This is a genomic window from Pectobacterium parmentieri (genome assembly GCF_001742145.1).
GTDB lineage: Bacteria > Pseudomonadota > Gammaproteobacteria > Enterobacterales > Enterobacteriaceae > Pectobacterium > Pectobacterium parmentieri.
The window spans coordinates 1,787,323-1,842,457 of record NZ_CP015749.1 but is presented as its reverse complement, the minus strand read 5'-3'; the positions used below and the strand labels follow the sequence as shown (position 1 = coordinate 1,842,457).

The following is a 55,135-nucleotide window of genomic DNA, read 5'->3' as shown; positions in this document are numbered from 1 at the left end:
AATGTGCATTTGAAGAGCGCGGGATAACATTCTTTTTATCCCGCTATTTCTTTCCTCGAACGACCTTTCTACTTATATCGTGCAGTCGATCTTATTCTTGGCTTCGCACTCGACTTCATCTTCCTCTGTCGCTATGATCGCGTTAGTCGTGATACACAACTTTATGTTTTATAAGGTTTGATGCTGTCTTTCTCTGATTTGGATAAGGCTGCAAAACTCACATATATCATTGTCTGAATACGCATGTCGGGAATACCATGATGAAGAAACTTTTGCTATCTATCGTGCTTACCTCACTTTCTGCGAATGCTTTTGCTGCCGCCAAACTGGCAAATATCAGCCGGCTGGAATATGGCGATCGCTGGGCTTTCACGCGTGAAGAAGTGCAACTGATTTGTCGCCCTGGCAATGCGCTGTATGCCTTACATACTGGGACGTTGATGCAATATCCATTAAACGATACTGCTATTGCGCAGATGAAATCTGGACAGGTGAGTGCACAACCGATAGACGTGATTTGGCTGGACGATCCTAAACATCCCGGACAGAAGAAAAGCCTTCAGCCATTTATCGACCGTGCAGAGCAACTGTGCTTACCAGATAGTCAGCCATGAAGTGATTGATTTATCTATTTAATGTTAACTTCTTGCTTCTTTATGGTTAAGGTAAAGTGTGAAACCTGTTCCATTTGTGATAATTGCGAACGGATTGATGCTGGAAAACGCAGGGGAGTTGGCTACGCTTAAGGTTACAAGGCTATTACAGCTTGTATAAATGCCAACTTTTAGCGCACGGCTCTCCCAAGAGCCATTTCCCTAGACCGAATACAGGAATCGTATTCGGTCTTTTTTTAACTTATTGATTTATGGGTTTTTATTTTTATAAACCACGAAAAGTCCACGAAATTCGATATACGGCCTTTTATAGATAGGTATATTCCTTCCCTCGATTATCTAAATATTTTTCTGTCATTCTTACTTATTTATGACCTGGCAATTTCTGAGCAAATTCCTTTCCTTGTTCTTTCTCATATAACCTGCCAGCCAGACTTCTTATTTCATGAAACGTCGGCGGCTTCTCATCTAATTCAATCCCTGATGCCTTTCATGTTCTTGTGCCTCGGGCTGGCTACTTAGCTCGTTCGCATCAGCGATTTGCTGGGTATTAGCAAAATGTCTGTGAGTTTATGGAAAAAATGCTGTCCTAGCCGATCGCGTGCTCGCAATTTACAACGCGACCAGCTTCGGCGGGTTTTTGCTTTTGTACAACAGTCCTCCCTGATAAAATCATTAAACAATGGAGGAAGTGTATTATGACGAATTGGGGATTAGGATCTTTAGTTGCGGGGATAGTCTGGCTTATCGTGTCATTCAATATGAGTACATCCATCGTGATAGATGGTAAACTTGTCACGAATGTTTTTTTGATCGCTGCTCGTGAAAGTCAGATGAATATGGGTTGGTTGTTAGTCGTCGTCGGGGGCGTTTTCACGTTCTTGGGAGTGGCTAGAAAACGGTATACCAATAAACACCGTAAACCCTGAAAGCACGGTTATAATAGCTAGGGAGTATTATGAGCGTTTGGGATTACTGCGTGATAGCTGCCATTTTTCTCTGTGGTATCGTTATGATAGTGGAGTCTATCATTTACGTTCGTAGAGGGGTTTATACAAAGACTTTTAAAGGCGTCAGTCGGCGCGAGTATATTCATAGAAATGACAGGCCAGATGTATACTGGCTGCATGTTATTTGTCATTTTAGTGCCGGTATCGCGATGATTTATATTGTTTTCTGGATTTTTTATCCTTTTTCCATATGACTGCGTTATCTTATTTTAATATCTTATCAATAGGGTAAGGAAGTCAGGATATTGATTTTATTGCTGTCGGTGTTTTCGTTTTCGGTAATGGCTGAGGTTGAGAAAGAAAAATGGGCTCACTTATTTGAAAAGATAAATTCGACGGATTTCATATAGAAACCGCAACCACCGATAATGGAATTGCAAAGTGCTGGTATGTTTTCACTGAATTTTTTCATGTATGGTGGTAAATTCTTGCGAAGATGTCCAAGCGACAGAACCTCTGAAACCCGCCATTAGTGCGTTTTTTTTGTTCAAGTGATAGTGCTTCTTTTGCGTTCGCTGTGTAAATTAACAGATAACTATTAGCAACATAACGTTGGTATCATTTGCACTCTATTTATGGATGTGTGAAACACTGGAGCGTGTATGAAATCGGTTTTATCGTTTGTTGTTGCTATTTTAATTTCCTTTTCCTCTTATGCTTCCGATTTGACTGAAGACCAAGGGTTATCTGGTCTAATTTGGTCAAAAAAATCCAACAAAGAAGCGATTCAGTTAATCAACAAGAATCCTGAGTTAATCAATTCAAGGACTGGTGCTGGGTTCACTCCGCTGCACTTAGCTGGGATGATTGGGAATAAAGAGATTGCCATATTTCTTCTGGAGAAAGGGGCGGATGTTAATGCTGTTAATGACGATGGGTATAGTCCTTTAGTGGTAACTATAGCTAACGGCAATCAGGATATAGCAGACATCTTGATAAAGAACGGTGGCAAGGAACTAAGACTTTAACGTCGCAAATAAGATTATTTCCAGGCTCGCTTTAGCGGGTCTTTTTCTTTTTATTTCAAAGGGATTGACGTTACAATGCGAAAAATCATTATGTTAGCACTGGCTTTACCATTGACATCATTTGCTGCCATTAATGATATCAACAAAGCCGCACATGAAATCTGCCTGATTGAGTGGAATATTACGGACAAGGTGGGATCAACGGATAGAGATGTGCTGGCAATCGTCAATGAAGAGGTATCCGACTTCAAAGAACGCGGTTTTAGCCTTTCAGATTTCGGTATTGATGAGCCGGAATACATTGCTACATCGGCTAGGATTGCCGAATCATTTCGCAGAGATCATCGTCCTCCTAATCGACAATATGACGATGATATCAGGGATACACTCAGAGAGTTAATGGTTCCTCGTTGTGTGACAAAAGTAAAAGAGAGTTTAACTAACCATTAAGCTATCGCAGTACAAAAAATACGGGCTGCGCTAACGCGTGGCCTTTTTATTTGCTTGATCCGCGAACAAAGATTTATGTAGGCAGGCGAACCTGCGAGGGTCTCCCGACCAAAAAGATCCTCAGATGTCTAAACGCTATATCGTTCGTGAACGCTATCCACTGATTTGATCTGACCTCGAGCATGCAAACCGCCAACTCTTTACGCCGGAGCGTCAACAGCCCGATGAAAAAACCTTGTACAGCAACTATTTCTCATTGAGTTTCTCTTGCCTTAAATTTACCTATGATAGGATTACTCTGAAATTTTTTTTGGAAATAGGGATATATGAAAAAAGTCATTGGTGTTTTGGTCGGTGCGATAATTTTGACAGGATGTGCAAGGCCTCATGTTCCCGCTGATACAATCTTAAATCAAGAGCTGGTAACGCCCAATAGCAGTGAACAGCAAACAAAAATTACGGTTACTCGTAACAAGCAGTTTATAGGGAGTGCCAGTGGTGGCGTGTGTAAGTTCTTAATTTCGGTCGATGGCCGAGATGTAGCACGATTACAACAAAATCAATTTGTAATTGCTTATTTGAAGAATGGACTGCATAAACTTATGGTCAGCAATGAGTGCAGTGTCCTTTCAATGGGAATGAGAAAGACAGTCGATGTTATCGCGAATGGAGGCGAACAAGAGTACGTCACAGAGGTGGGCTTATGGGGACAATACAGGTTGTGGCAAACTAAATAAACGATAAAAATCATCTTGGCTGTTGATAAAACATCCGTTCATTTTCATGATTATCGCGGTTTAGCGTCAGATGCGGTGTCTTTTAAAGGCACCGCATCCTGTGAGGATTACCGACTGTTGCAGGATTGCCGTTGGCTTTTAAAGGCTTTTAAAAATAAATGCTTGCTAAAGATTTTCATCCGTGCGTTAATAGCTCGTCGGTTTGATTCGCAGACCTAAAAAGCAGTTTAGTAAAGCAGTTCTCATTTCAAAGTGTTATCCATAGATATCCCTTCTTTGAGCCTCCTTATTGTTGCTAATTAAATTCTGTGCGCAGGCCCTATTTGCCGGAAGGCGCTATAAAAAATTAAGGTAATTTCTATGTCTAATAAAATGACTGGTTTAGTAAAATGGTTTGACGCTGGTAAAGGTTTTGGTTTCATTACTCCTGATAACGGTAGCAAAGATGTATTCGTACACTTCTCTGCAATCCAGAGCAACGACTTCAAAACTCTGGACGAAGGCCAAAAGGTTGAGTTCACCATTGAAAATGGTCAGAAAGGCCCATCAGCCGGTAACGTTGTTGCACTGTAATAACGTTGCGCTGTAATACAGCCAATTGGAATTGATGTTTCTCTTGCGATAGCGATGATGGTTTCAACCGGAGCGGCCAAGAAGAGCACAAAAAAAACCCTAGCGTAAAGCTGGGGTTTTTTGTTTATGCATCATGATTGTTTTCGATTAATGCCCGCTACTTCGGCCTCATCATCCATGATTAACCCACCTTAGGATATATGATATAGGCGCATATCGAGCGACATATCAACACAGGGGAGAGATCTCTTGGCAGAGCCAGAATAGTATTCTCCCTGTTTATCAATGCTAAATCCATTTGCTTGGTAAAATGCGACGGCATTAGGCGTTGAGGACAGTGTTAGCACCGTTATTCCACGCGTTTTTGCTTCATTTTTTATCGCATCCAGAATTTTTGTAGCGAGTCCTTTATTCTGGTAGTTCGGCAAGGTGAAAATAGCTTCAACGCTATTATTTGTTATATCAAGAAAACCCGTTGCGACAGGGAGGGAAAGTATGGTGTCGTCAATGACGAAAAAGGGGTTATTAATGATGGCATGTCGATATCCTTCAGGCATAGTATCGGGTGTGAATGCCATGATGGTTTCATTATCATAAACCGCCTGACATCCCGAACGAATTGCCTCATTCCTAATTAGCCATAAACGTTCAGCTTCATCAGCCATAGCATAGCGAACGGACATAACTCTTCTCCCTTTATTATGCGAATACCTTTTATTGCCATCAGGTAGACAGGAAAACACAACTATCTTCAGCGATAAACTGAATTTTATCCTTTTAGGATGACGCGACAATATTTAATGATTGAAGCTAAAAATAAATATCTTTCTGATGGCGATTGAACGTATTAACGCAGTCATGATGAGATGAAGTATAGAAGGATTGGCGAGGTGATTACTGAGCAAAATACGACAGAGGAGCCCTGAGGCTCCCTGACGTCTGGTGTGAGTTATTTATACAGAATCGCGGTGCCGTGTAACTGATCGCGGCCGGTAGCAGATACGATGCGATATGATGACGCGCCTGCTTTTTGGGCTTTTTGAGCGACCTGAGCTTCAAAAGAATCCAATGTTTTCGCACCACTGATAGAAACGGTCGCGATTTCTTGTGCGGCAAAGGCACCGAAAGACAAAGTAGATAGTGCAATAACTGCGATAAAATTTTTGATGCTTTTCATGATTCATTCCTTCAGGTTTAGTCGGTTAACTAGGCGTTGTTACTTGATGTGGTGAATAATAGCTCTCCTCTCTTGAAGTGAATATCAGAGAGATTTGCTTTTCTTTTTCAAAAATACTGTTCTTTATTTGCTATGACATTCATTCCTGTTCCGCAGTAGGATGAATCCAATGAATAATCAATCAGTAGATGAAGGGAAGAGGTATGCAGATTTCAGCCAATCGTCTGATGACGACAGTACAAGTCGTATTGCAGAAAGCAGGATGTGAAGAAAATGAAGCTCGTATTGTCACTGAGCACCTTGTGGCCGCTAATCTTAAAGGGCATGACAGCCATGGCGTAGGGATGTTACCGCACTATGTAGAGTTTATCGGGAAAGGGATTATGCACCCGAACACTCCGGCGCGTTTACTGCGTGACAGTGGGGCTGTACTGCAATTTACCGGCGATCGCGGTTTTGGTCAGCGTACGGGTAAAGAAGCGATGCGAGCGGCCATTGAGCGAGTGAAAACGACGGGAGTGTGCTTAATGACCCTGTCGTCGACCTGTCACCTAGGGCGTATCGGGACCTATGGGGAAATGGCGGCAGACGCCGGGCTTGTTTCGATACACTTTGTCAATGTTAACGATCTTGAGCCGATCGTGGCTCCCTGGTGTGGCAGTGAAGCACGCTTCGGGACAAACCCGATCTGTATTGCATTCCCGCCAACGGAGCACAATGCGGCTTTTGTCCTGGATTTTGCCACCAGCGTGGTGGCACTGGGGAAAACCCGCGTTGCGTACCTAGCAGGTAAAACGTTTGATGAAGAGGTGATGCTGGATTGCAACGGTGTTTCCACTAACGATCCGAAAGTCATGTGGGAAGGCGAAAAGCACGGCGCGTTGAAGCCGATTGCGAAACATAAAGGCGGCGGGTTGATTTTAGCGGCTGAAATGCTGGCAGGGTTGCTTTCTGGCGGTGGAACTATTCAGCCGGAGAACGTGCGTCAGGGCGCGATAGTGAATAACATGACGACGATTGTTATCGATCCCACCAGCATGGTTTCTATGGCGTGGTTGCAAAAAGAATATGATGCCATGCTGGACTACGTCCGTTCTTCAACGGCCCCCGATCCGACGCAGCCTATTTTAATCGCGGGTGAGCCAGAACGTTTGTCTCAGGCGCAACGCCGTGCTGACGGTATTTATGTGTCCGACCAGGAGTGGCAGAAAATCGTAGAGGCGGGAATATCACTGGGGATGAATCCGGCCGAATTTGCATTAATCGCATAATATTGTTCAGGAGAAGAAAATAATTGGGGGGCAATGCTGATGCGGGGATGGTTGATATTTGCTGTGATGCTTGGAGGGCTAATTGCCCTGGCACCCTGGATTCAACGCCAGCTTCCTCCCGGTTACGATCCTTTTGCTCCGCTGTCTGTTGATGACCCGCCTACGTTTATTACCCGATTGAAAATGAAGTCTGTCGCCAACGACCCTGATGCCTGTTTGATGGTGTTAAAGCAGGCGCAGGAAAACGGACGGCTGCGATTCGCCGAGGCCAATGACATCAGTGGGCAATGTCCTGTCGCGTCGCCCATTCGGGTTCAAGGTTTTGGTGAGGTTACGCTCAGCTCCAGCTTTCTCGCCAGTTGCCCATTGGCGCTGAGTAGTACCATGTTTGTGGCGCAGGTTGCAGTGCCGCAGGCGCAATCTCTTGGCACGTCACTGGCGCGTATCGATCATATGGGCAGCTATGCCTGCCGCAATGTCTATCACCGGCCTGAAGGGCGTCTGAGTGAACATGCAACGGCAGACGCATGGGATATCGCCGCTTTTCGCCTGTCTGATGGGCGGCAGGTTAGCGTTTTGAATCAGTGGTCAGTAATGGACGAACGCGGCAGCTATTTACGTACCACATTCAGGGAAAGCTGCCGTTTTTTCGGTAATTCTCTGGGGCCGGAATATAATGCCGCCCATGCTAATCACTTTCACTTTGGTATGCGCGGTTTTGGTGTATGCCGATGAAAAGATAACGCTGAAAATAAGCTCAGGGCGGTAGTATCACCACCCTGAGCGATATATAGCGATAAACCACTAGGAAATAACGGGGTCGGGTATTGAGAATTTTTCTCTAAACTCGGTGAGTTTATTATGCGACTTCAGTAATTCTTCAGGCTTTATTTTCAAGGTAAGATTCATAACCAACGGGTATGCTTTACTTTCCCCGTTTGCCCGCGCAATAGAAAGCCAGGTGTGGGCTAATATATTGTCGTGAGGAATATTTTTTCCTTCATATGAGCGTTGCCGACAAAAATAATGAAGGTATAGATAACAATGTCATGTGTAATCCGTCACGTGAGAGTTATTAAAATAGGTATCCTGATTGATAAGCAATGCCGCATGATTTCCCCGGTTGGGCATGCGAGGCGGGGAGAATATTGAACCTAGACACTAAGATAATCAAATAACTGACAGGGCTTAGGAGCAATGATAAGAATTGATAATCAGATGAAGGATTGGCCGCGTGTGCCGATGAGAATACGCAGAGAGAGGATTAGAAATCAGCGTACTCTTGGGCAGGAACCCAGAAGCCATCAATATACTCTTCAATGGGGAAGCAGCCAGCGCGACGCAGGCGCTGTTCGTCCATCGCTTGTAGACACTGCGCTTCGGTGTTGTAGGCACCGACGACCAAATCGTCACAGCCATGCCCGAGATAACAAACAAATATCACTAATGCAAACATCTCGCTCTCCAGATATTACTGAGTTTCTCTATCTGTCAGGATAATTGTAGATGAAAATCAGTAAGGAAAGGGCAGGTGGCTGCTCATCAGGTGGTTTTATCGCCACCTGATGCAGAAAGCGTATTTATTCTTTAGCAAGAAGCCGTGCGGAGGATGCGCCATCCCGAACTAAATCGCGTGGTAGGCTGTTTTTTATCCGACTGCTGATGCGCTTTGCCAGACCAACGGGCGTGTTCTGGTAAGTTAAAATCAATTCATCCGCAGTAGGAAGCGGATCTGGGTAGCTGTCTTTGCCCTGAAACCACTCACAGGCGATGTGATCGTTCAGTGCGTAGGCATTGCTCGCGTTCGGGTCTGCCAGTGCCACAACCGCTTCATGCTGCCAACGAAAGCCTTTGGGGAAGCGTTCGGCAAGCTTAATGCCAATGCGTGAGAATTTGATATTGCCAAATGCAGAGGCGAGTGCCGCAGGGAAAAGCCAAATCTCGCTATCACGCTGCCATAGCTGAAGTAATGCTTCATCCCAGTGAATACCCTGTTTACGTGCAGCCTCTGTGAGTAACACACGATCTTTGTGTGCGACCGGAGAGAACGGAAATTTACCGACTTTATAACCCGGGCGCGGCAGTGGCGGCACGCTGGCGGTTTTACGCAAACGGGCAACAAAGAAGCCTTCACTGTCGTAAATCTGTGGGAAGACGTGCAAGAAGCCTTCTTCCGTTGTGGCGAGTTCTGCGTCAGCGAAGAGATCGTCTAGTGATTCAAACTCACACGCATCAGGGAATTGCGCCTGTAACCAATGACAGACCTGCTGATTTTCCTGCCGATTCAACGTACAAGTGGAATAAATCATCACGCCGCCGGGCTTTAGGGCATGGAACGCACTCAGAATCAGATCGCGCTGCGTAGCGGCAATGTCGGTAATGCTCTCTTGCGACCAGTGGCTCATCGCCGCCGGATCTTTACGCACCACGCCTTCACCTGAGCACGGGGCATCTAGCAGTATCGCATCAAAATATTCCGGCAGCGCCGCGCCGAAAACGCGCCCATCGAAGTGGGTAATCGCAGTATTGCTGACGCCGCAGCGGCTGATATTGGCATGCAGTACCTTTACCCGGCTGGCTGAGTACTCGTTGGCAACGATAGCGCCTTCGTTATTCAGTCGTGCCGCAATCTGCGTTGTTTTGGAACCCGGCGCAGCGGCGACGTCTAAAATGGTTCCCAGCGCATCATTACGATGGAACAGGGCGCTGACGGGCAGCATGGAGCTGGCTTCCTGAATGTAGAATAGCCCGCTCAGGTGCTCCAGCGTATTGCCGAGCCGCGTGTTTTCCTCTTCTGTATTCAGCAGCCAGAAACCTTCCTGGCACCAGGGGATCGGCTCAAGCTGCCAACCATAAGGTTGTACGAGCTGTCGAAAGGCATCAACGCTGATTTTTAACGTATTGACGCGGATGCTCCGGCGCAGCGGACGCTGGCAGGCGGCAATGAAATCCTCCATCGAAAGTGATGAAGGCATAATGTCTCGCATAGTGTCGAGAAATTCAGCAGGCAGATTGGCTGGAGTAAATTTTGCCACGACGTGGTTCCGTACCGGTTATTCAGTAAAGCGAGGGGGAAGAAGCGGCGAAGTGTAGCACGGATCTTTCATCGATAGCGTGAAAACGACAGGGCGACTCTCGCCGCCCTGTTAGGTGATGAACGTTAATTATCTGGAGCGTTCGGAATCGCCGTACCCCATTGCCGCCACTCTTTAGGCTCTTCGTTCCTTAGCAAGAAGTGTTTCCCTTCCTGTGCCTTAGGTGCGAGTGGCGTGCTAGGAGGCGTGGCGAAAGCGATGCCGCCGCGAATAAACTGTTGAAAGGTTCCGCTCTTAATGACGCCGCCAACCAGCCCGAATTCCAGATTGTAGCCAGATGCTTGCCAGAAGACGGAATTATCGCGTACCAGATGCTGATAGCGTTTGCTGATGCGTAGCGAAATGGCGATACGATCCGACAAGGTGCCTAGCGACAACCCTGTCACGGTTCCCACTTCAATACCGCGGAATAGAACCGGCGTTCCAACCTGCAATGCTCCCGCTTCCGGCGCATCAACGCTGATATTCAAGCCATCCTGATAGCGGGAATCCGAGATGGTGGCCTGTTGTAGCTCAAAATTGCGCGTCACGCTGCCGTTACCCGGCTCGACGTTAATATAAGGTTGGAAGAGCGTTTCCAGATGATTCACTCCCGCAGCGGAAATTTCTGGGGTGACGACGGAAAAGCGTGTGCCAGAACGGGCGAAATTCCGCACATATTCAGGGTAGAGCACGGCTTGAACCAGAACGTCGTTACGCTGTTCGGACAGCTTTAGCGAATCCAACTGGCCGATATCAATGCCCAGATAGCGGATAGGCATTCCCGGTGCGAGTTTGCTGGCGTCGTAGGTGCGCAGAATGATACGGCTACCCACGGCGCGCGCGGCGGTTTCGTTATTGTACAGGACGCGCTTGCCGCCTTTAATTTCCGGTGCGCCTTCCAGATTATCAAAACTGATCGCTCCCTTAAGTGCGCGATTCAATGGTGAGGCTTGCACCGTCAGGCCTGAGGTATTCAACTGCACGCGGGCACCGCCTTCTGCCCAGAACACGCTGTTTTCCGTCAACAGTTTGCGGTGCTCTGGACGGATATAAACCTCGACTTCAAAGGTATCCGCCTTAGGGCGTACCCGCATGATTTCTCCCACCTGGAATTTACGGTATAGCACGATAGAGCCGTCCTGAATATCCGGCAAGCTATCGGTTACCAAGGTAAGGGTAGGCGAGGGGGTGGAACCCCGAATACCTTCTTCGGCTTTTTCGAGATCGCTGAACAGCGGGTAATGTGCCTGAATGTCACCTTTGCTACCCGGTAAAACCTGAATACCACCGCTAACCCATTCTTGCGCGCTGGCACCCAGCACTTGAATGCCATCCAGCCCCATCTTCACATTCACGCGACTGTTAACGATAAATTTACTGTCGCGGTGCAATAACTGGCGATATCTCGGCTCGATCACCAAAACGAAGCTGACACCTTGTTCATCCAGCGTGCGTTTCACGACCTGACCGATTTGTACACCGTGTAGCAGTACAGGTTGACCACTATCAATGCCATAACTTTGTGCTGCCGTTAGCTGAATAGAAAGCGCACCGGGCTGGGCGAGTTGCTGTTGCCCGCTATCCAGCACGGTAAAATGCTGGCGAGGTTCGCCTTCGCCGGGGAGTAACGTCAGCGTGGGGCCACTCAGCAGGCGCGATATATTCAGGTCGCTGAGTGAAAGCTGGGGCTTGTTGAGTTCAATACGCGTGCCTTCTCGCATTAGCGTAATTACGGAGGGATCGATGATCAACTCTCCGCTGACCTTGCCGTCGTCCGGGTTTAAGGTGATTTTATTCAACGTCCCGACTTCCAGCCCCTGATACATCAGCGGGGTGCGGCCTTCGGATAAATTATCGCCAGAAGGTAAATCCAGCGTGATTTTCACTCCTCGCTGGCTCTGTGCCAGATCGGGATAGAGGCGGTAGGATTGCTCAGCACCGGCGTCTTCGCTCTCTTCCGGTGAATCGAACGCAATCGCTCCGTTAACCAGTGCGGCCAGATTCTCCATCTCAATTTTTGCGCCGCTGACGCTGATGTCGGCATTAAAGCCGGACACATTCCAGAAACGGCTATTCTTTTTTACCAGATGAATGAAACGGCGTTCAACCAACACATCAATCGTCACACCGTGGCGATCCTGAGAAACCGTGTAATCGTAGACTTTCCCGACCGGAATTTTACGGTAGTAAACCAGCGAACCGGTATTCAACGATCCGAGATCGTCAGCGTGAAGATGAATCAGCAATTCTCCGGTGTTAACGCGGTATTTGGGCTGCGTATCCAGCGCAGAAAAGTGCTCTTGCGCCTCGCCGGAACCGGGCATCATACCGATGTAGTTACCGCCCACCAGCGCATCTAGTCCTGAAACCCCGGCGAGAGACGCTTTTGGCGTAACCAGCCAGAACTGCGTGCCGCTGCGTAATGCTTCCTTCATATCGCTTTTGATGCTGGCTTCGACCTGTATGGTGCGCAGGTCTTCACTCAGCTTGATATTTTGCACGGTGCCGACTTCCACCCCTTGGTAGCGCACGGGGGTTCGTCCGGCGACAATGCCGTCGGCGGAGACGAAATCGATCGTAACCGTCGCCCCGCGCTCCTGTTGATTGGTGTAAATCAGCCAGCCGGCAATCATCAACGCAATCAGCGGTAGCAGCCAAAATGGTGACAGGCGGCGCTTGTTTTTCACGGTAGCTTCGGTTGGTGTCCCAGACGTATTATCTTGCATTGTTATTCCAATTCCACATCAGTGTTATCCCACATCAGTCGACTATCCAGCCATTCAACAGCAAGGATAGTGAGAATCACCGCTGCGCCAAAGTAAAAAGCAGCAGGCCCCATGGTGAAAGCGAGTAGTTGATCGCGGTTGACGAGCGACATCGTCAGGGCAATCACAAATAAATCGAGCATGGACCAGCGACCGATCCAACGGATAACGCGCAGTAATTTCATGCGCATCATTATGTTGCCTTCCGACTGGACATGGATGCTAACCAACAGGCCGAACAGCACAATAACTTTAGTAAACGGCACCAGAATACTGGCGATGAAAACCACCAGTGCGATCGGGATATTGCCTGTCGCGAGTGAAAGTATGCCGGAAAAAATGGTGTCCTCCGTGCGTGCGCCGTTGGAATAAATAATCGATATGGGCAACAGGTTAGCGGGGAACAGTAGAATTATAGAGGCAATCAGCGCTGCCCAGGATTTTTGCAGGCTCTGACGCTGGCGTAAGCGAAGCGGAATATGGCAACGGGGGCAGCGTCCCCGGCTGTCAGGCGAGCTGGTAAAATGGCAGGAAAGGCAGATTCGGTAGCGATCTGGCGAAATCAATGGCCTCAGACGTGGGTAAAACCGCTGCCAAAGCTGGTCGGTATTTAAGTGGATCAGCGTCAACAGACTTAAGATCATCAGCGCCAGAAAGGCGACGAGCCCGATACCGGCCTGAACATCCGCGAACTCACGGACTTTGATCGCGGCAACGGCCATGCCAACCAGATAGATATCCAACATCATCCACTCTTTTAGCCGTTGCAACATGAGCAGGATGGGGCGCAGGTTCATGCCGATCCGGGGAGCAAAAAACAGGTATAACAGTGAAAAAACTAACGTTAGCGGTGCGCCAACGGTACAAAATGCAACCATACTGGCCGTGAGTGGGTGTCCCTGACGGGTGATTTGCCAAATACCTTCAAACAGGCTGGCATTGATGGTAACCCCCAGCAGGCGAATACTGATTAACGGCTCGGTGAAGGCAAATGGCATTAGTACCAGCATGGCGACGGCCATTGCAGCAAGCCGGGAAATGGTCCAGTCTCTGCCTGAACTGACTTTGGCATCGCAGCGTGGGCAATTAGCCGTCTGGTTACGCTTCAGTTGCGGTAGTGCAAAAAAAGCATCGCATTCCGGGCAGCGATGGTAACGAGCGATGGTGGATACCGCCGCACTTTTAGCCCCATCGGTTAACGGCGGTCGGGGAGACGGAAACGGTGCAGGGCCGGCTATAGTCTGTATTTTCATTTTTCCTGCGGTCCGATAGACGGTGTCGAGCCTTGTTATCCTCGATGGATAACGTATTCACAGCTATTTAGTGTAACTGAATGATAAATTCATAAAAGGATATGATCTCTGACCGATGTTATTTTGGCGATGGAAATAGCACGATATGCACGACAACGATACGGTAAAGCGGATGATTCTTCGCGCGAAGGTGCTCATCTTATGGCATTCTGTAATAGATGCTTATGCAGTCTGTGTGGGATCTTTCCGCACTGTTTTGAAAAGACAACGATATACTTTATGAATAAACAAGTATGAATAAACAAGAATTTTATCAGGATCTCATTCGTGATATGTCATCGCTTATTGCGGATGAAAACCGTTTTATTACCATTTTATCAAACAGTAGTGCACTGCTGTTTGAGCGTTTGGATGGGGTTAACTGGGCAGGGTTTTACCTGTTGGATAACGACTCGCTTTTCCTGGGACCGTTTCAGGGCAAGGTTGCCTGCGTGCGTATTCCGGTAGGCAAAGGTGTATGCGGTGCGGCGATAGCTGAAAATCGCATTCAGCGCGTGGACGATGTCCATGCGTTCCCCGGTCATATCGCCTGTGATGCCGCGAGTAATGCTGAAATCGTGCTACCGCTTGTCGTTAATGGGCAACGGATTGGCGTTCTGGATATTGACAGTCCCCTTTATCAGCGTTTTGACGCAGATGATGAAGAAGGGCTGAAGGCCGTGGTGAGCGTACTTTGTGCTCAATTAGAAGCGAGCGATGTGATGACATTCATCAATTCTCTCACGTTGAGACAAGGTTAACGTGGCAATTGCCGATGGCGTCATTATAATGACGCCTGTTCATGCCTGCGCCGGTTGGCAAACCCGTTGTAATCAGGAAATTTCATGGAAAATCAACCTAAGTTGAACAGTAGTAAAGAAGTCATAGCCTTTTTGGCAGAGCGGTTCCCGCTTTGTTTCACCACTGAAGGTGAAACGCGTCCGTTAAAGATCGGTATTTTTCAAGATCTTGTTGAGCGTGTACCGGAATCCGATAACGTCAGTAAGACGCAATTACGCTCTGCGCTGCGTCTTTACACCTCAAGCTGGCGGTATCTGTATGGTGTAAAATTAGGTGCCCAACGTGTCGATCTGGACGGTAACCCGTGTGGTGAGTTGGAGCAGCAGCATGTCGATCATGCCCGCACGCAGTTGGAAGAAGCGAAGGCGCGAGTTCAGGCTCAGCGTGCTGAGCAGCAGGCGAAAAAACGTGAAGCAGCCGGAGAGACGGCAGATGCAGCGCGTACGCCTCGTCCCGCTCAGAGACGTACGCCGCGTCGCGATGCTTCAAACGATGCATCTCGAAACCATGCATCTCAAAACCATGCATCTCAAAACCATGCACCGCGTAAACCACGCCAGTCTTCTCCCGGCCAATCTCAGTCCTCTTCTCAGCAACCAGCGAATGCTCAACCGCGTCAGGCAAAACCTGCCAACAATGAGCGTCAGCGGGTTGCGGTTACAGATGTTTCCAAACTGCAAATCGGTCAGGAAATCAAAGTCAGAGCCGGCAAAGACGCCATGGATGCCACCGTGCTTGAAATTGCCAAAGGCGAAGTCAGGGTACAATTGGCTTCTGGACTGGCAATGATTGTACGCGCAGAACACTTGCAGTTCTGATACGGAGGCCAACCTGGGCATGAACAACTTAGTCAGAATAACCGCCATTGCAGGCTTACTGCTGGCGGGCTCTAGTTTTGCAAATGAAAACATTACGCGTGTTGAGCAAATCCCTCAGCTACATCAGGAGCCTCAACATGCTACCGTTAGCGACAGGGTGGCCTCACGTTTCCTGCGTTCGCATTATCGTCAGTTTATGCTGGATGCGCAGTTCTCTGAGAAAATTTTTAACCGCTACCTCAACATGCTGGATTACAGCCACAATGTGCTGTTGGCCTCTGATGTGGCGCAGTTTTCCGGGCAAAAAGCCCAATTGGGCGATGCGCTGAAGTCCGGTCAACTGGATATTCCCTATGCGTTATACAATCTGGCGCAGAAACGTCGGTTTGAACGTTTTCAATATGCACTGTCGCTGCTGGATAAACCGGTAGATCTGACGGGCAACGATACGTTTGAGCTCGATCGCAGCAAAGCCCCTTGGCCACAGAACGCGGGTGAACTTAACCGTCTGTGGGATGCTAAGGTAAAATATGACTGGCTCAGCCTAAAGCTGACCGGTAAAGATGATAAAGACATCAAAGAGACGCTGACCAAGCGTTACCAGTTTGCGATTCGTCGTTTGGCGCAGAGCAACAGCGAAGATGTTTTTCAACTCGTCATGAACGCCTTTGCGCGTGAAATTGATCCGCATACCAGCTACCTGTCACCGCGTAACACCGAGCAATTCAATACCGAAATGAGCCTGTCGCTCGAAGGGATTGGCGCGGTGTTGCAGATGGATGATGACTACACCATGATTAATTCCATGGTGCCCGGCGGCCCGGCGGCGAAGAGCAAAAACATTACCGTCGGTGACCGTGTGGTCGGCGTTGGCCAAAACGGCAAGCCGATGGTGGATGTTATCGGCTGGCGTCTGGACGATGTGGTTGCGCTGATCAAGGGGCCGAAAGGCAGTAAGGTGCGTCTGGAAGTTCTGCCTGCGGGTAAAGGGACGAAAACCCGTATTGTCACGCTGACGCGTGAACGTATCCGCCTTGAAGATCGCGCAGTTAAAATGTCCGTCAAGACGGTCGGTAAAGATAAAGTCGGCGTGCTGGATATCCCCGGCTTCTATGTCGGCCTGACAGATGACGTTAAAGTTCAGCTCCAGAAGCTGGAAAAACAGAACGTCAGCAGCATCGTGATTGACCTGCGGACTAACGGTGGCGGTGCGCTGACGGAAGCGGTAGGGCTTTCCGGTCTGTTTATTCCAAGTGGCCCTGTCGTTCAGGTACGCGACAATAACGGCAAAGTGCGCGAAGACAGCGACACTGACGGTATTGTGTATTACAAAGGCCCGCTGGTCGTGCTGGTCGATCGTTTCAGTGCTTCCGCTTCTGAGATCTTCGCGGCGGCGATGCAGGATTACGGTCGTGCCTTGATCGTGGGTGAGCCGACGTTTGGTAAAGGCACCGTACAGCAATATCGCTCGCTGAATCGGATCTACGATCAGATGCTGCGCCCTGACTGGCCAGCGCTCGGTTCCGTGCAGTACACGATTCAGAAGTTCTATCGCATCGACGGTGGCAGCACTCAGATGAAAGGCGTGACGCCTGACGTGATGATGCCAACCGGCACCGAGACGGTAGATACTGGCGAGAAATTTGAAGATAACGCGTTACCGTGGGACAGCATTAAAGCGGCCAACTACACGAAGAGCGGCGATCTGAAGACGTTGATTAGCAAACTGAATGAGCATCATCAGGAGCGTATTGCTAAAGATCCTGAGTTCCAGTTTGTTGCGCAAGATATTGCCCGCTACAACGCGATGAAGGATAAGCGCAATTTTGTATCGCTCAATCTTGCACAGCGTGAGAAAGAGAATGACGACGATGAAGCGATGCGTCTGAATCGGATTAACGATCGACTGGCGAGAGAAGGCAAAAAACTGCTCAAATCGCTGGAAGATTTGCCGAAAGATTATCAGGCTCCCGATCCTTATCTGGATGAAACGGTGAAAATCGCTAACGATTTGGCGCAAGACCAGAAAGAGTAATACGCCAACGTTGTTCTGATTATCTTTTGATTCGTTCTTCAAGCGCCCTGTTGGTTTATCTGGCAGGGCGCTTTGTTTTAGACGCTACAGATGACGGTGTTGTGTCGTCGATGATGGATTAACGAATCTTGGTTGGTGAACAGCCAAAACGGGTTTTAAACCGTTCGGAAAAGCGTGCAGAAGATTTATACCCGCAGGCTTCCGCCAGACGTTGCATACTCCATGACGTCGTCTGTACCAACATCATCGCGTGCTGCATTCGCGTTTCCAGCAACAGCACTTCAAAACGCGTCTGCTCGGCAGACAATCTGCGACGTAACGTGGCTTCGCTCATAGCCAGCAAACGCCCCGCAGACTGCGCGGTCCAGTGGCGTTCTGGCTCTTCGCTGATAAGCGCACGTAGTTGAGTGGAAACGCCGGGCTGTGGCGGTACGCCAAAGTGATAGCCTCGTTCCGACAGCACCAGCAGCATATCCATCAGTCGGAGTTCGAGACGCGATTCATTGAGCGTATTGCCCGTAATACCTTCAACCAGATGCTGTAATGTGCGGGTAAGATCGCCATCTAATGCGAGTGCAGTGAAGGGACGCAGACGATATACCTGCGTCAACTGTTCAGGATAGCGGAGATAAAAACGCGCTAGCAGCGTAGGTGAAAACGTCAGAAATATTGATCGGAACGCGGGGTCATGACCGCCAGGTGTTTTCGTCAGATCGGCACGGGCATCGGGCGTAATCAGGCAAAGCTGAGATGGTGTATCGACAACAGTCGTTTTGTCCTGTTCGAGGATAATCAGTTGACCAGAAAGAACCAGCAGAAGTGTAGCCTCGTAAAAATGGAAACGCGTCGTCTGCTGGGGTATGCGCAAGTGAGGTTGAGCTAATGAACACAGGCCATACCGCTGTAGCGGCTGGCCTGATGGCAATGTCCAGTCCGCCGCTTCAAGGAGAGGCGGAGAAACGGGGCGTAAAGCTGTCATACTCATCGCCAGCCATTCTTATAACGAGTCATTCTCATAACTTATTATTATCACAACAATGCTGGATTAAGCGTATACAGTCCGGTCAGTTTCGCCTCTGCCAATACGGGCGCGTTAGCCAACGCGGTATGGACATTCGCTCCGTTAATCTCACCTTCTATTGCTAAAGACGGAGTCGCGAGAGCGTAAAGTGTGAAGATATAGTGATGGACGATCGTATCGTTCCACGGTGGGCAAGGGCCATCATAGCCATAGTAGGTGCCTTTCATCTGCTCGTCGGTGGCGAACCAGGCAGTGTAGTCGTTGATGCCGTGTCGGAACCCTGCTGGTGCACTCGGGCCGGTTTTCCCGCGCGGAGTAATACTAGCGGAATGAGAAGCGGCGGCGATTTCGCTGATGCTGGCGGGAATATCCAGCAATAGCCAATGGTAGAAATCAACACGTGGCAGAGAGGCACTAACTTCGCGGCCTTCCTGATTTACATCGTCACCGCGGCTGGGTACATCCGGGTCGTGACAGATCAATACGAAAGACTGTGTTCCTTCGGGAGCGCCTTGCCAGGCAAGATGGGGATTGTGGTTAGAAGACAGTGCAATGTGGCTGTTTGCATCCGGTACAGCAAAGGCAAACTCGCCTGGGATAGTTTTGCCGTCCTGAAAACTGTGGCTGGAGAGTTGCAGCATGGTGGTGCTCCTTATCGTGATCCTGAAGGGTGTTGCATCATTATAGAAGAAGCCGTGTGCAATTATTTCCCTAATACCGTCAGGATAATGCTTTTAGCTGTCAATTTGATGGCTTGAGATAGCGATTACATCACCAGACGATATGAAAAAACGGCTTCCGATAAGGGAAGCCGTCGAAACGTAGTCGATGTGCATCGCGTAGTGTGCGTAATTAACGACCCGCTTTTAGCTGCTGGAAATAGGTTTCGTATAGCGTGCTGGCGCTGCCAACGTCGTTCTGCCATTCGCCTTTGGCGATGGTTTCATCGTCCGGGTACAGCGTTTTGTCCCCTGAAACCTCTGCCGGTAGTAATTTTTTCGCTGCCAGATTCGGTGTCGGATAGCCGATGGTTTCCGCAACCTGTGCTGCCACTTCTGGGCGTAGCAGGAAGTCGATCAACTTCATCGCGCCGTCAACGTTCTTGGCGTTGGCCGGAATGGCCAGGCTATCCATCCAGAAGATGCCGCCTTCTTTGGGCCAGATGACATCCAGCGGTGTTCCTGCCTGACGCGCCACGTAGGCAGAACCGTTCCACACCATGCCCAAATTGACTTCACCCTCGATGAACGGGTTCCCGGGGTTGTCCGAGTTGAACGTCAGCACGTTTGGCATCAGGGCTTGCAGTTCTTTATACGCCGTCTCAATCTCCTTCGGATCGGTAGTATTGGCGGAGTAACCCAGTTTACGCAGGGCGATCTGGAACACTTCACGCGCATCATCCGTCAGTAGCAGGCTGTCTTTATATTTTTTATCCCACAGATCGGCCCAACTGGTGACACTGGCGGGATCAATCACTTCATGATTAATACCAATCGCCGTTGCGCCCCAGATATAGGGAATAGAGTAGTCATTGTTTGGATCGAAGGACTTGTGCAGCAGGTTCGGATCGAGATTATGGAAATTGCTGAGCTTACTGGTATCAATCTTTTGCAGCATGCCTTCTTTACTCATCTTGGAGATGAAATAGGTCGATGGCACGACTAGATCGTAGGCGCCGTCCTTATAGGTTTTCAGCTTGGCATACATACTCTCATTCGATTCATAGGTGGAGTAAATCACCTTGATACCCGTTTCTTTGGTGAACTGTTCCAGCAGACCTGGCGGAACGTATTCGGTCCAGTTATAGAAATAGAGCGTTTTGCCGTCGTTGGCATTGGCGGTGTTGATGCCAAACGCGATCGCGCAGGCTGCCAGTAGGTGTGGCCACTTTTTCATTATGTTTACCTCCTTACGGATCCCAAAGGTTATATCAGCAGATATGAAAATAACGGTATTTATCGTACACGTCGCGGCCTTATTTTCCGGCGCGGTCACGTAAAATCAACTGGCTACTGAGTACCAGTACGAGCGATAGAATCAGCAGGATCGTTGCCAGCGCGTTGACTTCTGGGGATACGCCGACCTTCACCATCGAGTAAATTTTCAATGGCAGAATCTCATACGCTGGGCCGGTGACAAACGAGGAAACCACCACGTCATCCATCGACAGCGTAAAGCTGAGCAGCCAACTGGCCGCCACGGCCGGCATCGCCAGCGGCAGAATGATTTTGCGCAGGATAATCACTTCGCTGGCACCCAAATCGCGCGCGGCTTCCAGCATTCGCACGTCAAAACCTTTCAGACGCGAGTAGACGGTCACCACCACAAACGGCAGGCAGAACGTGATGTGGGAAAACAGCAGCGACCAAAATCCCAGCGATATACCCAGCAACATGAAGAGCACCAGCAGCGAAATTGCCATCACGATATCCGGCGACATCATCACCACGAACAGCATGCCGCCGACAAAAGGTTTGCCGCGAAAACGATAACGATACAGTGCGACGGCCGTCAGGGAACCGATCAGCGTGGCGAACGTCGCGGAAAACACCGCCATCGTCAGCGAGTGCTGTGCAGCCTGAAGGAGGCTGTCGTTGTTCATCAGCAGTCGATACCAGTCCAGCGTAAATCCCTGCCAGTTGATGCCGAAACGTGCCTGATTAAACGAATTTACAATCAGAATAATGATCGGAATGTACAGGTAAGCGTAAATGATGGACATAAATCCACCGCGGATTAAGCGTCCGGTCATTCCAGCTCTCCCTTTTTATTCAGCAAGCGGGCTGTGCGGTAGTAGATAAACAGCAGCACGCCCATGACCAGCGTCAGGCAGATGCTGGTGGCGGCACCAAACGGCCAATCGCGGATATTAAGGAACTGGCTTTTAATCACGTTACCGATCAGTAAGTTCTTGGCACCGCCCATCAGGTCGGCAACGAAAAACAATCCCATGGCGGGTAGCAGCACCAGCAAGCATCCGGCGATAATTCCCGGCATGGTTAACGGGATCACCACACGAATGAAGGTTTGCCATTTATTGGCACCCAGATCGCGGGCGGCTTCAAGATAGGCTTTATCGAGCTTTTCAATGCTGGAGTAGAGCGGTAGCACCATGAAAGGCAGCAGGATGTAAATCAGGCCGAGAATGACGGCTTCGGAAGTATACATAATCCGCAGCGGCGTGTCAATCAGGCCCGTCCAGAGCAGAAATTCATTCAGGTGTCCGCGCGTGCTGAGGAAAATTTTCAGCCCGTAAATGCGGATCAGTGAGTTGGTCCAAAACGGCACAATCAGCAGAAACAGCATCAGCGGCTGAATGTTTTTCGGTAAGCGCGCCAAAATAAAGGCAAACGGATAGCCTAAGAGCAGACAGCAGAACGTGGCGATGGCGGCCATGTTCAGCGAATGCAGCAGGACTGAAGCATAAAGCGGGTCGGCCAGCCGCGTGTAGTTTTCCAGCGTAAAGACCAGACTGATGAAATGGGCGTCATCGCGCGTCAGAAAACTGGTTCCGATGATCATCAGATTAGGCAAGAAAACAAACAGCACCAGCCAGGCAACAATGAGGGTAATAATGGTGTTTTGAAAACGTTTACGCGATTTCTTCATCGTGCAGGACAACCTCCCAGCTTTCCACCCAGGTGACGTCTACTTTCTGGTTGAGTGAATGGTCGACGTCAGGATCGTCTTCGTTAAAAAATTCGCTGACCATAACCATCTTGCCATTTTCCAACTCGATGTTGGATTCCAGCGTCATGCCTTTATAGTTGCGCTCGCGCACGTAGCCAACCATCCCTTCGGCCTGCATACCGTCGCCCAACTCCTCGACGCGTAAATCTTCCGGTCGCAACAGCACGTTGAGATGTTGGCCGACATTGACCGGAACGTTGACGGTGATAACGCATTCGTGGCCTTCGACCTGAGCGCGCACTCGTTGCCCGTCTAGCTGTTCCAGTGCGATCGCATCAAAGATATTGATTTCACCAATAAAACTGGCGACGAACAGATTTTTCGGCTCTTCATAGATTTCACGCGGTGTGCCATCTTGCTCGATACGCCCATCGCGCATTACTACGATGCGGTCGGACATCGTCAGTGCTTCTTCCTGATCGTGCGTGACGAAAATAAAGGTGATACCCAACTTACGTTGCAGCGCTTTCAGCTCGTTCTGCATCTGCTTGCGCAGCTTATAATCGAGTGCGGACAGGGATTCGTCCAGCAGCAGTACTTTCGGCTGGTTGACGACGGCGCGGGCGATAGCAACACGCTGTTGCTGACCACCGGACAATTGGTGCGGGCGACGCTGTGCTAACTCGTCCAGTTGCACCATTTTCAGGGCGTCAATCACGCGCGGGGTAATCTCCGCGGCGGGCGCTTTCTGCATGCGCAAGCCAAACGCCACGTTCTCAAACACGCTTAGGTGAGGAAACAGTGCATAGCTTTGAAATACGGTATTAACGTGTCGCTGTTCGGCGGGCTGATGGGTAATATCCTGCTTTTCCAGCATAACATTGCCGCTGTCGACCGTTTCCAGACCGGCAATCAGGCGTAGTACGGTGGTTTTACCACAGCCGGATGGCCCGAGGATTGTTAAGAACTCACCGTTATTAATGGTGAGATTGAAGTGTGAAATGATGTCTTTGCCATCAAAGCCTTTGTGGACGTTGATCAACTCAACGACGGGCACAGCCGGGAAGTTTTCTTTCATTAAGGTATAGCTCTATTTCCTGATTTGGTCGATCAACGGTATTTCCGTTGCGATCGCACCAAGGGTTATCACCTTTCAGACAGCGTGTGCAGTTAAGGGGGGCATTTTACGGGAAACGTTGCCTAACGCCAACTTGTGTGACCTCACTTCCTGTCGATTAGTCAGTGAATGGTGGCAATTCAGTCAATGGGCTGCCCGGTTGTTATGTGGTTGTTGCCTGTTTTAGGCGTTCTTCGTGACGTGGTCGCTGCTTTTTGGCCTGAATTATGCCCTGACGGCTTGTTAAATCGGGAAAAAACTGACCTGACGCAATATCTACCGTGGTAGCCCTATCCATAATGCCTTTCAGGGTTCAGGGGGCATAGATAAGATGGATAAACTACTCGACAGATTTTTGAACTACGTTTCATTTGATACACAGTCTAAATCCGGCGTTCGGCAGGTGCCGAGCACTGATGGTCAATTGAAACTGGCGCGTGCGTTACAGCAGGAACTGCTCGATCTGGGATTTGAACAGATCGCATTGAGCAAACAGGGTTGCCTAACGGCGACGCTTCCGGCGAACGTTGCCTGGTCAGTGCCGGCTATCGGCTTTATTTCACATATGGATACGTCACCGGATTTTAGCGGCAAAAATGTGAATCCGCAGATTTTGGAAAACTATCGCGGCGGCGACATTGCCTTGGGTATGGGGGATGAAGTGCTGTCACCGGTGATGTTCCCTGTGCTGCATCAGCTACTGGGACACACGCTGATTACGACAGATGGCAAAACGCTGCTGGGGGCGGATGATAAAGCGGGGATCGCGGAGATTATTACCGCGCTGGTGCGTCTGAGAAAAAACCAACTGCCGCACGGCGATATTCGTATTGCCTTTACGCCCGATGAAGAAATTGGTAAGGGCGCGCAGTTTTTTGATGTCAAAGCGTTTAATGCGCAGTGGGCCTATACCGTGGACGGCGGTGGTGTCGGCGAACTGGAGTATGAGAATTTTAATGCCGCGTCGGTTCAAGTGAAAATCGTGGGCAACAATGTGCATCCCGGTAGTGCGAAGGGTGTGATGGTCAATGCGCTAACGCTGGCCTCTCGCTATCATCAGTATGTGCCAGCGAATGAATCGCCGGAGCAGACGGACGGCTATCAAGGGTTCTACCACCTTCACAGCATGAAAGGTTCTGTGGAGCGGGCAGATCTGCACTACATCGTCAGGGATTTTGACCACAACGGCTTTGAACGGCGCAAGCAGGTGATGCTGGATATTGCGGAAAAGGTCGGCGTGGGGCTGCATCCGGATTGCTATATCGAAGTCACGATTACTGATACTTATTACAATATGCGTGAGCAGGTTGAGCAGCACCCGCACATTATCGCGTTGGCACAACAGGCGATGCGGGATTGCGATATTGAACCGAATATGAAGCCGATTCGTGGTGGTACTGACGGCGCACACCTGTCATTCCTGGGGTTACCGTGCCCGAATTTGTTTACCGGCGGCTACAACTATCATGGCAAACATGAATTTGTCACGCTGGAAGGCATGGAAAAGGCCGTGTCTGTGATTATGCGCATTGCCGAGCTGACGGCGCTGCGTGCAAAACCGTAAGTGTACCCATTTTGCAGAGGCAAATAAGGCGGGAAATTCCCGCCTTATCTTTGTGCTAATGATTATCTTCGCTTGGTCTTAATCCGCGAAATACCAGTAACCGTTGTTAATCAGCACGGTTAGCTGTGCGAGGAAAGAGGGATCGTCCAGCGAATCGCCCAGTTGTTCCGCATCAATAGTCGTGTGCTCAGCCAACGCAAACAGCGCTGCCTTGTGCGTACAGTTCACTTTCTCCCCGTTAACGAAGCAGCCATCTCCAACACAAATGACCCGCAAGCCGCCTAAACGACGCAGCGGCTCACCTTGTTGCAGGTATTCATACACTTCACCGGCCTGATAAGGCGGTTCCGGCGGTGAGAGGTCAAGCTCATGACGAGACTGGGAAATAAATTCACCAAACCAGTTCTGGAAATGTTCTGGCTGTTGCACCAGTTCTAGCATCATTTTTTGCAACGCATCCAGCTCTTGCGGCAGTACGCTGGCGATATGTTCACGGGATGGGATCTCAGGGTCGCTGTAGCGATAGCTGCCGAGTTCGCGCGAAAGCACATAGTCGGCAAAGCCGCTGACCAGTTCGCGAGCGTTTGGTGCGCGGAAGCCGACCGAATAATTCAGTGAATTCTCCAGCGAATAGCCTTCATGTGGGAAGCCTGGTGGGATGTACACGATATCACCCGGTTCCAGCTCTGCATCAATAATGGCTTCAAACGGATCGACCTGGAGCAGGTCTGGATGCGGGCAGTGCTGCTTCATCGGTATTTTCTCACCAATGCGCCAGCGGCGGCGGCCTGTACCCTGAATGATGAAAACATCATACTGATCCAGATGTGGTCCTACGCCACCACCGGGAACGGAGAATGAAATCATCAAATCATCAGTACGCCAATCCGGTAGCTGTCGGAATGGCTGCATCAGGGCGGAAGAAGGTTCATGCCAATGATCGACAGCCTGCACCAACAGTGACCAGTTGCTTTCCCCCAGATGGTCGTAGCTCTCGAAAGGACCGTGGCTCACCTGCCAGCGTCCGTTCTGATGGCTGACGAGACGACTATCTACTTCATTTTCCAACGCCAGACCCGCGAGTTCGTCAGGTGAGATCGGGTCGATAAAATTAGTGAAACCACCTTTAATCAGGAGCGGCCGCTTTTGCCAGTAGTTCGCTAAAAAATCCTGCCAGTCGAGATTGAGCTGATAGTCCATACCGTTTTCCAGAAACTTGTTTTTGAGGAAATGACTGTTCTTGAAGACATGATTTTTCTTGAAATAATCAGTATTTTAAGACAATCCGTATTTTGGCAATAAACACATACTCTAAATAATTCGAGTGTCATGCAGCCGCCCCCACGGGGCGAGGTCCGCGCATGTGGCCGAGTAGCGTAGCCAACGTACATGCGACTTGAAGTATGACGAGTATAGCGGACGCTGTACCGCGTTTCACCCCTCATTCTGGCTGAGGTTCTGGCGGGAGAAAATGGCTTCGACTCGGGCACCACCCAGTGCGCTGTCGCTGATGCGGATCTCCCCCTGATACTGTTCGATAATTTCAACCGCGACGGCGAGGCCAATGCCTTGGCCTGGGCGCATGCGGTCGGCGCGCTGCCCACGCTGGAAAATAACCTCACGCTTGCTTTCGAGAATGCCGGGCCCGTCATCATCGATAATCAGATGTAGCTTGTGATCGGAGTATTGCACGCTAATTTCGACAAATTCCAGGCAGTATTTACAGGCGTTATCAAGGATGTTACCCATGACTTCCATGAAATCATTCTTTTCTCCCACGAAGGTTAGTTCGGGCGGAATATCGAGCGTCAACACCACCCCCTTGCGCTGATACACTTTATTCAATGCGGAGCACAGGCCATCCAGCACTGCCGGAACCGAGTGCACTTCGCGTATCAGTAAGTTATGTTCGGCGCGCACGCTAGCGCGATGCAGGTAATAACCAATTTGCTGTGAGATGCGACTGATCTGCGCCAGCATAATGGGCTCAGCCTGTTCGATAGTGATCTCTTTGCCTGTGCGCAGTGCGCGTAACGTGGTCTGTAAGACCGCCAGCGGCGTTTTCAGGCTGTGAGTGAGATCGGTGAGCGTCGTGCGGTACTTATGGTAGCGCTGGCGTTCGTTGTTTAGCAGGATATTCAGGTTTTTCACCAGGCTGAATAATTCGCGTGGCGGATTTTCATCCAATTGCTCTCGCGAGCCTTTTTCCAGTTCAGCGATCTGTTTTACCAAGTGCTGAATAGGGCGCAAACTCCAGTGAGCGCCAAGCCAAAGCAGAGGAAGTACCAGCAGGAGATTAGCGATAAAAACATAGCTGAACCACTCCCACACCACGTCTTCTTGTTGCAGTTCCTGTGGAATACGATCGACCACCACAATCGTGATAGAGGGGAGATGCTCGGTTCTCGGGTAAACGTTCACGGCGATAGAGTGCGTTAACGCGTTATTTTGCGTGCCATTCAGCGCTCGCAAGCTGCTCAACAGTAAGGTATTGCCCGTTAATACCGCGCTGCTGGTATCGGAGTCGGTATCCAGTTCATGATAGGCCGTCTTGTTCAGCCATTCTGGCTTTATCAGCGCTTCCAGTTCGGGAACGTGCTTTTCACGCCAGAGCATGTTGCCCTGCTCATCGTATATCAACACCAGCGTGGGGAAGTTGATGTCAACATCGGGTGGGGTAACGATATTCAGTTGGTTATCGCGCCACTGTGCGAGACTGTAGTAGAGGTTGCTCTCGCCACGTAACAGGCGGAATGAGGTTTTATCAAAGTTGACGCTGTAACCGATAATGGCGACGGTGCCATAAGCCAGCGACAACGCTAACACAATAGCGGCTGTCGCCAGTAAAAAACGAATGCGAAGTGAGAAAGGCTGCTTTTTATCGTTATCACTCATACCGAGCCTGAGGGTGTATCAATATCAAAACGATATCCTTGCCCACGCACGGTAGTGATCACATCCGGTGCGTCGGCCTGCTGAATTTTCTTGCGTAATCGGCCCATCAACACATCGATGGTATGACTTTCCCGCAACTCCGCATCTGGATACAGTTGTAGCATCAGGGAGTCTTTGCTGACGACTTTACCTGTGTTGCGAATCAACGTCTCGATAATGGTGTATTCAAACGCGGTTAACTTGATGGGGGTGCTGTGGATCACCAATTCGCGCCGCGACAAATCAACCTCAAAGGGCGGTAGGCTGATGATTTGTGATGCCAACCCGCTGTTGCGTCGCATCAGCGCCTGCAGACGTGCCACGACTTCTTCCATATGGAAGGGTTTCGTTACGTAGTCATCCGCACCGGCTTCCAGCACGGCAACTTTGTCTTGCCAACCTTCACGCGCAGTCAGTACCAGAATAGGCAGCTTGGCCTGATTGGCACGCCAGCGACGGATCATGCTCATCCCATCTTCATCGGGCAGTCCGAGGTCGACAATCGCAATGTCCGGCATGTTTTCATGCAAAAAATAATCCGCTTCTTTAGCGTCAGACGCGGCGTCAACCTGATGCCCCATTTCGTTCATCTGAACGGTTAAATGATGGAGTAGTAATACATTATCTTCAACGACCAGAATCCGCATCGTTATATCCTCTGTCGAATAGACATGGTGATTGCAACGAACTTATGCACCATGTCTTTCACGTATTTCGCCTCCGCGTATCATAATTGTACACGGGGCAAATAGTTTATTTTATTTGCTAAATTATCCACAGAGAGGGTAAACCGGGTATAAACAGGCTGGAAATGGTTGGTCTTAAGGGGAACTGGCGGGCAGGGTGCCCGCCAGAGAGTACGAAATTGGCTTGAAAACGCTTATTTCAGATCGTCGACCATCGCGATGGCACGACCGATATAGTTGGCTGGCGTCATCGCCTTCAGACGCGTTTTTTCCGCTTCCGGTAATTCCAAACCATCGATGAATGCCTGAATACCGGCAGCATCAATGCGTTTGCCACGAGTCAGTTCCTTCAATTTCTCATATGGTTTTTCAATCCCGTAGCGACGCATCACAGTCTGGATAGGTTCTGCCAACACTTCCCAGTTGTGATCCAGTTCGTCAGCCAGACGATCGCGATTCACTTCCAGTTTGCTGATGCCCTTCATCGTGGCTTGATACGCAATCAGCGCATAACCCACGCCCACGCCCAGATTACGCAGCACGGTAGAGTCGGTGAGGTCACGCTGCCAGCGGGAAACCGGCAGTTTGCTGGCCAGATGGGTCAGCACGGCGTTTGCCAGCCCCAGGTTGCCTTCCGAGTTTTCGAAGTCAATCGGGTTAACTTTATGCGGCATGGTGGAGGAACCGATTTCGCCCGCAATAGTTTTCTGTTTGAAGTGATTCAGTGCGATGTAGCCCCAAATATCACGATCAAAGTCGATCAAAATCGTATTGAAACGCGCGATGCAGTCGAACAGTTCGGCGATGTAATCATGCGGTTCGATCTGCGTGGTGTACGGGTTCCAGTTGATGCCCAGCGACGTGACAAAGCTTTCGCTGAACTGGTGCCAGTCGATTTCCGGGTAGGCGGCCAGATGGGCATTATAGTTACCGACGGCACCATTAATTTTTCCCAGAACCTCAACCTGTTGCAGTTGCCGATATTGGCGCTCCATGCGGTAAGCGACGTTAGCAAACTCTTTACCGATGGTGGAAGGTGTGGCTGGCTGACCGTGAGTACGGGAAAGCAGCGGAATATCGCGGTATTCCTGCGCCAGTGTTTTCAGCGCATCAATAATTTGACGCCAGTGCGGCAGAATGACATCGCGGCGAGCCGTATCCAGCATCAGCGCATGAGACAGATTGTTAATATCTTCTGAAGTACAGGCGAAGTGGATGAATTCGTTAACGGCATGCAGTGCCGGAATTGCGGCAACTTTTTCTTTCAGGAAGTACTCAACGGCTTTCACATCGTGGTTGGTGGTACGCTCGATAGTTTTAATTCGCGCGGCATCTTCTTCGCTGAATTCGGCGACAATTTTATCAAGGAAAGCGTTTGCGTCCGCGTCAAATGCAGGAACTTCCTGGATCTCTGCACAGGCCGCCAGTTTTTGCAGCCAACGTACTTCAACCTGCACACGGAATTTCAGCAAACCGAATTCGCTGAAAATGGTGCGCAACGTGCTGACTTTATCGCCGTAGCGTCCATCAATAGGGGAAACGGCGGTCAGTGAGGATAATTCCATCGCAAGCAACTCCTGAGATTGGTTTCAATAACAATTAATTTCGACAAGTACGATTAATTTCAATAACAACGATCGATTTTCGCGACGCTGGCGTGAGTCACACCAGCGTTAGCCATAGCGGCAAGAATACCATTAAACGGATGTGCAACGTGCCAATATCTGTTTTGCTTCTTTGACCAATTGACTGCGTGAAAACATCAACTGTAAGCGTCCGCCGCCAATCTGTTGCCAAAGCACGACAGAACGGATACCAGCCAATAGTGCGGCACGCACTTTAGCCTGCACCTGGCTGTTTTGTAGCACCTCCGGTGAGCCGGTAACCTGGATACGTGGCCCCAGCGTACTGATGACATCCACGTAAATCGCAGCCAGTGCGCTAACGATTGTCTCGGAAAGCAGCTCGAAATGTTCTAGCTGCCGCTCCAACTGGCCGATACGTTTGCCCAATTCGTCCAGCGAGGCAGATTTTGCATTTAGCTTACGTTCTAACGCAATCAGGCTGAATGCATAGCGTGATAATTCTGCCCCCGCGCCTTTATTGCTGCTGGTGTTCAAAATGCCTAACAGCGTTTCCAGCCCAACTTTCAGGTTTTGCTCATCATTGCCATAAACGGCAAGCGTGGACGCCGGATTGAGATTTAACACGCTGTTCAGTGAGGTATGCAGAACATCGTTATCACAGTTACCCGTATGGGCCAACTGTTGGACTACATGCGCCGATTGGCAAACGCCGGCTAACGCCAGCGTGATTTCATAATAATTCTTAGCCACGGTTACTCCTGTAAGCGTTCTTCGATGATACCGCCACCAAGGCACACGTCGTCCAGATAAAAGACGGCAGATTGGCCAGGTGTCACGGCAGCGACGGGCTCATCAAAACGTACGGTAATGCGATCGTCGCCGAGCGGCGTGACGGTGCAGGGGATATCCGCCTGACGGTAACGCGTTTTTACTGTACAGCGTAGTTCAGCGGTGAGTGGCTGGCGATCGACCCAGTGCAGTTGCTGTGCGATTAAACCATACGACATCAGGCGAGGGTGCTCATGACCCTGTGCGACATACAGAATATTGTTGGCGACATCTTTATCCACCACGTACCAAGGGTCTTCGCCACCGTCTTTGACACCGCCGATGCCTAACCCTTTGCGTTGTCCCAGTGTGTGGTACATCAGCCCCTGATGTTGTCCCATCGGTTTGTTATCGTCGACAGACAGAATCGGGCCTGGTTGCGCAGGCAGATAGCGTGCCAGGAAATCGGTAAATTTACGCTCGCCAATGAAGCAAATACCGGTAGAGTCTTTCTTTTTCGCGGTTGCCAGCTCAAGTTCTTCGGCGATTTTGCGAACCTGTGGTTTTTCCAGCTCACCGACCGGGAACAGGCTCTGTGCGATCTGTTCGTGGCCGAGCGTATAAAGAAAATAGCTCTGGTCTTTATTACCGTCCATTCCTCGTAGCAAACGGCTCTTCCCGTCAACGTCGTGACGGCGGACATAATGGCCTGTCGCGATATAATCCGCGCCGAGATCCTCGGCGGCGAATTCCAGAAAGGCTTTAAATTTGATCTCTTTGTTACAGAGGATATCGGGATTGGGGGTGCGACCCGCTTTATATTCTTCAAGGAAGAGTTCAAAGACGTTGTCCCAATACTCAGCGGCAAAATTGACGGTGTGTAATTCGATGCCCAGCTTGTCGCAAACGGCCTGCGCATCGGTAAGATCTGTGGCTGCTGAGCAATATTCGGTGTCGTCGTCCTCTTCCCAGTTCTTCATGAACAGGCCTTCAACATGATAGCCCTGTTGTTGCAACAGGTAAGCGGAAACGGAGGAATCAACACCGCCGGACATACCGACAATCACTTTTTTCTGGCTGTTATCTGACATGGGAGTCTCACGAACTGAATTTACTGACGCATTGATGCGAAAAACAAGCGGCGTATTTTAGCATGTTGAACCGAGGGCTGCATCGCTATTCCTGCCGCGTGCTGGTCAAGCCATTTACGGCAGGTCTAAAAGGGTCGATGTTTAAAAAGGCCAGTTGAATGCACCCAATAAGGCTAGTGGGTAGCGCTCTGGCTGCTGATAGCAGCGAATACTTTCAGCCACCAGCGGTGAACGAAGCTGGCGAGAATGCAAAATTTCCTCGGCGGTCACCCAGCGGCAGCATTCGATATCGCTGTCGTGTGGCTGGGTGTCGACTCGCGTAGGCAGGTCGAGCGCGAAGCAAAAGCGTAAAAAAGGTGTGCTGTCGGGAGCGATCCATTGATGGAGACGCAAGAAACTTTGCGGTGTGGCCTGAATGCCGGTTTCTTCCCACAGCTCGCGACTCGCCGCCTGAATCAGCGTTTCGTCGGCTTCCAAATGGCCCGCGGGTTGGTTCCACAATAATTTGTCGTTAATTAACTCTTCGACGACCAGAAAATGGTTTTCGGCCTGCACGACGCAGGCAACCGTGACATGGGGTTTAAACATCCGTTATCTCCTTCCATTCTCCAGGTAACAGGTTTTCTACGGTTTGATTGGCCATGCCGTATCGAATCAGGCGCAAAGTAGGATACCCGATATTTGCCGTCATACGACGAACTTGCCGATTCCGACCTTCATACAGCGTAATTTTCAGCCAGCAGTCAGGAATACTTTTACGCTCGCGTATTGGTGGATTGCGCGGCCATAACCAGTCAGGTTCTGGAACGATCTCCGCGCCTGCGGGCAGCGTTTTACCGTCATTCAGTTCCAGCCCCGTGCGAAAGTGCGTCAGTGCGGCCTCATCAGGAATACCTTCCACCTGAACATAGTAGATTTTGGCCGTTTTTTCCGTCGGTTGAGTTAACCGAGCCTGAAGCTTACCGTCATTGGTGAGAATCATCAGACCTTCGCTGTCGCGGTCCAGACGTCCGGCGGCGTAAATACCGCTAATCGGAATGTAATCTTTCAGCGTCCGGCGTCCGGCTTCATCAGTGAATTGCGGCAAGACATCGAAGGGCTTATTGAACAAAACAATCCGGCGCGGCGCATTGTCAGGCTGCCTTTTTCCTGCTGGCTGTGAGCTGAATCGTTTAACTTTGTGATTTTTAACAGGGAATTTATTCATCATCTTTATAGTCGCCGGTAACAAAAGCATTATACTCGAAATGGTTTGCGATTGGCGCGGGCTAAATATTCAAGTAGTATTGACACGCATCTTACAAGTCATTAACAAAATTGCGCTCGAAGGAGAGGTTAATGGAAAGCAAAGTAGTTGTACCGACAGAAGGTCAGAAAATCACGGTTGATGCTCAAGGCAAACTGGTTGTTCCGAATAATCCAGTTATCCCGTTTATCGAAGGTGACGGCATTGGTATCGATGTAACGCCTGCTATGATCAACGTAGTAGACGCCGCTGTGAAGAAAGCCTATCAGGGCAAGCGCGCGATTTCCTGGATGGAAATCTATACGGGTGAGAAATCCACGCAAGTTTACGGTAAAGATGTTTGGTTGCCGGATGAAACACTGGATTTGATCCGTGAATACCGTGTGGCGATTAAGGGCCCGCTGACAACGCCAGTTGGTGGTGGTATTCGTTCTCTGAACGTTGCGCTGCGCCAACAGTTGGATCTGTACGTTTGCCTGCGTCCGGTACGCTACTACGAAGGTACACCTAGCCCGGTTAAACAGCCTGAGCTGACTGACATGGTGATCTTCCGCGAAAACGCCGAAGACATTTATGCCGGTATTGAGTGGAAAGCGGGTTCTGCTGAAGCAGACAAAGTGATCAAATTCCTGCGTGAAGAAATGGGCGTTAGTAAAATCCGTTTCCCTGAGCAGTGTGGTATCGGCGTCAAGCCGTGCTCTGAAGAAGGGACCAAACGCCTGGTTCGCGCTGCGATCGAGTACGCGATTACCAACGACCGTGATTCCCTCACGCTGGTGCATAAAGGCAACATCATGAAATTCACCGAAGGCGCGTTTAAAGACTGGGGTTACCAGTTGGCGCGTGAAGAATTCGGCGGTGAACTGATCGATGGCGGTCCGTGGGTGAAGATTAAGAACCCGAACACCGGCAAAGATATCGTGGTAAAAGACGTGATCGCTGACGCATTCCTGCAACAAATCCTGCTGCGCCCTGCTGAATATGACGTGATCGCCTGTATGAACCTGAACGGTGACTATATTTCTGATGCACTGGCGGCACAGGTTGGCGGTATCGGTATTGCTCCGGGTGCAAACATCGGTGACGAATGCGCACTGTTTGAAGCCACGCACGGTACGGCACCGAAATATGCTGGTCAGGATAAAGTGAACCCAGGTTCCGTTATTCTGTCTGCTGAAATGATGCTGCGTCACCTGCAATGGTTCGAAGCGGCTGACCTGATTGTTAAGGGCGTTGAAGGCGCGATCAAGAACAAGACCGTGACTTACGATTTCGAACGTCTGATGGAAGGCGCTACGCTGCGTAAATGTAGCGAGTTTGCGCAGGACATCATCGATAACATGTAATCTTACTGTTATCACATTGATCGGCGGGGGCGCTTTGCTCTCGCTGATTTTTAACATCGGAAAAAGGCATTCAGTAAAATCTCAGTAAAATCCCTCAGTAAAATAGAGTGAAAAACAACCTGTCTGATAATGGGTTCTCATCCTGCTTTAATCTGAATTGTTAACCAATCTTTACCGCGGTCGTCGTTGTAGCTATCTGTCTGCTGCTGTGATTTATGCCCCAGAAGCATTCGAGTATCGACGTCACCTTGTTCCCTATAAAGCCGCTCTGCTAATGACCGCTGTTCGTGAAATGTCGGTGGTGTACCGTTTTCCCACACAAGTGCCGTCTTATCTCTGGCTGCACTGAATCGCATCGTAATTGTTCTGGATGCCACGGCAGCGCCACGCTCTGCTTGCGAGGTGGAACGAAAGAAGTGAACCAGATGAGGACTGACAACGTAATCTCGGCACCGTGCAATGACATCGCGCAGCGTCCATCCTGTGGCATTGGATTTCAGTGACAGTGGAATAGCAACCCGGACACCCGTTTTCTCTTGAACAACATGTAGGTGATCATCCCAGATATCTGAAAATTTCATGTTGGCAATATCACCTAAGCGCTGAGCTGTCACCAGCGCCAGTAACATGGCGTTCCCCATGTATTGATGTTGAGCATTGGCCACGTCAAAAATGGCCCGCCATTCATCCAGATCCAAACGCTGGCGTTGAATTCTTTTACGTGGCTGCTTGGTGGCAAGCGCAGGGTTATAACCAGGGGGAACTTCACCAGCATGCTGCGCCTCTTTGAAAACATCAATGAGGACGGAGCGAACTACCTGGGCCATGCGTGATTGTCCGTTAGCTTTGTAGTCATCCAAAATTTCCGCAATATCTTTAGCCCCTACCTCCGTGAGTAATTTCATTCCTGCGTGCTGATTAAATAAGGATGCGGGTTTATTGCGCTGTTTGTGGGTATTGGGCTTGATGTCGCCAGATTTCAATCTCTCGTCTTGAATCGCTTTATATTTTTCCAACCAACCGCTTACTGTTATACCTTTTCCTGAAATTGCCAGAGTACGCTCCCGGATAGCAAATGCCTGTTTCACCTGCTGTTCGCTAATTCGTAGGTTGGCTTCTATTGCGATTGCGGTAGCGTCAGCCTCATTTGTTCCAAGTCCGTGCCTTTTACCCGTTAAAGGGTGTTTATATTGCCAATAAACCCGCTTGGTTCGCGGGTCGGTAAAACAAAATAGATTTTGTACTTTGATGTTATGTTTCCGAGGTCTACCGGCCATCTGAAAGAATCCTTTTCAGTAGTGGGTTATCTGATTTATTTATTGTGGGTTCGGAGATCATGCCGATAAAACGCGCATCTTGTTCCACCATCCATTTACGCCCGACTTTTTTCGGTGGTGGGGAAATCATGTTGTGCTTGGCATAGTGATATAGTGTGTTATTCGATGGTTTTTCATCACCGAATTCTTCTATTGCCCACACTTTGAGTAAAAGCATTCGCGCCATTGGTCAGTCCTTATAAAAGGCGTGCCAAAGACACGCCCGTATTCTGGTCGTTTGGTCTGGGTAAGGAAGGGGCTTTGGTTAGTAGAAGGTCCAGTTTTCCGTTTCGGCGTTATGGCCGAAGTGGTATTCGATCTGCGGGGAGGACAAATCCAGCTTTTTCATTTCTTCAACAACGGTAGTGATAATGGCGATATCCTGATTTAACCGTCTCAGATGATATTTTTTTCGACGTAGCAGGCTTTCTAACGCAAGCTGTTGTGATGGGAAGGCAAAAGAGCGCTCTGATGATTTTGCGACTTTCTTGATCGCGTATCGCATACTTTTCTTTTTCCATCCGTCGAGCCACCGCGCCTTGTCCCTATCGATGTCATAAACCTTAGCCCAGTGAGCAGGGCACCGAAAGGCATAACTATTGGTCTGGTGAAAGGCAATATATTGCTCGGCGATAACTTCAATTCCCGCTTCCTGAACGGTTTCAAAATATCGTCAGTAAGGGGATAGCCGCATCACAGAACAGACGCGGCTATGTTATGGAGATATCAGCGATCAGTAATCGCCGGGGTAATACACCTCGTCAGCGTCGTCCTGATCGAGCACTAACAAGCTGTCACCGTAGTAAAGCGCTGCGACCAGCTTTTCAAAGCGGGTATAGAAAGCGATAACTTTCTTACCGAGAATATCGCCGTCACATTTCCCTGAATACAGGCCGTAACATTTGATCCCGTCGTGTGTAATTTCTTTTTTCTGTCCGTTTTCATATTCGACGGCTTCAGAAAAATAAAGGTTGTTACTAAATTCAAAGGGATGCGTTTTACGTTTGGTGCTCGACCAACTCCGTTCTTCAAACTGCTCTTTCTCTAATCCTACGCGGAAGCCACCGTACTCACTGTATTCCATCAGTACTTCAGGGCGTTGCCATCCTTCCTGAGCTGCTGCTTCCTGATGGTCTTCAATAAACGCAGCCCACAGATCGGACGCTTTAATGAATTTTGGGATCTGCTTTTCAGTGATGAACGCAGTGACCTTTTTGCGCATCTCCGTCACTAACTGGTCAGATACTGCTTCTTGCTCCCACTGCGTTGCCAGCTCTTTTAACAGCAGAAGGTTATAGCGTGGCAGATCTACGACATCGGTAATATTGGCGGGGAGGGCAGATTGCAGCGCACGCCTAACGGCATCGGGGAATGTGCCCCAACTGAACGTATCGTTGATGGCCTTTTCATACAGTTTGGCGACATGTTCACGAAGCATTGCCTGATACGCATCGGATTTTTCAAACGCGGCACAGTGAGCGGCGATATCGACCGCAAGGCTTGCAGCGTTCACGGTTACTTCAGTGGTGTTATTGGTCATTGGTCAGTCCTTATTTTCACATTTCTTTTGTTAAGCGATCCAATATCACCGCTTTAGATGGCAACGGCAGTTGCTGAGCCAGTTGCCATTGTTTGCGCTGAATTTGGGTTTTGTGCGTCAGCAGTTTACGGATATCGCCAACCGGGATACTGGTATCTTTGGCGATCACGTTTTCGTTGATGCCGCGGCGGTGCAACTGATAGATGCTGAGCATGATGGATGACGAGTAATGACGACGTGCGCCAATACGCGGCGTTACTGGTTTCTGTTTCTGAGGATCATAGCCCGTGTAAATGGGTTTAGGTTCCGGTTTATACGGTTCCCCCACGCGTATTGATGATCGGGTTCGCATTCGGTAAATGATGACTGGCAGCCAGTTACATTTGTCGTCTTCTGGCTTAAACAGCACGCCAACAGGGTTCAATTTTTCTTCCATCATGCCGCCTCGTTCTGTTTTTGTGCCAATTCCCAATCCTTTACTAGCCCCATGCACTTCGCATGTACCTGACGGGCAGTACTGATCCCAAAACCTTTCACTTTCTCGGCCAGCGCATCCGGTGTGCGGCGAACCACATCAAACATCGAGTGAATGCCCGCTGCGCTGAGTAGGTCGAGGTGTTGCTCTTTCAACGGAAGCGAACCGGCCAGCACGGATTCCGCCCATTCAGCACGCCGAACTAAGTGAGGATGCGTTGCTTCCAGCAGCTCACGAATACGTGCGGTAATGGCTTCCGTTAAGCCATCCGGCCATGAGTCTCTGAAGTTTTCTACGGTGGGGTAGATTGGTGCCGCCCATTCCGACACTGACACGATCATGCAGATACCGATGGTGCTGCGGATCTCAAGGTGCCAGTCGATATCGTTCAGGATTTTTACGTCATACTCAGGGGAATAAAGCTGTAATCCCCATTGGAAGGTGTAGAAATAGAACTGCACGCCGTTGGCGGCCTGCCAATAGCGTTGCTCAACGTCACCATCAGCACGCTGTAGGCGTGCCCTCATATCCGCGATCGCGTGATTCAACTCATCGTTGAGCTGAACCATCGTTGATAGCTTGCTGGTTTTATCAGCCGCTTCCTTCTTCAACCGACGAATTTCAGCCAGTTGCTGATCGCGTAGCGTGCGACTGTCGTTCAAGTCGTTTTTTACGCGTGCCAGTTGTGCTTTAAGGCGCTCAGGGTTGAGGGATTTCAACTGGTTCAACTCGGTTGCCAACATCCCTTTTTCGGTGATGGCCAGCTTATATTTTGCAGTGACGCTATCGCGCTCGGCAGTGGCTTCGGCGGCTACCAGTTCTGCACTTTCAACACGTTCCTGAACCTGTGTCAGCGCTAATGCTTTGGTGGTCAGGTCGTTTTCGGCAGCCTCCAGCCGGTCAATAATGGCGTTGTAATAATCGACTTCTTTATTCAGTTGCTCGATGCACAGGGTCTGTACTTGATCTAATAAAACCGTCGCGCTTTCGACGGAGCGCTGAACGATCCCCGTGGTTTGTTCGATAGCTAAATCGAGTTGCGCCCGAACGGGGCGCAGGGAAGACTCCAACACGCCAGCGGCGGTTGTCGTGGTTGTCATAATGATTTCCTGATGTTATCCCCAGTAAGGGGGAAGAATTAATTACGGAGGGTGAATGAGCGGACGAGATTGTTGGCGACGGCATCCAGTAATTTTTTAGCTGTTGCCTTGGTGATCTTAATTTCAACACTAGCCAAATCTACCAGCAGCAAATCCAGTAGCCATTTAAGGTCAGGCTGCGTTGCGGCAGGTTGAGAGGCTTCGCCCAGCTTTTCCGGCCAGTTGACGGTGCCTGGTGGATAGAGAGGTGTGCGAGCTACTTGTGTAAGAGGCTCGGTTACCGTTTGCTGTGCCTGCAAGCGTTCTTCTTCCAATTTTTTCTGGTTAGAAACACGCTGCTCGATCAATAAACTAATATGATCTGGGCTATTACCAACGAGCTGGTTCAGATCGGCAAACAGGTTTTTATACTCTGGCGGCACAGCATCAAATAGCTTTAGATTGTCACGGTACTGTGTGGCTATTTGATTCGCCTCGACCTTTGCCCGAGCCAATTCGTCGTTTGCTGCACCGTGCAGAGAAACTAGCGTTTTCTTGCCCTTAATCACACTGACGAAATCCGCAGGGACTGGCGGGAGTCGGACAACTGCCAGATCAGCATTCAGCACATTGATGTGCTGCGCCAAATCCTCTTTTGCTTTGCTAATAATCTCTGCGCGGATCTCGTCTTTACGTGATTTTACCAGCCGCGTGATCTCCAGCCGTTTGCCGCGCATTTCCTCGCGTAGGGTATCGATGGTGCGGAATAGCTGATCAATCTGCACCGTTTGCGAAAGCGCCTGCTGCTTAATCAGATCCAGCTCTTTTTCTGCTTTATCACAGAATTTGGCCGTTTCTTCCGCATCAGCAAAATCCTGATCGGTGGTCAGATTGGTGTTGATGGCACGGATAAAGGCCAACGCCTTCCCTTCATAAACTGCCAGGTTGGACTGCTTCACTGTTCCTTCAATTTCAACCAGTAACGCAGGCAGACGCATAATCGCTTTACCCTGTGGTAATTCGTTAATAACAGGAGCGGCATAGTTATTCAGATCCTGTTCAAACTGTTCCCATCCAGCGAGTAGGGCAGCAGCACGCCCGGCGACGGGAAGGTATTCCGTCCAGGCGAAATTGTCTTCCGTGCCATCGGATACCACAAAAATGGCGCGTCTGGCCTCACTGACCAGCAGTTGCTGTTCTAACTGCCAGTAATACTCAGACGGCAGGTCGTGATTGTTAACGTGTTCGGCTAATGATGCGTTCCACATCTTATGTTCAAACACGGTATCTTCCATCATGGTGATACCGTCGAATGACGCCAGTAAGCGCTCATCGTCAGAAACGGCTGTTGCGGGGAAGAGTTCGTCGCCGATAATCCCTTCGACGATGCAGCGCGCGGCGGCTTCGTACTCATGGCCTTTATCGAACAGATTTTTCTGCACCCACTCGCTCACTTCGCGTTCGGTTCCGGTCGCTTTCATGCGCAGCAACTCATCGCGGCGCATTTTGCTGGAAGCCGCCATCATCACGGGGGCTTCGCTGGCGGTGAAATGTTTGGCACGCAGTGCGTGCCATGCGTCTGTGCCCTGTTGGACATTAATGATTTGCATGAGGTGGCTCCAGATCGCGGATCGCGAGGATTTGTTCTTCGGAAAGGGTGTATTTGCTGCTGGCGGTAGCGATAATTTGCTGCGCGGTTTTCTTGCCACTTTCCATCAGTTGTTGCCAGGCGGTCAGATTGGCGGAGAAACGCTCTTGTGGGTAATAGGGAATTGCCAATGTTTCAGATGTTGCTGCCTTTGGCGTAATATCCCGGGCATTGTTGTAATCCAGATCCTTGCCTTCCATTTCTTCCGCCGTGGGCTGCTGGCCGATTTCAGGCCATGCCTTACGCAACGCCTGAGCCTCTGCACATTTTGCTAATTGCGCATAAGGGCGGCGTTTCCACATGGCATTGGGGGCTTTGGTGTCTTTGCTGGCGGTGGCGTAGTTCTCCAGCCAATACTCTTTGGCGCTGAACTCCACGATGTGACCGTCAGGCATCAGCTTATAGACGGTGTATTTGCACCAGGCAGGAAAGGTGATTTCGACTTCATTCAGCTTATGAATCGTATCAGGTCCGAACTCTGGTTCTTTTGCGCCGGCGTAACTGCCTGAGCGGTCGGCTTGAATGCGATATAGGCCAATGCCAGGCATGACCACATCACGCCACCCATACTGCCCTGATTGAGCATCTTTAACGTTCATGGGCACGAGATGAACGGGTTTCATCAGCGGATCGAGGCTACGGGCGTGGCAGTAATTCACTGCCAGAATGATGGATTCTTCTTTGGCTCCCGGAAAAACGCTGCTTTTCAGCGCGCTCCAGGTCGGCTCATCAATGCCGAGACTTGCCATCGTCGGCGGCAACGCCGAGTTGGCAACAGTGTTGTTGGTCATGGTCAGTCCTTATTACAGAATTAATGACAAAACAGAAAACGCAGCCGCGATGACGACGATCGGGAATATCAGGCCATTTGTCTGCTGTGGATGTTGGTGAATATTGTGGCTACCGACGCGGTGGCGGTACTGGATATGTTTAACGGAGGTCGAGGGCATGGTATGCTCCTTGGCGATCGGGTTGGTCCCCGATCAACTGCTAATGACTATGGTCATTGGTCAGTCCTTATGGTCAACGGTTTGGTCGCTGTTGACCGGGATAGCCCCGGTGCAAACTGGGGCTTTTCTCTTTTTGGGCTACCAGAGAAATTCATCGGGTACGCTGTTCTCTTCAACGTCCAGTTCGCTGATGCGCTCAGTCGCTGCCGTCATGAAAAACAACCTTTCCTGAAACTCGCCCAAACACTCAGCCATTTCCGGCGATTCGATTAATCGAAGAATTGGCCGTTTCTCAATACCAGAAACACACTCGGATACGATGAGCTGCTTCAGGCGATCGGTAAAATTTCCGTTTTGGCGCAGTAATTCGATACGTTCTTCCAGTACCGCCTTTTCCCTAGGGTTGGTATGCAGCTTGTGCTCATACCGTTCAAGCCGTTCCTCCCGCATTCGTTGGTAGTTGTATTCGTTCATCGGAAACCTCGCTTTTTGCCAATAAACTTACTCATGCGCCCTGAATGAGCAGGGCACATGGTGAAAGCCTACTGAGTTACTCTTCGGTCTTTTCCTCGTTGATGCGCTGATAAGGGAAGCGATCGGTGTGAGGTTTGATGTTGCGATAGAAGTGGCTACCGACTGAATCAGCACCGGAGAACGCAGCGAAGTCGTCGGTTTTCACGTTGCTGTAGTGATACAGGCTGCCCGGCGCGTCGCCACGACCGTTGAAACGAATGGCCAGCGTGTTGGTTACTGGGTCGTGACCGATGCTGTGGATCTGAGATGATTTAACGGGGGTCATGCTGATGGTCATTGGTGAGTCCTTATCGAAAGAAATAAAAAAGCCACCCGAAGGTGGCCGTGGTTGCCCTGGTGAGGCGTAAAACTCGCTTTTCAGGCGAAAAAAAAGCCCACCGAAGTGAGCTTGAGTTAGGTATTTAGTAAACGCCGCGTGGCATTTTGCTGTTGCCGCGTATTTTCTGACGTCCGACTGCTGAGTAGCCAACGTAACGATCTGGATCGCTACCGTCGTTGGTTTTAACTGAACACAATTTTTTAGGTTGGGCAGGGTGGTCTGTAATTGAATGGCAACTCACAGCAGCCTGAACTGCTCTTGTTACGCGGTCACTTTTTCGCTGAGTGATACGCTGAAGGTTCTCTACGCACTGGCGCGCATTTGCAGTGCGGCGTTTTTTACGTGGCTTGGTCATTGGTCAGTCCTTATGGTTTGCTTTGGTGGTTTAGTGGCGGGCGCTGAACTCCGCATTAGGGGTTTGCGATGAGAGAATCCACCCAAATCTTCTCCTATCATCGCAATGAGTGAATCAGCCTTCACATTCACCACACCCCAAAGAAAACCAGCCACACTCTCGCAGTGGCCGCGCTCATGCCTTTGAGTTTCTGCCGCTCAATCGCCGCTAATAACCGGTGCTCGTTTGGCGGTCGAGCTGCTCTACCGGTGCGCTTGATCCAAGTTAACCCTGACCAGTGCGCTCTCAGCTTTTTACCTGAGACTGGCTCCCTCAACCGAGATTCGGGGCAGCGTCATTACTGCTGCGTTGGCACTACTTGCCGCGGCCTATCCGCGCTGTTACTTCATCTTGATATCCTCCAATGTTGATAACGCTCATGTTTAGCCGTAGCCGTCGCACCGGTACATGCAGACCGTTGGTATGTGCAACTTAACCTGGTTTTTAAAGAGCGTATCCGCTTGGGATGAAATAAATATAACCAAAGCTATTTTGAGTGTAAATAGCTTTGGTTGTTTTTGCGTGGTTTATTGACGTTTGCTATTGAACAAAAAGGATATTTATTTTTTACCTGTCCGATGTATAAACTTCACTTCGATGAACTTGTGGCTTTATGAACTTAAGGAAGAGTTATGATTTTTGTCCGTTCAGAAAACATAAAAAGTAATAATTGGTCAGGGAATATCGCGTGGGGATACTGCGGGGTAGGAGGAACATTTGGGCATCTTGCTATTGTGATCATGGTTTTCTATGGAGTTTATGCCGCCCATATTGGTATGGGATTCTGGCGTCTGGCGCGGAAGCTGTCAGAGGTTAAGACGTTCCTGCTGCGATGTCTGGCTGCTGTTTGTGTGATGGCTGGCATATCGGCGATCTTTAACGGGCTGGCTTTAGTGTTCGCGCTACTACTTGTCTAAGATTCAGAAAGAAAACCCAGCGTGAACTGGGCTGGAGCAGATAATGATTTTTACAGGGCAATTCAGAATATAAATCGCGCAACGGCAAGAGAAATGGCCGCAGTGGCAATGATTGTCGCTGCTAACCACTTAGTTTGCTTGCCAATTTCTTCATGTAAATCGGCTTTTGTTGCGTAATTTGATTTGATTACTGCGATATCTGTGCGCAGGTCTGACATAATGCCTTCGAGTTTTTCAACGCGTTTTTCTAACATGTCATCACCTCCACCACTTCCACCATCATGAAATGAATTATGGGGGGAATGTGTACCAGAATCAACATTACGCTTCTTTGCGTCACCGATGTTAAATACTTGAGCCATGTTATTCCCCATCCTTGACTAAAACATGAAAATAACTGCTATAACAATCAATTACATCGCCTTTTTTAACGCCATCATCATCAACCTCAAAGAGCTTTATTCTTATTTCATATGTTCCTGATTTGTGAAATTTGACGTCTTTGACATGCATAGATGATAAGAGTATCACTTGACTATCATCAATATAATTAACTTTCAGATTTTCATAGTGGCCATCTGAGTCACCTTCGTCGAGGCTGATAATTTTACCGTCCAGCAATATATCAATGAACGTGAAAATGCGGAGATCAACGGATATCATTAATCCTACTGTTACAACGACGGTATGTTCACTGCCTTTTTCAATACCTGCAATCAACGGATCTGGAATGTACCCTTGTTCACTAGGCTCATCTGGTTGTAGAAGTGTAGGATAAGCAAAACATATTTTATTTATATCGTTCATGATTTTGTCTCGTTTCATCCGTTATTGGGTTCGCTAGTTTTCTGTTATATCAACACCGAATACCAAAAAACCCGCCCGATAATCTCCAGTTCGGATTCGTAGGCTTCTTCATCGGCATCGCGGTTAAAACTGTGAATCACTACAATGCCACCCGGCTTGCGGTAAAGCTGTTTAATGCGCTTCAGCTTATCGTTGCCGCCACCTTCCTGAGCGATAGCGTAAATCTTACCGTCAACGATGCGCTTGTTATTGGTGTCTACCGCGACAGTCGTACCATCAGGGATCATCGGCTCCATGCTGTCACCTGTCACGGGGAAGCAGAGAACACCGGAACCGTCGGTATTAGCGCCAACCTTGCGTAAGGTTGATTTGGAAAAGCGGAGCTTAAAGCCGTTGTAGTCGTCGTCCTGAATGCGCCCGTCGCCACAGGCAAACTCAATATCCCTAAGAAAAGGCACTTCTACTTCATCCTCTGATAACGCAGTGTTGCTGTCCCAGGCTGCGACTGTGCCCCATTCTGATTTGGGGGGAATTGAAGATTCCCGCATGAGATCTAGGTACCCAATTGGCATTCCATAATCATGCTCAAGCCGCCTTGCGGCTTTTTCTCCGAAAGATGCTTTCCCATTAATTAATTGGGAAATATAGCTTTTTTCCTCTTCTGGGATCGTTCTCCCTGAAAACCATTCTTTGAGGCGAATGCGTCTGATTTCTTTCGTATCCTTAAAAGCATTTTGAAGAGAATCATCAGCCCGCATCGGTTCTTCGCCGCTAGATAACCATTCTGGCCGGACATTAAGAACTTTTGATATTTCTAGCAATTTCCGAGGGTTCTGGGTCTTACCAGTGGTCATTTTCCATACGCTTGGCTGTTTAATGCCAATAGCTTCCGCAAGGGTTGGTTGATTAACCCCTGATTCCCGCATGGCTAAGTTCAGCCTGTCTGCAAAAGTCTCTTTTTTCATAGGTATAAAGTTATAGCTGTAGCTATTTTTAGTCAAATAGCTATGGTTATTTACTTTCTGAATAGCTTTGGTTATTCTTTATCGTGGATTAAAACTAGAGGTTTTATTTATGTCTACCAGAGCTATCTCCGAAGCCATTGAGCTTATCGGTAGCCAGCAGAAGTTAGCTACAGCCTGCGGCGTAAAGCAGCCCACTGTTTGGGCGTGGCTGCATGGAAAGAAGAAGGTATCTGCTGAAAACGCCAAACGCATTGAAATTGCAACAAATGGCATTGTTCCAGCGTATCTGGTTCGCCCAGATCTGCCACATCTATTCCCGCACCCTGACCAGGTGCAGAGTTGGAAAAAACAGTAACACCAAGGACTGACCAATGACCACAATACGTCAACCTGCCGCACCAACGGCAGGGGCCGCGATCGCTTCTGGCGTTCGCAAGGAGTTGCTTTCCCGCAAGAAAGTGGGCAAGGCTGGCTTGCCGTTCCACGTTGTGCGGGAAGACCAGATCAAAACTCGCTGGACTGAAAGCGAAGCCGCCACCATCAAAAGTGTGGCTGGCGCTATGTCATCAAATCCCGCCGTTGAAACCAACACCGCCGCTATTCGTGGCTTTCTGGCTATGTTCGCTGAATCTCCAGACATGTTGGCGCATGTTCATGCCGAACTGAAGGCCGCAGGTCTGTCGATTCCCGACTGGTTACCGCCGTTGCCGGAAGGGGCTACGCGATGAATCAAACGCAAGGTATCGAAATGATTGCCGACATCGTCGGTAAAAAACTTGATATAGCCGGGGATGAAACTCGGCGTTTGGCAATCATAGGGGCTTTGTCCGGTATGGCGCAGGCATTTTATTCCCGCCAACAGCCTCCAGCAGAAATGCACACGGCAGGCGATCATGACACATGTTCAGTCGCTTGATCGGCGCTATCGAGATCAGCGCGGCGTGATTGTGCATGTCATAGGGTATGACCGCGCTAACAAGCAGGTGATTTTTATGCGTTCTGGCTATGAGCATGAGTGCAGCCAGCCGCTGTGGAAATTTCAAAAATATTATACGGAGGTCAAATGAGCAGCAAGTTAACCGGCCACGTATGGGAAGCGTGTGCCGCCAATGGCATCAAAAATACAAAACTTCTGATCATGGTGCGTTTGGCTGATTACTCGAATGATGACGGTATCAGTTATCCCAGTGTGGAAACCATTGCCCGACAGTTAGGGGCAGGGGAAAGTACCATTCGTGGCGCAATAGCAGAGCTGGAAGAGGCGGGGTGGCTGTACCGAGAAGGGCGCCGTAAAGGTAACCGTAATTCTTCCAACCTGTACTACCTGAACGCTGAACGATTGGAAGAAGTTGCCTTACAGGAAATCGCCAAAGTTAAAGCAGCCAGACTGGCTAAACGGGTATCAAATCCTCACCCTCCAGAATCTGACGGTTCAAAATCTGACCCTCTGGAATCTGGAGGTTCAAACGGTTTTCACCCTCCAGAATCTGGCGATAAAGCGTGTTTTGACCCTCCAGAATCTGGAGGCGATCCACAAGTAAATTCAACACATGATCCACAAGTAAATTCAAAACATGAATCACAAGGTATGCCCGCGCGAAAAATCGCGCTGAAATCACCGCTGGCTGAATTCGATTTTTCTGCTTTCCCGACATTGCCCAGCGAACAGGTCTGGGGGGATTACGTGAAGCACCGCAAAGCCAAACGTGCCCCGATCACGCAAACCGTCGTGAATATTCTCGGCCAAGAGTTGACGAAAGCCGCTAACGCTGGTTGGACGGTTGATCAGGCGTTGGGTGAAGCGATGGCCGCAGGTTGGCAGGGGCTGAAGTTTGAATGGCTGGCGAATCGTAATCAGTCTGTGCGCGGTGTTGTACCGCTGAACAAGCAGGAAGCGCTTGAAGCCCGCAATGCGCAGGCGTTTGACGAGTGGCTACAGGAGGAAGCTCAGGCGTTGGAGAATCGGGGGGATATTGATGGTCGCTACTGACGAACGCACTGATTTAGCGGTGAAGCGCGAGTTTGCTGAGCTGCTGAAAGCGACACTGGCCGTGTACGGCAAGGATTCATCGAAAGCCGTGATCCGCCTGTACTGGAATGCTGTCGGTTCATTCGACATCGGACTGATTCGGCAGGCGCTCAGCCAGTGGATCACCGATCCCGAGCAGGGGCGCTACGCACCAAAACCCGCCGATATTATTCGCAACATCCAGCGTCTCACCGGCCGCCCGTCGTGGGTTAGCGCTAATGAGGCGTGGGCAATCGCGCTGCCTGCACAGGATGAGGCTAACACGCTGATTTGGACAGCGGAGATCGCTCAGGCATGGCGTGTAGCTGAACCTATTTTCACTGATGGCGATCGCGTTGGGGCACGAATGGCGTTTATTGCTGCCTACGAACGCCTTGTTGCGACCGCTCAGTCTTCTGGCGTCTTGCCGCAGTGGACGGTTTCGGAAGGCTGGGACAAAGGGGCTGTGAAAGGTGCGGTAGAACAGGCTGTTAACGCAGGGTTATTACCTGCACCGGATGCTACGCGATATTTATCCCCGCCTGCCAGCTTGCCCCCGCCAAAGGTGGACAGAGGAAAGCGGGATGGGATGTTGGCAAAAATTCAGGCATTCGCCGGGATATTGCTGGATCAGAAAGAACAACGGGAGACACAGGAACGGCACGAAAGGGAGGAGCGAAGAGCACTAGCAAACAAGGAGTTAGATAAGCGCTACCAAGATGAATTACGCCGTGCTGCTGACCACAGCACAACTGATGAAAACCAAGCAATAAGGGCTGACCAATGAGTATGACGTTTAAAAATGCACTGATTTATCGCCTGAATAGCGATGTGATGTTTGATGAGCTGGAAAAGAAACTGGCTCCGTTTGCGTTCACCCCATGCGGTAGCCAGGACAGAGCAAAAACGGGCTGGATATCGCCTATTTGTCCGCTGCTCGATGTGCTTTCTCACCAGGCTAACGGGCAGATCATGCTTACGTTGCAGCGCGAAGAAAAGATCCTGCCTGCACCCGTGATTGCGCGTGAGCTGGCCGCCAAAATCGACAGCATGGAAACCGTGCAGCGGCGCCGTCTGAAGAAAACCGAGAAAGACGCGCTGAAGGATGAAGTTATCCAAACGCTCCTGCCGCGTGCGTTCAGTAAATACCATACCACCAAGATTTGGATTAACGCAGGGGCTGGGCTGATCATCGTTGATGCCGCCAGCGGCAAAAAAGCGGAAGATGCTCTGGCGCTGCTGCGTAAAACGCTTGGATCGCTGCCCGTTGTGCCGCTGATGCTGGAAACGCCCATTGAACTGACGCTGACCGAGTGGGTTCGCAACGGTAAAGCGCCGGCGGGTTTTGTTTTGCAGGAAGAGGCCGAGTTAAAAGCCGTGTTGGAAGAAGGCGGCATTCTGCGCAGCAAGCATCAGGATCTGACCAGTGATGAAATCACCAATCATATCGACGCAGGCAAACTGGTCACCAAGCTGGCGCTGGAATGGCGCGAACGCATCAGTTTTGTGCTGGCCGATGATGGCAGCCTGAAAAAGCTGAAATTCTCCGACTCTTTACTCGAGCAGAATGACGATATCGATCGTGCAGATGAGGTCGCGCGTTTTGACGCCGATTTCGTGTTGCTGACAGGGGAATTGTCGGCGCTGATCCGTGAACTGGTGGCAGCGCTGAGTGGTGAAAATAAGCGTGGGGATGTGGTGGAAGCCACCGTTACTGGTAGCGAAGATTTGGATAAAGATCCGCTATACGACGACGCCGTGAAATTTCTCACTGGCAAATCGGAAGGGTCAATTTCTCAGCTACAGCGCCATTTCCGCATCGGCTACAACCGCGCAGCCAGGCTGATAGAAGCACTTGAGAATGACGGTGCCATTTCCACACCTGCGTATAACGGCATTCGGAAAGTGATCGGGGTGGTGGCATGATCGATTTCTCCGAAACCGAATATGTATCTTCCTTGTTGTGCCAGAAGTCAGAATCAGCACACCTGCTGAGAGACGTCGGTGACCAATGGCGCACACCTGATCCGCTTTTCTGGGGCATCAATGCGATGTTTGGCCCGCTTGTTCTCGATCTGTTTACCGATGGCGAAAATAGCAAATGTCCGGCGTTTTACACGGCAGAGGACAATGCGCTGGCGCAGGATTGGGCAGCGCGGTTAGCAGAATTAAACGGTGCCGCATTCGCTAACCCTCCGTACAGCACAGCGAAAATGCATGAGGGTGAATATATCACCGGCATGCGTCACATCATGGCCCACACAGCCAAAATGAGGGAGTGCGGCGGGCGCTATGTTTTCCTCATTAAGTCGGCCACGTCTGAAGTGTGGTGGCCGGAGCAGGCCGATCACGTTGCATTCATCCGTGGACGTATCGGCTTTGACGTCCCCACCTGGTTCAAGCCTAAAGACGATAAGCAAATTCCCAGCAGCGCAGGCTTTGGTGCGGCAATTGCCGTGTTTGATAAGGAATGGCGAGGTTCGGCTATCAGCTACATTCAACGGGAAAAACTGCTGGCGACGGGGGAAGCGTTTTTAGCGCAGATCCAGCGTGAGGCGGGGCGACTGATAAGTAGAGAGGCCGCATGACAACAGCTATCCGCACCAAATCACCGAAAAAGCATAAAACCGAAGCACTGGGCGTTCTACTGCCTGGCGGCGGCATCAAATACTGTACCGATCATGATCGTGACGTAATGAAAGGGGTGCCAATCGGCACCCCGATCTCGCTCACACCTATCGGCGACCGGCGCAATATCAAACACCACCGTAAATTCTGGGCGTTGCTGGATCTGGGGTTTTCGTATTGGGAACCAGAATGGGCATTTGTCAGCAGATCAGAGTCATGGATAGCCCAAGAGGTTGCCAAAGAGCTGGCGCAGGAAGCAGGTAATCTATCGCTCTATGAAAACGTGACGAAAGGCATTGCAGGGCGGGTATTAGAAAAAGTGGCCGCCCAGCGCCGCCAGCGCTTTGATCCTGAGGCAGTTAAAACCAAAGATGCCTACCTGAATCACGTCATGGTAAAAGCCGGATTCTATGACCTAGCTCCTAATCCTGATGGCGGTACGCTTAAACAGCGCTGGAGCATCGCATTCGTCAACATGGGGCAAGAGAAATTCGACAAGGTTTATCGTGGTGTATTTGGCGTGATCTGGAATGAGACGTTGAGCCAGTATTTTGCTGATGAATATGAAATGGAAAACGCAGTTAGCCAACTGATGAGCTTTTGATTATGATAAGAAAATCTCCTGCTTTCAGAAGCAAAGTGTTACGTGAGTCTGCCCGAGGGCAGGCTTGCACCTTGCAGATCCCTGGCATCTGTAACGGTAATCCCGAAACAACGGTATTGTGTCATCTTCCAAGTCCCACGCATGGTATGGGATATAAAGGCGATGACTTCTGGGCTGTATACGGCTGCTCATCTTGCCACGATGTGATTGATGGGCGCGTGCTGTATGACTGGCGGGCGGGGGAGAAAGAAGAAGTATTGCTTCAGGCGCTGTATTTGACATTCAGATGGACTGCCATGGTTAAAAATTAATCTAAAGTTAAAGGTCTGATAATAATTTTCCATAAAGGAGATCTATATGACAGGTTTCAATGGTGATGTTAAAAAATTTGTTAACGATGCAATGGATGAATACTGTAACCAGTGGAAAGTTAATTCAGAAGGGATTAAAAAATGTGATGGATACAAGTGGATGTCAAGTTTTTTAAATGAAGCAAAGTTTGTTCTCGAAATTGGTTGTGGTGCCGGCTTGTCTACAAAACAGTTGCTTGCTGATGGGCATAAAGTCATTTCTATTGATGAAAATCCTAAATGTCTTGAAACCGCTAAAGGTAATCTTGAAGATGCGGGATTTAAGGTGTTACTTGTTCTTCGTGGAAAAATAACAAAGGAAAGGTATAAAAAATCTAATGGAGCTATTGAGTATACAATAAAATATTTTAATGATTTTTTTGAGGTGATTAATGAAGATGAATATGATGCTATACTAATTGAAAGTGATGTATGGGATTATTCACTTTTAAGCGAGTGGTTGAAACCCAAAGAAATAGATGCTGTGATTTGTTGGCTAATAGGTTCACATGGCGCCAGGTCATTCAATAAGATTCTAATAAATAACGGGAATCCTAAGTCAGGACATCATTATCGTATACTTACACAAAATAAAGTTTATGAACTGGCTGATGCTATTTTAGGAAAAGATGGAATGCTACATATTGTAGACAGAGGTGCTTTGGTTAACGAGGATGAAGAGAAAAAAATTAGGCAATGTCACGAAGAGCAAGCAAGTGTAACTTCGATGAAAATAACAACTATTGATAGCGTGTTATATCGTGAAAGTAATGAGGATGGTGCAATGAAAATGATCAATGAAGACATATATACTAATAAAGTAAACCAAGTTGAAGGTGATACATATCTCATTTCTGTTCTCTCTAAGAAGGGTTGAGTAAAATAATCATATCAGATGTTTTCTGGCACTTCCTCGCGGCGGGTATGGTGGCCTGTGGATTGAGATGAAAGCTAAGGGCGGTAAGTTATCGACTCAGCAAGAGATTTGGATCAAAAAAAACCTCAGCCGTGGGGTATAAAACTCAGGTATGCTTTGGTTATGAACATGCTATCCGCAGCATAGCTAACTATTTTAATAAATAAAATGGAATGTTTATATGAAAGAAAATAAAAATCTAATGTCTATCTGTTATGAGGGAACCTCTGGTTCTATAGATATAAGGACATGCTATATAGATGAAATTCTTTATTTTTCTTTAAAAGATATTTTTATTGTATTAAACAAAGAGAATAGAGAGTTAGGGGAGGTTAACCCTACAAAGTTCATTCCTAATTTGATCAAAGGTCAAATAAATGATCTTGATTCCGATGAATATAAAAATATTCCAGTTAATAATGGAAGATTCGATGAGGAAACAGAGGTTTTTGTCACTCAGCCAGGTCTGAATAGGATAATGGGTAATGACAAATCTAAAGCGGGAAGGCGATTTCAACGTTGGCTTTATCATGAAGTAGTACCATCGTTAACCAAGCATGGAGTATACCCACCGCCAGTGACAGCTCAGGGGTCGGCGCTGACAAAAATGGCTGAAGTTGTTGTGCAAAATGCTATAGCTGTAGCGGAGCTTTTTAGACAGAATGATGAGCTGTCTAGAAAAGTGGAAAATGTAGATTCAAGGTTGTCTAAACTAGAAGGTAATTCTGACGAACCGCACATAATGACAGTAAGGAAATTTTTTGATAAGCAAGAATTATTTTTATCTGAGAAGACAGAGTTTGATATCGTACTTTGGTGTGAAAATTTAGCTTTAAGCTATGGGAAGTCACAAAGAAAATGTCCATCAGGGGATAGATTGAAGACCAAGTTTTATCAAATAATAATTGAAGAAGCTAAAGACTTGGTTGAAAAGGCACGGGGCTAATTTAGCCCACGTTGTAAATTGTAATATTGTTGCTCTCTGTAAACTAAATCATACAATCAGCCTGATGATATCATTTCAGGACTGACCAAATGACCATAGCCATAGAACAACTTATCAAGATGCACGATCCGCATTGTATGAGTATTGAATCACTGAACATAGGGCGCGGGCAAGGCATTCTTTCCAAAGATCAGATCGTTGGCGCGTTTGCTACAGCTCAACATCGCCATTCCGTTGGCTTTGATTTGTTAATGACAAAATACCGCCACGATAGCCAGGCAGAACAGCGTATTCGAGATGCTATTTCTAACTGGGTAAAAACTCGAACTCACCTCATGCACTCGGACTCTGCCTGTCAGTTGGCGCTAAGTATGGTGCTTGATCGCAATCTGCCCGCGCAAATCGATCATATCGCTGGGCTACTACGCAGATACGGCGCTAAAGCGGCGCAGTCGCGCAAGAATACCAATGCATTGCGTGCAGAGATAAAGCAGCTTGAAAGGCAGCGCTGTCGCGAAAAGGTGAGCCACGCCGATTACATTAGCGCGGGGATCGAAATCACCGAACTTAACGAGCGAATAAGTCATGAACGTAAAGCGCTGCGGGAATGGTCGGATCTCCAGGCGGCACAATTAAATGTCTGCCCACGTTGTAGCGGAACAGGAAAAACGCAGCGCCCTGTCATTACCGTCTGTAACGAGTGTGGTGGTAATGGGCATATTGTGGCGACGTTCGAACATCTGCGTAAATCATTGGCTATCATAGGGGCTGTGATATCTGCTGGTGAATGGCCGAAATATTTGGATCTGGTTAAGAGTTGCATGCGCTGGTTGTATGTTGAAGAGTCTCAGGCGGTTAGCACCCTCAGCACTAAAATTTATGATGAAATGGAGGCATGACATGGGGATTTATGGTGAAACAGCCGTTGCTGTAGCGAGTAATTTTATTTATGGGCAATCGCCGCAAGAGTGTTGGGAACATGAAATAACTCATTTCACTAGCAGTAAAGAAAGCAGGAAAAAAGGTTGTCCCAAATCTGCATTTCTTGGGTTATGTCAGGATGGTTATATAAAAGATATCCCGAAAGGGAATTATTTACCGCCAGACAGTCCAAATAAAGAATACGCCGTAGCGGCTGCTGAAAGGTTATTAAGTGAACCAACCAGAAAATATTCTAAATCTGATTTATGGAAAAAAGCGACGGAACACTTTGATGAAGCCGCAAAAAATCAAAATGGTCAAATGGATGTTGTTCTGGCATTAAAAGACGCCGGATTACTACAGAAACCCGATTGACCTGCCCGCCCATACGCGCTAAATTCGCGAAAGATACCGGAGTATGCCTTAAAAAGCTGCTCCGGTTTTTTATTGGTCAGTCCTCAAGCCTGCATGGTTCGCCCAGCAGGCTTTTTTATTTCCTGCATATAGAGCGTGTTATGTCCAAAATTCTCACCCTTTTAGATTACCGGGTCGCCGCGAGTGGTTTGGGGGTTCCGGTTGCCACGATTAAAGCTGTGACCGAAGTAGAAAGTAGCGGCAGCGGATTTCTATCGGATGGTCGGGTAAAAGTGCAATATGAACCGCATGTTATGTATCAGCAACTGACGAAACATTTCGGCGGTGCTCGGGCAAATACCGAATTAGCGAAACATCCCGATCTGGTAGCGCGTAAACCGGGCAGTTACCAATCCCTAGATAAAGAAGATAAAGATATGGATCGGGCTGCGACTGTTATTGATCGCGGCTGCGCGTTGCAATCTGCATCGTGGGGAGCATTTCAGATCATGGGTTACCACTGGAAAACTTGCGGCTACCCGACATTACAAGCTTTCATTAACGCCCAATACATGGCAGCCGGGCAACTCGATTCGTTCGTGCGCTTTATTAAAGCGGATAACAAACTGCTATCGGCGCTGAAAAGTCGTGATTGGGCAACCTTCGCCCGAATTTACAACGGTCCAGCGTATGCCAAAAATCGCTATGACACCAAACTTGAGAGTGCATATGCCAAGTACCAGGGGGCTGTGTAATGGAATGGCTATCCCGACTGTGGGAGCAATTTCAATGGGCGGTAGCCGGGCTCATTGGTGCACTGATATCTGTACCATTCCAGAGCGACTTAAGAACGGCACGCGGGATCGCGATCTTCGTTTTCACGGGTA

General features: G+C 49.2%; 63 protein-coding genes and 1 pseudogene (1 of these 64 cut by a window edge). 30 read left to right on the top strand and 34 right to left on the bottom strand.

What is annotated here, in order from left to right; all coding sequences use genetic code 11:
* Nucleotides 1-257 precede the first annotated feature (257 nt).
* From A8F97_RS08265 to cspE, 5 genes are all read left to right on the top strand, one after another.
* Entirely contained in the window at nt 258-614 is a 357-nt protein-coding gene (locus tag A8F97_RS08265; protein WP_014699770.1) for a YebY family protein, read from the top strand.
* Between the two features lie 1,612 nt (nt 615-2,226).
* A complete protein-coding gene (locus A8F97_RS08250) occupies nt 2,227-2,592 on the top strand; it encodes an ankyrin repeat domain-containing protein (RefSeq protein ID WP_005967869.1) in 366 nt (121 codons plus the stop codon).
* Between the two features lie 75 nt (nt 2,593-2,667).
* Entirely contained in the window at nt 2,668-3,042 is a 375-nt protein-coding gene (locus A8F97_RS08245; RefSeq protein ID WP_033071405.1) for a hypothetical protein, read from the top strand.
* A gap of 326 nt (nt 3,043-3,368) precedes the next feature.
* Nucleotides 3,369-3,779: a hypothetical protein gene (locus A8F97_RS08240; protein ID WP_033071406.1), complete on the top strand. Its 411-nt coding sequence runs from the start codon at nt 3,369-3,371 to the stop codon at nt 3,777-3,779.
* Nucleotides 3,780-4,139: 360 nt separating this feature from the next.
* Nucleotides 4,140-4,352, top strand: coding sequence for a transcription antiterminator/RNA stability regulator CspE (gene cspE, locus A8F97_RS08235; protein ID WP_005967874.1), 213 nt, complete (start codon nt 4,140-4,142; stop codon nt 4,350-4,352).
* A gap of 191 nt (nt 4,353-4,543) precedes the next feature.
* On the opposite strand, the gene A8F97_RS08230 is transcribed toward cspE, so the two are convergent.
* The gene (locus A8F97_RS08230) at nt 4,544-5,035 is read right to left on the bottom strand and encodes a GNAT family N-acetyltransferase (RefSeq protein ID WP_015730394.1); all 492 of its coding nucleotides are present in this window, start codon (nt 5,033-5,035) and stop codon (nt 4,544-4,546) included.
* A gap of 266 nt (nt 5,036-5,301) precedes the next feature.
* Complete coding sequence (locus A8F97_RS08225; RefSeq protein WP_014699776.1) at nt 5,302-5,529, bottom strand: YdgH/BhsA/McbA-like domain containing protein; 228 nt, start codon at nt 5,527-5,529, stop codon at nt 5,302-5,304.
* A 203-nt stretch (nt 5,530-5,732) separates the two neighbouring features.
* On the opposite strand from A8F97_RS08225, the gene A8F97_RS08220 reads away from it, so the two are divergent.
* Together A8F97_RS08220 and A8F97_RS08215 are read left to right on the top strand one after the other, a co-directional pair.
* Complete coding sequence (locus tag A8F97_RS08220; RefSeq protein ID WP_033071407.1) at nt 5,733-6,800, top strand: malate/lactate/ureidoglycolate dehydrogenase; 1,068 nt, start codon at nt 5,733-5,735, stop codon at nt 6,798-6,800.
* Between the two features lie 39 nt (nt 6,801-6,839).
* Nucleotides 6,840-7,535: an extensin-like domain-containing protein gene (locus tag A8F97_RS08215; RefSeq protein WP_033072014.1), complete on the top strand. Its 696-nt coding sequence runs from the start codon at nt 6,840-6,842 to the stop codon at nt 7,533-7,535.
* 529 nt (nt 7,536-8,064) lie between these two features.
* On the opposite strand, the gene A8F97_RS08210 is transcribed toward A8F97_RS08215, so the two are convergent.
* From A8F97_RS08210 to yebS, 4 genes are all read right to left on the bottom strand, one after another.
* On the bottom strand, nt 8,065-8,256 hold the full coding sequence (locus A8F97_RS08210; RefSeq protein ID WP_014699780.1) for a YdfD/YebW family protein: 192 nt from the start codon (nt 8,254-8,256) through the stop codon (nt 8,065-8,067).
* Between the two features lie 124 nt (nt 8,257-8,380).
* Nucleotides 8,381-9,835: a 16S rRNA (cytosine(1407)-C(5))-methyltransferase RsmF gene (gene rsmF / locus A8F97_RS08205; protein ID WP_033071408.1), complete on the bottom strand. Its 1,455-nt coding sequence runs from the start codon at nt 9,833-9,835 to the stop codon at nt 8,381-8,383.
* A 125-nt stretch (nt 9,836-9,960) separates the two neighbouring features.
* Entirely contained in the window at nt 9,961-12,603 is a 2,643-nt protein-coding gene (locus A8F97_RS08200; protein WP_033071409.1) for a PqiB family protein, read from the bottom strand.
* A 2-nt stretch (nt 12,604-12,605) separates the two neighbouring features.
* Nucleotides 12,606-13,895 (bottom strand): membrane integrity lipid transport subunit YebS, encoded by a 1,290-nt coding sequence (gene yebS, locus A8F97_RS08195; protein ID WP_014699783.1) that lies wholly within the window; start codon nt 13,893-13,895, stop codon nt 12,606-12,608.
* Nucleotides 13,896-14,188: 293 nt separating this feature from the next.
* Here yebS and A8F97_RS08190 point away from each other — a divergent pair, with 293 nt between their 5' ends.
* From A8F97_RS08190 to prc, 3 genes are all read left to right on the top strand, one after another.
* The gene (locus tag A8F97_RS08190) at nt 14,189-14,695 is read left to right on the top strand and encodes a GAF domain-containing protein (RefSeq protein WP_014699784.1); all 507 of its coding nucleotides are present in this window, start codon (nt 14,189-14,191) and stop codon (nt 14,693-14,695) included.
* An 84-nt stretch (nt 14,696-14,779) separates the two neighbouring features.
* Nucleotides 14,780-15,553: an RNA chaperone ProQ gene (gene proQ, locus A8F97_RS08185; RefSeq protein WP_014699785.1), complete on the top strand. Its 774-nt coding sequence runs from the start codon at nt 14,780-14,782 to the stop codon at nt 15,551-15,553.
* A gap of 19 nt (nt 15,554-15,572) precedes the next feature.
* Nucleotides 15,573-17,588 (top strand): carboxy terminal-processing peptidase, encoded by a 2,016-nt coding sequence (gene prc / locus A8F97_RS08180; protein WP_033071410.1) that lies wholly within the window; start codon nt 15,573-15,575, stop codon nt 17,586-17,588.
* Nucleotides 17,589-17,706: 118 nt separating this feature from the next.
* Here the strand turns inward: prc and A8F97_RS08175 are convergent, their stop codons facing one another.
* The 6 genes from A8F97_RS08175 to potA all read right to left on the bottom strand — a co-directional run bounded on the left by A8F97_RS08175 (nt 17,707) and on the right by potA (nt 23,317).
* Nucleotides 17,707-18,573, bottom strand: a complete 867-nt coding sequence (locus A8F97_RS08175) for a helix-turn-helix transcriptional regulator (RefSeq protein WP_014699787.1) — start codon at nt 18,571-18,573, stop codon at nt 17,707-17,709.
* 44 nt (nt 18,574-18,617) lie between these two features.
* On the bottom strand, nt 18,618-19,250 hold the full coding sequence (locus A8F97_RS08170) for a YbhB/YbcL family Raf kinase inhibitor-like protein (protein ID WP_014699788.1): 633 nt from the start codon (nt 19,248-19,250) through the stop codon (nt 18,618-18,620).
* A 211-nt stretch (nt 19,251-19,461) separates the two neighbouring features.
* Nucleotides 19,462-20,505 (bottom strand): spermidine/putrescine ABC transporter substrate-binding protein PotD, encoded by a 1,044-nt coding sequence (gene potD, locus A8F97_RS08165; protein ID WP_033071411.1) that lies wholly within the window; start codon nt 20,503-20,505, stop codon nt 19,462-19,464.
* 79 nt (nt 20,506-20,584) lie between these two features.
* On the bottom strand, nt 20,585-21,361 hold the full coding sequence (gene potC, locus A8F97_RS08160) for a spermidine/putrescine ABC transporter permease PotC (RefSeq protein WP_014699790.1): 777 nt from the start codon (nt 21,359-21,361) through the stop codon (nt 20,585-20,587).
* A complete protein-coding gene (gene potB, locus A8F97_RS08155) occupies nt 21,358-22,218 on the bottom strand; it encodes a spermidine/putrescine ABC transporter permease PotB (RefSeq protein WP_014699791.1) in 861 nt (286 codons plus the stop codon). The genes potC and potB overlap by 4 nt, the downstream gene beginning before the upstream one ends.
* Entirely contained in the window at nt 22,202-23,317 is a 1,116-nt protein-coding gene (gene potA, locus A8F97_RS08150; RefSeq protein ID WP_014699792.1) for a spermidine/putrescine ABC transporter ATP-binding protein PotA, read from the bottom strand. The genes potB and potA overlap by 17 nt, the downstream gene beginning before the upstream one ends.
* A 370-nt stretch (nt 23,318-23,687) precedes the next feature.
* On the opposite strand from potA, the gene pepT reads away from it, so the two are divergent.
* Complete coding sequence (gene pepT / locus A8F97_RS08145) at nt 23,688-24,920, top strand: peptidase T (protein WP_014699793.1); 1,233 nt, start codon at nt 23,688-23,690, stop codon at nt 24,918-24,920.
* Nucleotides 24,921-24,998: 78 nt separating this feature from the next.
* Here pepT and A8F97_RS08140 read toward each other — a convergent pair whose 3' ends face one another.
* The 8 genes from A8F97_RS08140 to rluE all read right to left on the bottom strand — a co-directional run bounded on the left by A8F97_RS08140 (nt 24,999) and on the right by rluE (nt 33,192).
* The gene (locus A8F97_RS08140) at nt 24,999-26,120 is read right to left on the bottom strand and encodes a ribosomal protein uL16 3-hydroxylase (RefSeq protein WP_014699794.1); all 1,122 of its coding nucleotides are present in this window, start codon (nt 26,118-26,120) and stop codon (nt 24,999-25,001) included.
* Between the two features lie 234 nt (nt 26,121-26,354).
* Nucleotides 26,355-27,815, bottom strand: coding sequence for a two-component system sensor histidine kinase PhoQ (gene phoQ / locus A8F97_RS08135; protein WP_014699795.1), 1,461 nt, complete (start codon nt 27,813-27,815; stop codon nt 26,355-26,357).
* Complete coding sequence (gene phoP / locus A8F97_RS08130) at nt 27,812-28,501, bottom strand: two-component system response regulator PhoP (protein ID WP_014699796.1); 690 nt, start codon at nt 28,499-28,501, stop codon at nt 27,812-27,814. Before phoP ends, phoQ begins: the two co-directional genes overlap by 4 nt.
* A gap of 233 nt (nt 28,502-28,734) precedes the next feature.
* A complete protein-coding gene (gene purB, locus A8F97_RS08125; RefSeq protein ID WP_014699797.1) occupies nt 28,735-30,105 on the bottom strand; it encodes an adenylosuccinate lyase in 1,371 nt (456 codons plus the stop codon).
* A gap of 132 nt (nt 30,106-30,237) precedes the next feature.
* Nucleotides 30,238-30,876, bottom strand: coding sequence for a high frequency lysogenization protein HflD (hflD, locus tag A8F97_RS08120; protein WP_014699798.1), 639 nt, complete (start codon nt 30,874-30,876; stop codon nt 30,238-30,240).
* Nucleotides 30,877-30,878: 2 nt separating this feature from the next.
* Entirely contained in the window at nt 30,879-31,985 is a 1,107-nt protein-coding gene (mnmA, locus tag A8F97_RS08115) for a tRNA 2-thiouridine(34) synthase MnmA (protein WP_033071412.1), read from the bottom strand.
* 141 nt (nt 31,986-32,126) lie between these two features.
* Nucleotides 32,127-32,573 (bottom strand): NUDIX hydrolase, encoded by a 447-nt coding sequence (locus A8F97_RS08110; protein WP_005968924.1) that lies wholly within the window; start codon nt 32,571-32,573, stop codon nt 32,127-32,129.
* Nucleotides 32,566-33,192 (bottom strand): 23S rRNA pseudouridine(2457) synthase RluE, encoded by a 627-nt coding sequence (rluE, locus tag A8F97_RS08105; RefSeq protein WP_162939049.1) that lies wholly within the window; start codon nt 33,190-33,192, stop codon nt 32,566-32,568. The genes A8F97_RS08110 and rluE overlap by 8 nt, the downstream gene beginning before the upstream one ends.
* Nucleotides 33,193-33,323: 131 nt before the next feature.
* On the opposite strand from rluE, the gene icd reads away from it, so the two are divergent.
* On the top strand, nt 33,324-34,577 hold the full coding sequence (gene icd, locus A8F97_RS08100; protein ID WP_005968922.1) for an NADP-dependent isocitrate dehydrogenase: 1,254 nt from the start codon (nt 33,324-33,326) through the stop codon (nt 34,575-34,577).
* 137 nt (nt 34,578-34,714) lie between these two features.
* On the opposite strand, the gene A8F97_RS08095 is transcribed toward icd, so the two are convergent.
* The 11 genes from A8F97_RS08095 to A8F97_RS08050 form a co-directional block, all read right to left on the bottom strand.
* The gene (locus tag A8F97_RS08095) at nt 34,715-35,854 is read right to left on the bottom strand and encodes a phage integrase Arm DNA-binding domain-containing protein (protein ID WP_033071414.1); all 1,140 of its coding nucleotides are present in this window, start codon (nt 35,852-35,854) and stop codon (nt 34,715-34,717) included.
* Nucleotides 35,844-36,080 carry an excisionase gene (locus tag A8F97_RS08090; protein WP_033071415.1) on the bottom strand — a complete coding sequence of 79 codons (237 nt, stop codon included), beginning with the start codon at nt 36,078-36,080 and terminating at the stop codon, nt 35,844-35,846. The genes A8F97_RS08095 and A8F97_RS08090 overlap by 11 nt, the downstream gene beginning before the upstream one ends.
* Nucleotides 36,081-36,158: 78 nt before the next feature.
* The gene (locus tag A8F97_RS08085; RefSeq protein WP_033071416.1) at nt 36,159-36,398 is read right to left on the bottom strand and encodes a hypothetical protein; all 240 of its coding nucleotides are present in this window, start codon (nt 36,396-36,398) and stop codon (nt 36,159-36,161) included.
* Between the two features lie 228 nt (nt 36,399-36,626).
* Complete coding sequence (locus A8F97_RS08080) at nt 36,627-37,433, bottom strand: hypothetical protein (protein ID WP_033071417.1); 807 nt, start codon at nt 37,431-37,433, stop codon at nt 36,627-36,629.
* 16 nt (nt 37,434-37,449) lie between these two features.
* Nucleotides 37,450-37,872, bottom strand: a complete 423-nt coding sequence (locus A8F97_RS08075) for a hypothetical protein (RefSeq protein WP_033071418.1) — start codon at nt 37,870-37,872, stop codon at nt 37,450-37,452.
* Entirely contained in the window at nt 37,869-39,008 is a 1,140-nt protein-coding gene (locus tag A8F97_RS08070) for a hypothetical protein (protein WP_033071419.1), read from the bottom strand. The genes A8F97_RS08075 and A8F97_RS08070 overlap by 4 nt, the downstream gene beginning before the upstream one ends.
* 38 nt (nt 39,009-39,046) lie before the next feature.
* Nucleotides 39,047-40,597 carry a YqaJ viral recombinase family protein gene (locus A8F97_RS08065; RefSeq protein WP_033071420.1) on the bottom strand — a complete coding sequence of 517 codons (1,551 nt, stop codon included), beginning with the start codon at nt 40,595-40,597 and terminating at the stop codon, nt 39,047-39,049.
* The gene (bet, locus tag A8F97_RS08060; RefSeq protein ID WP_033071421.1) at nt 40,584-41,426 is read right to left on the bottom strand and encodes a phage recombination protein Bet; all 843 of its coding nucleotides are present in this window, start codon (nt 41,424-41,426) and stop codon (nt 40,584-40,586) included. Before bet ends, A8F97_RS08065 begins: the two co-directional genes overlap by 14 nt.
* Before the next feature lie 12 nt (nt 41,427-41,438).
* The gene (locus A8F97_RS24345; RefSeq protein WP_154665129.1) at nt 41,439-41,585 is read right to left on the bottom strand and encodes a hypothetical protein; all 147 of its coding nucleotides are present in this window, start codon (nt 41,583-41,585) and stop codon (nt 41,439-41,441) included.
* A gap of 138 nt (nt 41,586-41,723) precedes the next feature.
* Complete coding sequence (locus A8F97_RS08055; protein WP_033071422.1) at nt 41,724-42,059, bottom strand: hypothetical protein; 336 nt, start codon at nt 42,057-42,059, stop codon at nt 41,724-41,726.
* Nucleotides 42,060-42,135: 76 nt separating this feature from the next.
* Nucleotides 42,136-42,396, bottom strand: a complete 261-nt coding sequence (locus A8F97_RS08050; protein ID WP_033071423.1) for a KTSC domain-containing protein — start codon at nt 42,394-42,396, stop codon at nt 42,136-42,138.
* A 1,068-nt stretch (nt 42,397-43,464) separates the two neighbouring features.
* Here A8F97_RS08050 and A8F97_RS08040 point away from each other — a divergent pair.
* Entirely contained in the window at nt 43,465-43,749 is a 285-nt protein-coding gene (locus A8F97_RS08040) for a hypothetical protein (RefSeq protein ID WP_033071424.1), read from the top strand.
* Between the two features lie 62 nt (nt 43,750-43,811).
* Here A8F97_RS08040 and A8F97_RS24595 read toward each other — a convergent pair whose 3' ends face one another.
* Genes A8F97_RS24595 through A8F97_RS08025 form a run of 3 tightly spaced genes read right to left on the bottom strand, consistent with a single transcriptional unit; the run spans nt 43,812 to nt 45,521 of the window.
* Nucleotides 43,812-44,111, bottom strand: a complete 300-nt coding sequence (locus A8F97_RS24595; protein ID WP_227001594.1) for a hemolysin XhlA — start codon at nt 44,109-44,111, stop codon at nt 43,812-43,814.
* 1 nt (nt 44,112) lies between these two features.
* Nucleotides 44,113-44,556 carry a hypothetical protein gene (locus A8F97_RS08030; protein WP_033071425.1) on the bottom strand — a complete coding sequence of 148 codons (444 nt, stop codon included), beginning with the start codon at nt 44,554-44,556 and terminating at the stop codon, nt 44,113-44,115.
* A gap of 44 nt (nt 44,557-44,600) precedes the next feature.
* Entirely contained in the window at nt 44,601-45,521 is a 921-nt protein-coding gene (locus A8F97_RS08025; protein WP_033071426.1) for a phage repressor protein, read from the bottom strand.
* A gap of 109 nt (nt 45,522-45,630) precedes the next feature.
* On the opposite strand from A8F97_RS08025, the gene A8F97_RS08020 reads away from it, so the two are divergent.
* The 17 genes and pseudogenes from A8F97_RS08020 to A8F97_RS07945 form a co-directional block, all read left to right on the top strand.
* Entirely contained in the window at nt 45,631-45,876 is a 246-nt protein-coding gene (locus A8F97_RS08020) for a transcriptional regulator (RefSeq protein ID WP_033071427.1), read from the top strand.
* 16 nt (nt 45,877-45,892) lie between these two features.
* On the top strand, nt 45,893-46,249 hold the full coding sequence (locus A8F97_RS08015; protein ID WP_033071428.1) for a hypothetical protein: 357 nt from the start codon (nt 45,893-45,895) through the stop codon (nt 46,247-46,249).
* Nucleotides 46,246-46,437, top strand: a complete 192-nt coding sequence (locus tag A8F97_RS08010; protein ID WP_050512651.1) for a hypothetical protein — start codon at nt 46,246-46,248, stop codon at nt 46,435-46,437. Before A8F97_RS08015 ends, A8F97_RS08010 begins: the two co-directional genes overlap by 4 nt.
* Complete coding sequence (locus A8F97_RS08005) at nt 46,415-46,588, top strand: DUF4222 domain-containing protein (RefSeq protein WP_069704174.1); 174 nt, start codon at nt 46,415-46,417, stop codon at nt 46,586-46,588. Before A8F97_RS08010 ends, A8F97_RS08005 begins: the two co-directional genes overlap by 23 nt.
* Nucleotides 46,585-47,511: a helix-turn-helix domain-containing protein gene (locus A8F97_RS08000; RefSeq protein ID WP_050512652.1), complete on the top strand. Its 927-nt coding sequence runs from the start codon at nt 46,585-46,587 to the stop codon at nt 47,509-47,511. The genes A8F97_RS08005 and A8F97_RS08000 overlap by 4 nt, the downstream gene beginning before the upstream one ends.
* Entirely contained in the window at nt 47,498-48,316 is an 819-nt protein-coding gene (locus tag A8F97_RS07995; RefSeq protein WP_033071429.1) for a hypothetical protein, read from the top strand. The genes A8F97_RS08000 and A8F97_RS07995 overlap by 14 nt, the downstream gene beginning before the upstream one ends.
* A pseudogene (rdgC, locus tag A8F97_RS07990) lies at nt 48,313-49,218 on the top strand (recombination-associated protein RdgC); the annotation flags it as partial. The gene A8F97_RS07995 and the pseudogene rdgC, both read left to right, overlap by 4 nt.
* 6 nt (nt 49,219-49,224) lie before the next feature.
* Nucleotides 49,225-49,455 carry a DNA translocase FtsK gene (locus A8F97_RS24590; RefSeq protein ID WP_227001615.1) on the top strand — a complete coding sequence of 77 codons (231 nt, stop codon included), beginning with the start codon at nt 49,225-49,227 and terminating at the stop codon, nt 49,453-49,455.
* On the top strand, nt 49,452-50,117 hold the full coding sequence (locus A8F97_RS07985) for a phage N-6-adenine-methyltransferase (protein ID WP_033071431.1): 666 nt from the start codon (nt 49,452-49,454) through the stop codon (nt 50,115-50,117). Before A8F97_RS24590 ends, A8F97_RS07985 begins: the two co-directional genes overlap by 4 nt.
* Nucleotides 50,114-50,761, top strand: coding sequence for a DUF1367 family protein (locus A8F97_RS07980; RefSeq protein ID WP_033071432.1), 648 nt, complete (start codon nt 50,114-50,116; stop codon nt 50,759-50,761). The genes A8F97_RS07985 and A8F97_RS07980 overlap by 4 nt, the downstream gene beginning before the upstream one ends.
* A 2-nt stretch (nt 50,762-50,763) precedes the next feature.
* Nucleotides 50,764-51,072 (top strand): DUF1364 domain-containing protein, encoded by a 309-nt coding sequence (locus tag A8F97_RS07975; RefSeq protein ID WP_033071433.1) that lies wholly within the window; start codon nt 50,764-50,766, stop codon nt 51,070-51,072.
* Between the two features lie 46 nt (nt 51,073-51,118).
* A complete protein-coding gene (locus A8F97_RS07970) occupies nt 51,119-51,988 on the top strand; it encodes a methyltransferase domain-containing protein (RefSeq protein WP_033071434.1) in 870 nt (289 codons plus the stop codon).
* A gap of 220 nt (nt 51,989-52,208) precedes the next feature.
* Nucleotides 52,209-52,973, top strand: coding sequence for a BRO-N domain-containing protein (locus tag A8F97_RS07965; RefSeq protein ID WP_033071435.1), 765 nt, complete (start codon nt 52,209-52,211; stop codon nt 52,971-52,973).
* Nucleotides 52,974-53,062: 89 nt separating this feature from the next.
* A complete protein-coding gene (locus A8F97_RS07960) occupies nt 53,063-53,872 on the top strand; it encodes a TIGR02642 family protein (protein WP_033071436.1) in 810 nt (269 codons plus the stop codon).
* 1 nt (nt 53,873) lies between these two features.
* A complete protein-coding gene (locus tag A8F97_RS07955) occupies nt 53,874-54,269 on the top strand; it encodes a DUF6979 family protein (protein WP_033071437.1) in 396 nt (131 codons plus the stop codon).
* A gap of 140 nt (nt 54,270-54,409) precedes the next feature.
* Nucleotides 54,410-55,003, top strand: coding sequence for an N-acetylmuramidase family protein (locus A8F97_RS07950; RefSeq protein WP_033071438.1), 594 nt, complete (start codon nt 54,410-54,412; stop codon nt 55,001-55,003).
* On the top strand, nt 55,003-55,135 hold the beginning of the coding sequence (locus A8F97_RS07945) for a hypothetical protein (protein WP_015840528.1). Its footprint extends 188 nt past the window's final position; only the first 133 of its 321 coding nucleotides appear in the window; its start codon is at nt 55,003-55,005; its stop codon lies beyond the right edge, outside the window. Before A8F97_RS07950 ends, A8F97_RS07945 begins: the two co-directional genes overlap by 1 nt.

What these genes read in the sequence shown, in the direction of transcription:
- A8F97_RS08005 (WP_069704174.1), top strand. Translation starts at nt 46,415, where the DNA reads ATGACACATGTTCAGTCGCTTGATCGGCGCTATCGAGATCAGCGCGGC.
- bet (WP_033071421.1), bottom strand. Translation starts at nt 41,426, where the DNA reads ATGACCAACAACACTGTTGCCAACTCGGCGTTGCCGCCGACGATGGCA.
- A8F97_RS08055 (WP_033071422.1), bottom strand. Translation starts at nt 42,059, where the DNA reads ATGAACGAATACAACTACCAACGAATGCGGGAGGAACGGCTTGAACGG.
- A8F97_RS08175 (WP_014699787.1), bottom strand. Translation starts at nt 18,573, where the DNA reads ATGAGTATGACAGCTTTACGCCCCGTTTCTCCGCCTCTCCTTGAAGCG.
- A8F97_RS07985 (WP_033071431.1), top strand. Translation starts at nt 49,452, where the DNA reads ATGATCGATTTCTCCGAAACCGAATATGTATCTTCCTTGTTGTGCCAG.
- A8F97_RS08190 (WP_014699784.1), top strand. Translation starts at nt 14,189, where the DNA reads ATGAATAAACAAGAATTTTATCAGGATCTCATTCGTGATATGTCATCG.
- A8F97_RS08000 (WP_050512652.1), top strand. Translation starts at nt 46,585, where the DNA reads ATGAGCAGCAAGTTAACCGGCCACGTATGGGAAGCGTGTGCCGCCAAT.
- cspE (WP_005967874.1), top strand. Translation starts at nt 4,140, where the DNA reads ATGTCTAATAAAATGACTGGTTTAGTAAAATGGTTTGACGCTGGTAAA.
- A8F97_RS08040 (WP_033071424.1), top strand. Translation starts at nt 43,465, where the DNA reads ATGATTTTTGTCCGTTCAGAAAACATAAAAAGTAATAATTGGTCAGGG.
- A8F97_RS08050 (WP_033071423.1), bottom strand. Translation starts at nt 42,396, where the DNA reads ATGACCATCAGCATGACCCCCGTTAAATCATCTCAGATCCACAGCATC.
- A8F97_RS08015 (WP_033071428.1), top strand. Translation starts at nt 45,893, where the DNA reads ATGACCACAATACGTCAACCTGCCGCACCAACGGCAGGGGCCGCGATC.
- A8F97_RS08210 (WP_014699780.1), bottom strand. Translation starts at nt 8,256, where the DNA reads ATGTTTGCATTAGTGATATTTGTTTGTTATCTCGGGCATGGCTGTGAC.
- potC (WP_014699790.1), bottom strand. Translation starts at nt 21,361, where the DNA reads ATGACCGGACGCTTAATCCGCGGTGGATTTATGTCCATCATTTACGCT.
- A8F97_RS08230 (WP_015730394.1), bottom strand. Translation starts at nt 5,035, where the DNA reads ATGTCCGTTCGCTATGCTATGGCTGATGAAGCTGAACGTTTATGGCTA.
- A8F97_RS08020 (WP_033071427.1), top strand. Translation starts at nt 45,631, where the DNA reads ATGTCTACCAGAGCTATCTCCGAAGCCATTGAGCTTATCGGTAGCCAG.
- proQ (WP_014699785.1), top strand. Translation starts at nt 14,780, where the DNA reads ATGGAAAATCAACCTAAGTTGAACAGTAGTAAAGAAGTCATAGCCTTT.
- A8F97_RS08095 (WP_033071414.1), bottom strand. Translation starts at nt 35,854, where the DNA reads ATGGCCGGTAGACCTCGGAAACATAACATCAAAGTACAAAATCTATTT.
- prc (WP_033071410.1), top strand. Translation starts at nt 15,573, where the DNA reads ATGAACAACTTAGTCAGAATAACCGCCATTGCAGGCTTACTGCTGGCG.
- A8F97_RS07965 (WP_033071435.1), top strand. Translation starts at nt 52,209, where the DNA reads ATGAAAGAAAATAAAAATCTAATGTCTATCTGTTATGAGGGAACCTCT.
- A8F97_RS07950 (WP_033071438.1), top strand. Translation starts at nt 54,410, where the DNA reads ATGTCCAAAATTCTCACCCTTTTAGATTACCGGGTCGCCGCGAGTGGT.
- A8F97_RS08200 (WP_033071409.1), bottom strand. Translation starts at nt 12,603, where the DNA reads ATGCAAGATAATACGTCTGGGACACCAACCGAAGCTACCGTGAAAAAC.
- A8F97_RS24345 (WP_154665129.1), bottom strand. Translation starts at nt 41,585, where the DNA reads ATGCCCTCGACCTCCGTTAAACATATCCAGTACCGCCACCGCGTCGGT.
- pepT (WP_014699793.1), top strand. Translation starts at nt 23,688, where the DNA reads ATGGATAAACTACTCGACAGATTTTTGAACTACGTTTCATTTGATACA.
- A8F97_RS07970 (WP_033071434.1), top strand. Translation starts at nt 51,119, where the DNA reads ATGACAGGTTTCAATGGTGATGTTAAAAAATTTGTTAACGATGCAATG.
- A8F97_RS08110 (WP_005968924.1), bottom strand. Translation starts at nt 32,573, where the DNA reads ATGTTTAAACCCCATGTCACGGTTGCCTGCGTCGTGCAGGCCGAAAAC.
- phoP (WP_014699796.1), bottom strand. Translation starts at nt 28,501, where the DNA reads ATGCGGATTCTGGTCGTTGAAGATAATGTATTACTACTCCATCATTTA.
- A8F97_RS08240 (WP_033071406.1), top strand. Translation starts at nt 3,369, where the DNA reads ATGAAAAAAGTCATTGGTGTTTTGGTCGGTGCGATAATTTTGACAGGA.
- A8F97_RS07960 (WP_033071436.1), top strand. Translation starts at nt 53,063, where the DNA reads ATGACCATAGCCATAGAACAACTTATCAAGATGCACGATCCGCATTGT.
- A8F97_RS08245 (WP_033071405.1), top strand. Translation starts at nt 2,668, where the DNA reads ATGCGAAAAATCATTATGTTAGCACTGGCTTTACCATTGACATCATTT.
- A8F97_RS07980 (WP_033071432.1), top strand. Translation starts at nt 50,114, where the DNA reads ATGACAACAGCTATCCGCACCAAATCACCGAAAAAGCATAAAACCGAA.
- A8F97_RS08170 (WP_014699788.1), bottom strand. Translation starts at nt 19,250, where the DNA reads ATGCTGCAACTCTCCAGCCACAGTTTTCAGGACGGCAAAACTATCCCA.
- rluE (WP_162939049.1), bottom strand. Translation starts at nt 33,192, where the DNA reads ATGAATAAATTCCCTGTTAAAAATCACAAAGTTAAACGATTCAGCTCA.
- icd (WP_005968922.1), top strand. Translation starts at nt 33,324, where the DNA reads ATGGAAAGCAAAGTAGTTGTACCGACAGAAGGTCAGAAAATCACGGTT.
- A8F97_RS07955 (WP_033071437.1), top strand. Translation starts at nt 53,874, where the DNA reads ATGGGGATTTATGGTGAAACAGCCGTTGCTGTAGCGAGTAATTTTATT.
- mnmA (WP_033071412.1), bottom strand. Translation starts at nt 31,985, where the DNA reads ATGTCAGATAACAGCCAGAAAAAAGTGATTGTCGGTATGTCCGGCGGT.
- A8F97_RS08030 (WP_033071425.1), bottom strand. Translation starts at nt 44,556, where the DNA reads ATGAACGATATAAATAAAATATGTTTTGCTTATCCTACACTTCTACAA.
- A8F97_RS24595 (WP_227001594.1), bottom strand. Translation starts at nt 44,111, where the DNA reads ATGGCTCAAGTATTTAACATCGGTGACGCAAAGAAGCGTAATGTTGAT.
- purB (WP_014699797.1), bottom strand. Translation starts at nt 30,105, where the DNA reads ATGGAATTATCCTCACTGACCGCCGTTTCCCCTATTGATGGACGCTAC.
- A8F97_RS07975 (WP_033071433.1), top strand. Translation starts at nt 50,764, where the DNA reads ATGATAAGAAAATCTCCTGCTTTCAGAAGCAAAGTGTTACGTGAGTCT.
- A8F97_RS08085 (WP_033071416.1), bottom strand. Translation starts at nt 36,398, where the DNA reads ATGCGATACGCGATCAAGAAAGTCGCAAAATCATCAGAGCGCTCTTTT.
- potA (WP_014699792.1), bottom strand. Translation starts at nt 23,317, where the DNA reads ATGAAAGAAAACTTCCCGGCTGTGCCCGTCGTTGAGTTGATCAACGTC.
- A8F97_RS08250 (WP_005967869.1), top strand. Translation starts at nt 2,227, where the DNA reads ATGAAATCGGTTTTATCGTTTGTTGTTGCTATTTTAATTTCCTTTTCC.
- A8F97_RS07995 (WP_033071429.1), top strand. Translation starts at nt 47,498, where the DNA reads ATGGTCGCTACTGACGAACGCACTGATTTAGCGGTGAAGCGCGAGTTT.
- potD (WP_033071411.1), bottom strand. Translation starts at nt 20,505, where the DNA reads ATGAAAAAGTGGCCACACCTACTGGCAGCCTGCGCGATCGCGTTTGGC.
- phoQ (WP_014699795.1), bottom strand. Translation starts at nt 27,815, where the DNA reads ATGAGTGATAACGATAAAAAGCAGCCTTTCTCACTTCGCATTCGTTTT.
- A8F97_RS08025 (WP_033071426.1), bottom strand. Translation starts at nt 45,521, where the DNA reads ATGAAAAAAGAGACTTTTGCAGACAGGCTGAACTTAGCCATGCGGGAA.
- A8F97_RS08140 (WP_014699794.1), bottom strand. Translation starts at nt 26,120, where the DNA reads ATGGACTATCAGCTCAATCTCGACTGGCAGGATTTTTTAGCGAACTAC.
- A8F97_RS08090 (WP_033071415.1), bottom strand. Translation starts at nt 36,080, where the DNA reads ATGGCGCGAATGCTTTTACTCAAAGTGTGGGCAATAGAAGAATTCGGT.
- A8F97_RS08265 (WP_014699770.1), top strand. Translation starts at nt 258, where the DNA reads ATGATGAAGAAACTTTTGCTATCTATCGTGCTTACCTCACTTTCTGCG.
- A8F97_RS08215 (WP_033072014.1), top strand. Translation starts at nt 6,840, where the DNA reads ATGCGGGGATGGTTGATATTTGCTGTGATGCTTGGAGGGCTAATTGCC.
- A8F97_RS08065 (WP_033071420.1), bottom strand. Translation starts at nt 40,597, where the DNA reads ATGCAAATCATTAATGTCCAACAGGGCACAGACGCATGGCACGCACTG.
- A8F97_RS08070 (WP_033071419.1), bottom strand. Translation starts at nt 39,008, where the DNA reads ATGACAACCACGACAACCGCCGCTGGCGTGTTGGAGTCTTCCCTGCGC.
- potB (WP_014699791.1), bottom strand. Translation starts at nt 22,218, where the DNA reads ATGAAGAAATCGCGTAAACGTTTTCAAAACACCATTATTACCCTCATT.
- A8F97_RS08010 (WP_050512651.1), top strand. Translation starts at nt 46,246, where the DNA reads ATGAATCAAACGCAAGGTATCGAAATGATTGCCGACATCGTCGGTAAA.
- A8F97_RS08225 (WP_014699776.1), bottom strand. Translation starts at nt 5,529, where the DNA reads ATGAAAAGCATCAAAAATTTTATCGCAGTTATTGCACTATCTACTTTG.
- A8F97_RS08080 (WP_033071417.1), bottom strand. Translation starts at nt 37,433, where the DNA reads ATGACCAATAACACCACTGAAGTAACCGTGAACGCTGCAAGCCTTGCG.
- yebS (WP_014699783.1), bottom strand. Translation starts at nt 13,895, where the DNA reads ATGAAAATACAGACTATAGCCGGCCCTGCACCGTTTCCGTCTCCCCGA.
- A8F97_RS08075 (WP_033071418.1), bottom strand. Translation starts at nt 37,872, where the DNA reads ATGATGGAAGAAAAATTGAACCCTGTTGGCGTGCTGTTTAAGCCAGAA.
- A8F97_RS08220 (WP_033071407.1), top strand. Translation starts at nt 5,733, where the DNA reads ATGCAGATTTCAGCCAATCGTCTGATGACGACAGTACAAGTCGTATTG.